Genomic DNA, 55782 nt, shown 5'->3' with positions numbered 1-55782 from the left:
TAACAGCCATTGGGTGCTGAAGGGTTTCACCCGCGCCTTCGCGCTGGAGTTGACGGAAATCCGCGAGATGTTCGAGCTGCGCTCGGCATCGGCGTTCACCGCACTGCCGCAGGACAGCGCGGTGTGGGCCGATCTCGACAATCTCGAAGAGGAACACCGCGGCCTCGCCCGTGACATCGCCACGCGCTTCAACGAGTTCTCGGAGCTCGACGAGCGCTTCCATCGGCTGATCCACCGCGCCTCGCACAACCGCTTCATCGTCGATTTCTATGATGTCATCGCCATGATCTTCCATTACCACTACCAGTGGAACAAGGCGCAGGAGCGCGAGCGCAACGAAATCGCGATCGGCGAGCATCTGGCCTATATCGCGGCGCTCAAATCACGCGACCTGGGCAAGGTCGATGCCGCCTGCCGCAAGCATTTGAAGTCGGCGCGCCAGACGCTGCTGACCTCGATCCCCGAGAGCCGGCATCCACAGAGGCCCTGATCGCGCCGCGTTGCCGCAGCACCGATTTGCCGATTTTCCGTCTCTTGCTGCCGTGGTAGACATCTTCCGGTGATCGCTTGAAGATGCAGATGGTTTGAACAGGCAAGTCATTTGACCAAAAAGGGGAGACGGTGGAGCATTCCGGTCGCGCTTGTCGCGGCCTACCTGCTGCTGCTTCAGTCGACGCTGAGCGCATTCGCCTTCGCCACCGGACCGGCCGCCTCGCAAATCGACGCCTTCGGCAACGTCATCTGCACCCACGAGGGCACTGCCCAGCTTCCCGATGGCGGCCCGCATCCGTCGCATCTGCCGGCATGCTGCATGCTGGGCTGCAGCATGGTTTCAGCGGCCTTTGCGCCGCCACCCGATGCCGGGCTTGCGCTGGCCTCGCTTTCGTTCGAAGCCGTCGTTTTCATCTTTCCGGCGGCCACGCATCTCAATTTCGCGCGCCAGCGGTCGCCGTCGAACCCGCGCGCGCCGCCGCTTTCGGCCTGAGCCTGCTGTACGCTCGGCGGAACCTTCCGCCGGTGCTTTCATCCAAAGAACGAATCGTTCGCGACCGGCCAACGGCGCGATCCCCTATTCATGGAGCAAACCATGTCCCAAGCTTTTCATATCGCGGCGCCTCCTTCGGGCGGCCGCACCAAATTCCCGCGCCGTTTCAATGAACGTGTCGGCCTTGCCGTGCTGGCGTTTGTGCTCTTGTTCTTCGGTGCCCAGGCCGTCTGCGCGCATGAATTCAAGGCCGGCGATCTCGAAATCGAGCATCCCTGGTCGCGCGCGACACCTACAGGCGCCAAGGTGGCCGGCGGCTATTTCACCATCACCAACAAGGGCAATGCACCCGACCGGCTGCTGTCGATTTCCTCCGACGTCTCCGAAAAAGCAGAGCTGCATGAAATGGGCGTCAAGGACGGCGTCATGACCATGCGGCCGGTGACGGGAGGCCTGGAAATCCCGGCCGGCGGCAAGGTGGCGCTGGCGCCCGGCGGCTATCACCTGATGTTCATCGGCCTGAAGCGGCAACCCAAGCAGGGCGAAGAATTCGCAGCCACGCTGACCTTCGAAAAGGCTGGCGCCGTCAACGTCGAGTTCGCTGTCGAAGGCATGGGCGGTGGCATGGACGACCACGCCAATTGACCGCGCCATCCATATTGAATTCAGAGGGACCATCATGAACAAGTATCTTCTGTCGGCCGGCGCGCTTCTGGCGCTGGGGACCAGTGCCGCCTTTGCGCATGTCACGCTCGAAACACAGGAAGCGGCGGTCGGTTCGGCCTACAAGGCCATCCTGCGGGTGCCGCATGGCTGTGACGGCAAGGCGACGACCGCCGTGCGCGTGCAGATCCCGGAAGGGGTGATCGCGGTGAAGCCGATGCCGAAGCCCGGCTGGACGCTGCAGACCAAGAAGGGCAAGTACGAGAAATCCTACCAGCTCTACGGCCAGGCGGTGGCCGACGGCGTCAAGGAGGTCGATTGGAGCGGCGGCAATCTGCCGGACGAATTCTACGACGAGTTCGTCTTCCGTGCGATGCTGACGGCAGACCTCCCGGCGGGTCAGAAACTCTATTTCCCGGTGGTGCAGGAGTGCGGTGGCGCCGCCGACCGCTGGATCGAAATCCCGGCGGCCGGGCAGGACGAAGACGCCCTGGAGAACCCCGCGCCCGGCATCGAGCTCACGCCGAAAAAGTAAGCTCTCGCGATGCGCTCCATTGTCAGGAGCGCGCCGCATTTCATGGCAATGACATGACGGTGATATTCCCTTCCAGGACGGTTCGCGCGACCGGCAAGCTCATCGGCCGAGCTGCCATAGGGCTGCTGACCTTGGCCATGCTGATTGCCGTGGCCACGACAAATCAGGCCTTTGCGCACGCCGCGCTGATCAAGACCGATCCGGCCGACGGCGCCGTGCTGTCGCAGGCCCCGGCGCAATTCGCGCTGACTTTCAGCGAACCGGTCTCGCCACTGGTGCTGACGCTGGTGAAGCCCGACGGCACGCCCGTTCCGCTGACGTCCTTCCGCCTCAGCGACCAGACCGTCGTGATCGACGATCCGCAGGCACTTGGATCGGGCACGCATGTGCTGAGCTGGCGAGTGATTTCCGCCGACGGTCATCCGGTCGGCGGCTCTCTGCTGTTTTCCATCGGCGCGGCGAGCCAGCCGCCGGCTGTTTCCGAAGCCGTCGACTGGCAATTGCGCTCGGCGATCTGGATCGGCAAGGTCTGCCTCTATATCGGCCTGTTCCTCGGCGTCGGCGGCGCCTTCGCTCTCGCATGGCTGGCGCGGAGTGGCCGCGCCGGACAGCGCTTCGTCGCCGCCGCAATCCTGTGCGGGCTGGTCGCGGCACCCCTGTCGCTTGGCTTGCAAGGGCTGGATGCGCTCGGCGCGCCGCTCTCGCATATGGCGCAGCCGGCCATCTGGACCGCCGGTCTCGGTACCAGCTTCGGCTGGACGGCGTTGATCGCGTTGATCGCGCTGGGGCTCGGTCTTTTGTCGCTGGCCGGGCCGCGCGCGGCCGCCAGGCCCCTCGCGCTCGCCGGCCTGGCCGGAACGGGTCTCGCGCTCGCCGCCAGCGGCCACGCAAGTGCCGCCGAGCCGCAATGGCTGACGCGGCCGATGGTGTTCCTGCATGGCGCGGGCATTGCCTTCTGGGCCGGCGCGCTGGCGCCGCTCGGACTCGCGCTGAAACGGCAGGATGCCGAAGCCGTCACGTTCCTTCGCCGGTTCTCCGCCGCTATCATGCCGGTGGTGGCCTTGCTTGCCGCCGCCGGCGTGGTGCTGGCCGTCATCCAGGTGCAAACACCCGCAGCGCTGGTCAACACCGCCTATGGCCGGCTGCTGCTGGTCAAGCTTGCGCTGCTGGTCTTCCTGTTCACGCTCGCCGCCGTCAACCGCTGGAGGTTGACGGCAATGGCCGAGGCGGGGGCGACGGAAGTGCGGCGCAGGCTCACCCGTTCGATCGGCGTCGAAATACTGATCGTACTCGCCATCTTCGGTGTTGCCGCCGGCTGGCGCTTCACGCCGCCGCCACGGGCGCTGGCGATTGCCGCGGCGCAGCCGGTGTCGGTTCATATCCACGCGCTGAAGGCGATGGCCGACCTCAGCATCACGCCCGGCCATGCCGGGCCGGTCGCCGCCTCGATGATCATCATGACCGGCGATTTCGGGCCGCTCGACGCCAAGGAGGTGACGCTGGTGCTGTCGAAGCCGGACTCCGGCATCGAGCCGCTGAAGCGGGCCGCGACAAAGCCCGGCGACGGCAGCTGGCGTGTCGACGATCTCGTCATCCCGGTCCCTGGCCGGTGGACGGCGCGCATCGACATACTGGTCTCCGACTTCGAGATGGTGAAGATCGAGGCGCCGGTAGACATCAGGCCGTGATGGCTGTCCAACACAATTCGGCGAGGCGGTTGACGCGAGCCTGAAGGCCCGTCAATCATCCTGGCAGGATGCATCTTGGCAAAAACCCGGGCAATCGCGGGCTCGAACAAACAAGATCCGAAAGCAGGGAAGAAACATGGAAAAAGCCGAAATCGGCCTGATCGGCCTTGGCACGATGGGCTCCAACCTGGCGCTCAACATCGCCGAGCACGGGCACCGCATCGCTGTTTTCAATCGCACCAAGGCGCGTACGGATGCCTTTGTCGAGAATGCCGGCGCGCTCAGGGATATGGTTGTCCCCTGCTACAGCCTGGAAGAACTTGCCGCCGCGATCCGGCCGCCGCGTCCGATCATCATCATGGTGCTGGCCGGCAAGCCGGTCGATGAACAGATCGCCGCATTGCGCGGCGTGCTGTCCCATAATGACATCGTCATCGATGCCGGCAACGCCAATTTCCGCGACACGATGCGGCGCTTTTCCGAGCTGGCGGGCTCCGGCCTCACCTTCATCGGCATGGGCGTGTCCGGCGGCGAGGAGGGTGCGCGCCACGGGCCGTCGATCATGGTCGGCGGCACCGAAGAGTCCTGGAAGCGCGTCGAGAAGGTGCTGACGGCAATCTCCGCCAAGTTCAAGGACGAGCCATGCGCGGCCTGGCTCGGCACCGACGGCGCCGGCCATTTCGTCAAGACCATTCACAACGGCATCGAATATGCCGACATGCAGATGATCGGCGAGATCTACGGCATCCTGCGCGACGGCCTGGGCATGGGGCCGAAGGAGATCGGCGCCGTATTCGCCGGCTGGAACAAGGGCCGGCTCAACTCCTACCTGATCGAGATCACCGCCAAGGTGCTGGCGTCAGATGATCCCAAGACCGGCAAGCCGGTGGTCGACATCATCCTCGACCGCGCCGGCCAGAAGGGTACCGGCAAATGGTCCGTTATCGAGGCACAGCAACTCGGCATTCCGGCGACCGCCATCGAGGCGGCGGTGGCGGCACGCGTCCTGTCATCGATCAAGGACGAGCGGCTTGCGGCGGAAAAAGCCTATGGCAACATCGGCGTCACCAGGATTTCGGGCGACAAGGCAGACCTGCTCAAGGATCTGGAACTGGCGCTGTTCGCCGGCAAGATATCAGCCTACGCGCAAGGCTTCGCCGTGATGAGCGGCGCTTCGAAGGCGTTCAACTGGAACCTGCCGATGCCGACCATCGCCAAGATCTGGCGTGCCGGCTGCATCATCCGATCGCAGATGCTCGACACCATGGCCGAAGCCTTCGGCCGCGGCGGCGCTTCGACCAATCTCCTGATGGCGCCGGCCTTCATCACCATGATGCAGGAGGCGCATCCGTCACTGCGGCGCGTCGTGGCCAGGGCTTCCGAAGCCGGATCGCCGGTGCCGGCGCTGTCTTCGGCCCTTGCCTATTTCGACAGCTATCGCCAGGGCCGCGGGACCTCGAACCTGATCCAGGCACAGCGTGATTTCTTCGGTGCGCATGGCTTCGAGCGTATCGATGACAAGGGCGCCTTCCATGGACCCTGGGGGAGCGGCGCCGCCGGCTAGCGGTTCAGCGTTTCGCGGAACGGCGTACCGCTCTATCTCTTTGTTTTTTGGGCAATGCCTTAGGAAAGCTACGCGGGAATTGCTCTGGCGGCGGGGCTTCAATCAGCCGCGATAGGCCACAACTTCGCCCGGCGCGCTGAGTGACTGCAGCGAGCCGGGCGCCGCGCCGCCGATCCAGCCGAGCACGGCGCGGGCTAGCTCGGAGCCGGCCAGCCGGAAGTTCTCGTTGACGATCAGCAGTTCCCGGCGGAACAGATGCAGCAGTTCCGACGACTGCTTCGACACCACGTCGATGTCGCGGCCGAGTTTCAACCCGGCGTCCTCGATGCCGGCAACAATGGCAAGCGTGGCGGCCGCGGCGCTGCTGACGATGCCGTCCGGCCTGATGTCGCGCCGCATCAGCTGCGCGGTCCTCATCCTGATCTGCTCGATCGAGTGGTCGATCGAAACGGTGTTGAACGGCACCTCCGAGGCGCCGACTTCGCTCAGCGCGTCGGCAAAGCCGTTCACGGTGTGGCCGTGATAGGTCAGGCCGACCGGCGGCGTCACCAGAGCCAGCCGACGCCGGCCCAAGCCGGCCAGATGGCGCACCGCCTCGGCCGCGAAGGCGTAATTGTCGAAATCATGATAGGGGTGCACGAGCCCCATATCGGTGCGGCCGTGCGTTGCAAAGGGTATGCCGCGCTCCAGCATGTAGCGGGCCCTTGGATCGTTGGGCTGGGTGCGCGAAATGATGACGCCATCGGCGGAGCCGGTCTCCACCAGATAACGCACCGGATCCAGCGGATCCTGCGAGCGCGAGTAGGGCGTGACGATCAGATGGTAGGGCGTATCGGCGATGACTTCGGTGACGCCGTAGATGATGTCTGAGACAAAGCTCATGATCTCGTGCTCGGTGTTGAGCACGAGGCTGATGACGTTGGTCTTGCCGGTTCGCAGGCGCACGCCGGCGCGGTTCGGCCGGTAACCGATCTGCTTGGCCACGAGTTGGACGCGGCGCTTGGTCTCGGCGCCGATCTCCGGCGCGTCCTTCAGCGCCCGCGACACGGTGGTGACGCCGAGCCCGGTCATGAAGGCAAGCGTCTTCAGCGTCGGCCGCTCCCTGGCCGACGTCTCGTCATCGCTGTCCGTGCGCCGTCTGTCCATTCGTCCCGCCCCGTCAGGCGCTTAGCAGCCGCCGGCCAGGCCGGCAATCGCCGCCGTCGCTCCCATGGCGCGTCTCCTTAGCTGAACAAGCCTATACTGAAACGTTACAGATTGTCACGACCGGTGTTCGACCAGGCTGTGGCCGAGGTCGAAAGTCCGCATGGGCTCGCCGCCGAAAAGCGTTGGGAATCAGCAGGAAAGGCATTGGGAGCAAGCTTCTTGCGAGCTTTCTGTCTTGCCATGTGGGATTTTGCGTATTGCGCTGCACAACGGGCTCCATCCCGAAAGGATTTTGTTCGCGGCTCGAAAAATATCGAACTGACTTTCAAGGGAAGGGTTGCGCATATCTTGCAATTGCCGTATCGAAAACCTGTAACGTTTCAGATTCTGGGAGGAAACCGAAATGCGATACAAATTCCTGACCGCCGCGCTTGCGGCGACGGTGGCGTTGAATTTTGCCGGGCCGGCGGCCGCAACCGATCTGGAAGTCACCCATTGGTGGACATCCGGCGGCGAGGCCGCGGCGGTCGCCGAACTCGCCAAGGCCTTCGACGCAACCGGCAACCACTGGGTCGACGGCGCCATCGCCGGGTCCGGCGGCACGGCGCGGCCGATCATGATCAGCCGCATCACCGGCGGCGACCCGATGGGTGCCACCCAGTTCAATCACGGCCGGCAGGCGGAAGAGCTGGTGCAGGCAGGCCTGATGCGCGACCTCACCGATGTCGCCACCAAGGGCAAGTGGACCGAGGTCGTGCGGCCGAAGAGCCTGCTCGACGGTTGTACCATCGACGGCAAGATCTATTGCGTGCCGGTCAATATTCACTCCTGGCAGTGGCTGTGGCTGTCGAACGCGGCCTTCGAGAAGGCGGGCGTGCCGGTGCCGAAGAACTGGAACGAATATGTCGCCGCCGCCCCGGCGCTGGAAAAGGCCGGCATCGTCCCGCTCGCGGTCGGCGGGCAGGCCTGGCAGGCATCGGGCGCCTTCGACGTACTGCTCGCCGCAGTGGGCGGCACCGACACCTTCCTCAAGGTCTACAAGGACAAGGATGCGACGTTCGCCGCCGGTCCCGAAGTCGCCAAGGTCTTCAAGGCGGCCGACGATGCGCGCAAGATGGCCAAGAACACCAATGTCCAGGACTGGAACCAGGCGACCAACATGGTCATCACCGGCAAGGCCGGCGGCCAGATCATGGGCGACTGGGCGCAGGGCGAATTCCAGGTCGCCGGCAAGACCGCCGGCAAGGACTATACCTGCCTTCCCGGGCTTGGCCTGAACGAGGTCATCGCCACCGGCGGCGACGCCTTCTACTTCCCGCTGCTCAAGGACCCCGACAAGTCCAAGGCGCAGGAAGTGCTGGCCGAGACCTTGCTCGATCCCAAGACCCAGGTCGCCTTCAATCTCAAGAAAGGCTCGCTGCCGGTGCGCGGCGACGTCGACCTCAACGCGGCCAATGATTGCATGAAGAAGGGCCTCGACATCCTGGCCAAGGGCGCTGTCATGCCCTGGACGGACCAACTGCTCTCGCAGGACAGCCAGAAGCAGAAGGAGGACCTGTTCTCGGAGTTCTTCGCCAAGCCCGACATGACGCTCGAAGAGGCGCAGAAGCGCTTCGCCGACATCATCGCCTCGGCCGATTGACCGCCGACGAGCCGTCTCGCTCCCGACCCGGCCACCGCAGGGCCGGGAGCGAGGCGTGCTGACCTTGCCGCCCTTACCCGATCCAGCATGGCTGCACCGATGAGCAAGAGCGAACGCCCGAGCCAACTCTTCCGCAACCTCAATGCGAAGGTCGCCTCGATCCCGATGATCCTCACCGCGCTGGTGGTGTTCGTCGGCGGCACAGCCTGGACGGTGCTTTATTCCTTCACCAATTCGAAGCTTCTGCCGCGGCTGCATTTCGTCGGGCTCGACCAGTACTACCGGCTGTGGGCGACGCCGCGCTGGCTCGTCTCGATCGAGAATCTCTTGATCTACGGCGTGCTGTCGCTCGTCTTCTCGCTGGTAATCGGCTTCCTGCTCGCCGCCCTGCTCGACCAGAAGATCCGTTTCGAGGACACGTTCCGCACCATCTTTCTCTATCCCTTCGCGCTTTCCTTCATCGTCACCGGCCTCGTCTGGCAATGGCTGCTCAATCCCGATTTCGGCATTCAGGGAGTGGTTCGCGACCTCGGCTGGACGAGCTTCAATTTCGATCCGCTCTACAATTCGAGCATCGTCATCTACGGCATATTGATCGCCGCGCTGTGGCAAGGCACCGGGCTGATCATGTGCCTGATGCTGGCCGGCCTGCGCGGCATCGACGAGGACATCTGGAAGGCCGCGCGGGTGGACGGCATCCCCACCTGGAAGACCTATCTCTTCATCATCATCCCGATGATGCGACCGGTCTTCATAACCACGCTGGTGATCATCGCGTCGGGCATCGTCAAGGTCTACGACCTCGTCGTCGCGCAGACCAGCGGCGGTCCCGGCATTTCCTCTGAAGTGCCAGCCAAATATGTCTACGACTACATGTTCTTCGCCCAGAACCTCGGCCAGGGTTTTGCCGCCTCGACCATGATGCTCTTGTCGGTGATGATCGTCATCGTGCCGTGGGCCTATCTCGAATTCGGGGGCCGCAAGCGTGTCTGATCATGCCGTCTCCCTGGCCGCGTCCCCCGCCGCCATTCGCGCCGATGCCTCGGGGCCGAGCGGACCGAAGCCCCGGCACATGTTGTCGCGCCGCAACATCTTCCTGTACGGCACGCTCATCGTGGTGGCGCTCTATTACCTGCTGCCGCTCTACGTGATGGTTGTCACCTCGCTCAAGGGCATGCCGGAAATTCGTCTCGGCAACATCTTCTCGCCGCCGGTCGAGATCACGTTCGAGCCGTGGGTCAAGGCATGGTCGCAGGCCTGCACCGGTCTCAACTGCGACGGTCTCTCTCGCGGCTTCTGGAACTCGGTGCGCATCACCGTCCCCTCGGTGATCCTGTCGATCGCAATCGCCTCGGTGAACGGCTACGCGCTGGCCAATTGGCGCTTCAAGGGCGCCGACACGTTCTTCGTCATCCTGATCGTCGGGGCCTTCATCCCCTATCAGGTGATGATCTATCCGATCGTCATCATCCTGCGCGAGATCGGCCTCTATGGCAGCCTGAGCGGCCTGGTGATCGTGCATTCCATTTTCGGCATGCCAATCCTGACGCTCTTGTTCCGCAACTATTTCACCTCCATGCCGGAGGAACTGTTCAGGGCTGCGCGCGTCGATGGCGCCGGCTTCTGGGGCATTTATCTGCGCATCATGTTGCCGATGTCGCTGCCGATCTTCGTCGTCGCCGTCATCCTGCAGGTGACCGGCATCTGGAACGACTTCCTGTTCGGCGTCGTCTATACGCGCCCCGACACCTATCCGATGACGGTGCAGCTCAACAACATCGTCAACTCGGTGCAGGGGGTGAAGGAATACAATGTCAACATGGCCGCCACCATCCTAACCGGGCTGGTGCCGCTGGTCGTCTACTTTATTTCCGGCAAATTGTTCGTGCGCGGCATTGCCGCCGGCGCGGTGAAAGGGTGATGTCGATGGCGGCAAACGGCACCAGCGTTTCGATCCAGGACCTGTCGCTGAACTTCGGCTTGGTCTCGGTGCTGCAGACGCTCAACCTCGACGTCGCCGAGGGCGAGTTCATAGTGCTGCTCGGACCCTCGGGTTGCGGCAAGTCGACCTTGCTCAACTGCATCGCCGGACTGCTCGACATTTCGGACGGCCGCATCTTCATCAAGGGCAAGAACGTCACCTGGGAAGAGCCCAAGGACCGCGGCATCGGCATGGTGTTCCAGTCCTACGCACTCTATCCGCAGATGACGGTGGAGAAGAACTTGTCGTTCGGGCTGCGCGTCGCGGGCGTGCCCAAGGACGAGATCGCGAGGCGCATAGCGCGCGCCGCCGAGATCCTGCAGATCGAGCCGCTGTTGCAGCGCAAGCCTGCGGCGCTCTCCGGCGGCCAGCGCCAACGCGTGGCGATCGGGCGCGCGCTGGTGCGCGACGTCGACGTGTTCCTGTTCGACGAGCCACTGTCGAACCTGGACGCCAAGCTGCGCTCCGAACTGCGCGTCGAGATCAAGCTTTTGCACCGCAAATTGCAGAACACCATGATCTACGTCACGCATGACCAGATCGAGGCGATGACGCTGGCCGACCGTATCGCGGTCATGCGCGGCGGCGTCATCCAACAACTCGACGCGCCGCAGACCATCTATAACAAACCGGTCAACCGCTTCGTCGCCGGCTTCCTCGGTTCGCCGGCGATGAACTTCATTGACGGCAGGCTCGAGAAAGACGCTGGCAACTGGTTTTTCGTGGCCGACAATCTCAAGGTTCCACTCGGCACCTATCATTTCGACAAGCAACCGGAAGCCGGCCCTGCCGTGTTCGGCATCAGGCCCGAGCATGTCAGCCTGAACAGCGGCACGGGCTGGCCATTCTCGACGGCGGCCAATGTCGAGGTGGTCGAACCGATGGGGTCCGACACGCTGGTGTGGCTGAAGCTTGCAAAGCAGAATTTCAGCGTCCGGGTCACCTCGGAACGGACCCCCAAAAACGATGAGGCGGTGACGGTGGGCTTCGACCCGATGCGCGCCTCGCTCTTCGATGCCCAAACCGGCAGCCGCATCTAAAGCCCGATAACCATCCCCCAAGCAGAACGGACAAAGACGATGAACTGGTCATTCCAACTTTACAGCGCACGCAATTTTCAGCCCTGGGAAAGCGTGCTCGAGATGCTCGGCAAGCTCGGCTACACAGAGGTCGAAGGCTTCGGCGGCGTCTATGACGATCCCAAGGCCTTCCGGGCCGAACTCGATAAAAACGGCCTTGCCATGCCGACCGGGCATTTTTCGATCGACGCACTGGAGAAGGATTTCGACGGCGTGCGCAGGATAGCTGAAGCGCTCGGCATCAAGCTTTTGATCTGCCCCTACCTCATGCCTGAGTCCAGGCCTTCGGACGCTGCCGGCTGGCGCGGCTTCGGCGAGCGCCTGGCCAAGGTCGGCGAGACGGCGAAGAAGGCCGGCTACGGCTTTGCCTGGCACAATCATGATTTCGAGTTCAAGAAGCTCGCCGACGGCTCGCTGCCACAGGCTCACATCCTGGCTTCCGCGCCCGACATCGGCTGGGAGATGGATGTCGCCTGGGTGGTGCGCGGCGGCGCCGATCCGCTGCCCTGGATCGAACAGCACGGCAAGCGCATCGTTGCCGTCCACGTCAAGGACATGGCAAGGCCGGGCGAGGGGCTGGACGAGGACGGCTGGTCGGATGTCGGCCACGGCACGATCGACTGGGCCGGCCTGATCGAGGCGCTGCGGGCCAAGAGCGCGGCCAAATACTTCGTCATGGAACAGGACAATCCCAATGACATCGAGCGCTTCGCCCGCCGTTCGATCGCAACCGTAAAGGCCTATTAGGAACAAGCATCATGGCAAACAAACTTGGCGTCGGCGTCATCGGCTGCGGCAACATCTCGAAGGCATATTTCTCGCTGGCGCCGCTGTTTCGCGGCATCAAGATGCGGGCTTGCGCCGATATCAACATGGACGCCGCGAAAGCGCGGGCGAAGGAGTTCAAGCTGCGCGCCGAGACGGTCGAGGACCTGCTCAAGGCCGACGACATCGACATCATCGTCAACCTGACCATTCCGGCCGTGCACTACGAAGTGTCGAAACAGGTGCTCGACGCGGGCAAGCATGTCTATTCGGAAAAGCCCTTCGTGCTTTCGGTCAAGGAGGGGCTCGACTTGAAGAAGCGGGCGGAGAAGAAGGGACTTCGCATCGGCTCGGCACCCGACACCTTCTTCGGCGGCGCGCATCAGTTGGTGCGCAACCTGATCGATACCGGCAAGCTCGGCAGGATCACCAGCGGCACCTGCCATGTCATGGGGCACGGCATGGAGCACTGGCACCCCAATCCGGACTTCTTCTTCCAGCCGGGCGCCGGCCCCGTGCTCGACATCGGGCCGTACTACATCACCAATCTGATCCAGCTGATCGGACCGGTGAAGCAGGTGGCGGCCTTCGCCACAACCCCGGCCAAGGAACGCACGATCAGTTCGAAGCCGCGCGCGGGCGAAAGGATCCCGGTCAACACGCCGACCACCATCCACGGCCTGCTGGAGTTCGAGAATGGAGCCGTGATCACGCTCAACACCAGCTGGGACGTTTGGAGCCATGGCCATGCGCCGATGGAGCTCTATGGCGAGATGGGAAGTGTGTTCGTGCCGGATCCGAACTTCTTCGGCGGCGACGTGCGCTTCACTGAAGCGGCCAAGCCGGTCAAGAAGCTGCCGAAATGGCAGCATCCGTTCGGCGTGCCCAATGAGATGCATTCACAGGGCATGATGGCCAATTATCGCACCGCCGGTCTCGCCGACATGGCGATTGCGATCTCCGAGGGCAGGCCGCACCGCTGCTCGATGGAGCTGGCGCTGCACGCCGTCGACGTCATGACGGGAATCCTGCGCTCGGGGGAAACCGGCAAGTTCGTCGCCATGCAGACCACCTGCGAACGTCCAGCCGCGCTCGGCATCAAGGAAGCCAAGGCGCTGATGGCGAAGAAGAGCTAGAGCGCGGATTATCGATAATTTTGATGAACCCTCTCCCCGTTTTCGCGGGGAGAGGGTAAGGGTTGGGGCGCAGGGCCTGCGCGTCGCGTTCCGATGACAGTGCCCAATCCATCCAGCTTCGAGGATTTTCCCCATGCCCTATGTCGCCGCCGAAAACCGCTATGAAAAAATGGTCTATAACCGCTGCGGGCGGTCCGGCCTGAAGCTGCCGGCGATCTCGCTGGGGCTGTGGCACAATTTCGGCAACGACACGCCGCACGGGACCAAGCAGGCGATCGTGCGCAAGGCCTTCGACCTCGGCATCACGCATTTCGACCTCGCCAACAATTACGGGCCGCCGCCCGGCTCGGCCGAGATTGCGTTCGGTGAGATACTGCGCACCGACTTCGCCGCCTACCGCGACGAACTCATCATCTCGACCAAGGCCGGCTACGAGATGTGGGCGGGGCCCTACGGTCAATGGGGCGGACGCAAATATTTGCTGGCCAGCCTCGACCAGAGCCTGAAGCGGATGGGGCTCGACTATGTCGACATCTTCTATTCGCACCGCTTCGATCCGGATACGCCGCTGGAGGAAACGATGGGCGCGCTCGACCATGCGGTGCGCGCGGGCAAGGCACTCTATGTCGGCATCTCATCCTACAATTCGCAGCGCACGCGCGAGGCGGCCGATATACTGAAGCGGCTCGGCACGCCTTGCGTAATCCATCAGCCAAGTTATTCGATGCTGAACCGCTGGGTCGAGGACGATGGCCTGCTCGATACGCTCGATGGGCTGGGCGTCGGCTCGATCGTGTTCTCGCCGCTGGCACAGGGCATGCTGACCGACAAATATCTCGGCGGCATCCCCGAGGGCAGCCGTGCCTCCCAGGGCAAGTCGCTGCGGCCGGCCTTCATCAACGACAACACCATCGCCAACATACAGGCGTTGAACGCGATCGCGGGCCGCCGTGGCCAGACGCTGGCGCAGATGGCGCTGGCGTGGGTGCTGCGCAAGGGCAAGGTGACATCGGCGCTGATCGGCGCCAGCCGGCCGGAGCAGGTGGAGGACTGTGTCGGCGCGCTGGAGGCGCCCGACTTCAGCGACGCCGAGCTTGCCGAGATCGACAACTATGCGCGCGAGTCCGACATCAATCTGTGGGCAGCCTCGGCCGAGCGCAACGGCCCGCCTAGGAAGTAGGCATCGGAGCCGGCAAACGACAACCGTGGGAGCCTTCCCGCCGTTGTCGTTTGCGGAATGCCGCGCCAGCGCGTTTCAACAGAGGAGTAGCAAAGACAGCGGTTCGTCGCTATCTGAATGGGACGGGCCGTTTGCATGTGGAAACGGCCCGTATGTGACACAAGGCAGGTCGGAAACAGGATCATGGCGGCAAGGGATGTGCTGACGAAGAACCAGCTGTGCGTGCTCGAGAAACTCGAGGCCGCCAGCGGGCCGCTCAGCGCCTACACCTTGCTTGACCAACTGCGCGAGCGGGGTTTCCGCGCGCCGCTGCAGGTCTACCGCGCGCTCGACACGCTGGTGAAGTCCGGCTTCGTGCATCGGCTGGAAAGCCTCAATTCCTTCGTCGCCTGCGTCGAACCGCACGATCACAGCCATTCCATGACCGCTTTCGCCATCTGCGACACATGTGGCCAGGTGAGCGAAATGTCCGACCATGATGTCGGTCACCGGCTGGACGAATGGGTGCGCTCCACCGGCTTTGCCGCCAAGAAGGCGGTGATCGAGTTCCGCGGGACCTGTGCCAAGTGCCGGGCGCAAGCTGCCTGAAATGTGTTGATATTCAGGTGATGTCGGCTGGCGCTAGTGCGCCTCGTCCCAATTGTCGGCCGCTCGCGCGTCCACATGCAGCGGCACCGACATCGACACCGCCGGCATGGCCGCGTTCTCCATGACATGGCGCACGACGGGGATCGTCGCCTCCACTTCCGCCTCGATCGTCTCGAAGATCAGCTCGTCATGCACCTGCAAGAGCATGCGGGCCGAAAGCCTGGCCTTCTCCAGCGCCTCGTCCATGCGCACCATGGCGCGGCGGATGATGTCGGCGGCGGTGCCTTGCAGGCGCGCGTTGATCGAGGCGCGCTCGTTGAAGGCGCGGATGGAGGGATTGGAGGACCGGATCTCGGGGTAGTGGATGCGGCGGCCGAAGATGGTTTCGACGAAACCGTGCTCGCGGGCATAGGCCTTGGTCTCTTCGATATAGTCGCGGATGCCGGGGAAGCGCTCGAAATATCTTTTGATGTAGTTGCTGGCCTCCTCGCGCGGAATCGACAGCTGGTTGGCGAGGCCGAAGGCCGAGATGCCGTAGATGATGCCGAAATTGATCGCCTTGGCGCGGCGGCGCACTTCCGAAGGCATGCCCTCCACGGGCACGTTGAACATTTCCGAGGCCGTGATGGCGTGGATGTCGGCGCCGTCGGCGAAGGCCTGCCGCAATTGCGGGATCTCGGCGACATGGGCGAGCACGCGCAATTCGATCTGGCTGTAGTCGGCCGAAACCAGGCGGTTGCCCTTGTCGGCGATGAAGGCCGTTCTGATCCTGCGCCCCTCGGCGGTGCGCACCGGGATGTTCTGCAGGTTCGGGTCGGAGGATGACAGGCGCCCCGTCGTCGTCGCGGCGAGCGCGTAAGAGGTGTGGACCCGCTTGGTGTCCGGGTTGACGAAGCCGGGCAGCGCATCGGTGTAGGTCGATTTCAGCTTGGTCAGCTGGCGCCAGTCGACGATCTTGCGCGGCAGTTCGTGGCCTTCGGCGGCGAGGTCTTCCAGAAGCTGCGCCGAGGTCGACCATTGGCCGGTCTTGGTCTTGGAGCCGCCGGGCAGACCCATGCGGCCGAACAGGATATCGCCGAGCTGCTTGGGCGAGCCGATGTTGATGCGCTCGCCGACGAGCTGATAGATTTCTTCCTCGAGCCGGGCTGCGCCCTGCGCCAGTTCGCCCGACAGCCGCGACAGGATCTGCCGGTCGACCGAGATGCCGCGCTGTTCCATGCGCGCCAGCACCGGCACCAGCGGCCGTTCCAGCCGCTCATAGACCGACACCAGGCCCTTGGCGGCGAGCCGCGGCTTCAGCACCAGCCAGAGCCTGAGCGTCACATCGGCGTCCTCGGCCGCGTGGGCGGTCGCCTTGTCGACGTCGACCTGGTCGAAGCCGACGGAATTTTTCCCGGAGCCGGTCACGTCCTTGAGCTGAAGCGGACTATGGCCCAGCCATTTCTCGGCAAGCGCGTCCATGCCGTGGCCATGCGAGGTGCCGGCATCGAGCACGTAGGAGATCAGCATGGTGTCGTCGAAAGGGCCGACGTCGATACCGTAGCGGCTCATGATGACGAGATCGTATTTCAGGTTCTGCGCGATCTTGAGGACAGACTTGTCCTCGAGCAGCGGTTTCAGCACGGCCAGCGCCTCGCGCAGCGGGATCTGGTTGTCGATCGGACCACCGCCGAGCAGGTCGCCATTTCCGCTCCTGTGGGCGAACGGCACATAGGCGGCGCGACCTGGCGCCGTCGCCAGCGACAAGCCGATCAGTTCGGCCTGCATCGGATCGGGCGACGTCGCGCGGGCATCGAAGGCGACGATGCCGGTCTCCAGCGCCTCGGCGACCCAGGCCTTCAGGCTGGCGACGTCGCGGATGCACTGATAGGCCGAAATGTCGATCTTGCGGGCGGTGGCGGCCTCCAGGCGAAGCGCCGACAGAAGCGAAGGGGTGTTGCCCTCCTTCGTGCCGCCGCCTGCTTCCAGGGCCGTCTCGCCGTCCTGCTTCGCCTCGGCGCTGGGCGCGACCGGCGCGCCGGCGCCGACATCCGGCCCATGCGCGGAGTCGGCGCGTTCGACCGTCACAGCGATCGCCTGGACGTCGCTTGCCTCGGTTCCCGTCGTTTCCGCCACGCGGCGGGTCAGCGAAGAGAATTCCATGGTCTTGAGGAAGCCGATCAGCTTCGGCCCGTCCGGCGCGTGCAGGACGAATTCGTCCAGCCCCTCGGCCACCGGCACATCGTTCTTCAACGTCACCAGCTGGCGCGAGATGCGCGCCTTGTCGGCATTGGCGATGATGGATTCGCGTCGTTTCTCCTGCTTGATCTCGCCGGCGCGCTCAAGCAGTCCGTCTAGGTCGCCGAACTGTTCGAGCAATTGCGCCGCGGTCTTCGGTCCGATGCCCGGCACGCCGGGAACATTGTCGACGGAATCGCCGGTCAATGCCTGCAGGTCGATCATCTTCTCCGGCGGCACGCCCCATTTCTCGATGACCTCGGGAATGCCGATCTGGCGGTCCTTCATCGGATCGTACATGCTCACCGTCGGGCCGACCAACTGCATCAGGTCCTTGTCGGAGGAGATGATGGTGGTGTCGCCGCCGGCCTCGCAGGCCAGCCGGCAATAGGTCGCGATGAGGTCGTCGGCCTCGAACCCTTCCATCTCGAGACAGGGCAGGTTGAACGCCCTGGTCGCCTGGCGGATGAGGCCGAATTGCGGGATCAGGTCTTCCGGCGGCGCCGAACGGTTGGCCTTGTATTCGGGATAGAGATCGTTGCGGAAGGTTTTCGACGAATAGTCGAAAATGACGGCGAAATGCGTCGGCACGATGCCGACATCAGTGTTGCGGGCATCCTGCATCAGCTTCCACAGCATGTTGCAGAAGCCGGACACGGCGCCGACCGGCAGGCCGTCGGACTTGCGGGTCAGCGGCGGCAGCGCATGATAGGCACGGAAGATGTAGCCGGAGCCGTCGACAAGAAAGAGATGATCGCCTTTTTTCATGCGGGCAGGGATAGCGCGGCGCGGCGGCTTGGTCCATGCCAAAGGCACCGCTTCCAGCAACACCCTGACAGGCAGGCGACAGGTTGGTTGGAAAGAGGTGAAATCGACCTTATTTTCGCCCGCGGGACTGCCTGGCTCCGTCCGTCCAACGGCCGCTCACGGCCATGTTACAAAAGTGTAATATTCGTGCCCTTGAATCGCCACGTTCGAGGACACAGATAAATGGCATCGGCAATTTTCGCCGACGTCCGGAGCAAGGCCCGTCCCCCGCCTATCCCGGACACCTGCGGCAGCCTATCCCCCCTCTCCGGGCTGCCGCATCGTTTCGAGTAGAAGGGCCGCCGTGGTTCCCCCTCCACCACGGCGGTCTTTTTTGTTTCGAATACGCGCTTGAGCCCGTGGTCCAATGGTCCCGGGCTTTTCGTTTGCCCGCTCTGCCTTTACGGTTCCGGCACTGAATCGAAAGGCTCGCCAATGTCAATTTCCTCCGTTCTCGACCGTCTCGACAAGAATCTCGACCACAGCCTGGAGCGCCTCTTCGGTCTGCTCCGGATCAGGTCAATCTCCACCGATCCGGCCTATGCCGCCGATTGCCGCAAGGCGGCTGAATGGCTGGTGGAAGAACTCAAGGTGATCGGCTTCGACGCCAGCGTCCGCGACACGCCCGGCCACCCGATGGTGGTTGCACATCATGATGGGCCGGCCGGTTCACCGCATGTGCTGTTCTATGGCCACTATGACGTACAGCCGGTCGATCCGATCGAGCTTTGGGAAAACGACCCGTTCGCGCCGGCGGTCAAGGAGATCGAGCCCGGCCACAAGGTGATCACCGGGCGCGGCTCGGCCGACGACAAGGGTCAGTTGATGACCTTCGTCGAGGCTTGCCGGGCCTGGAAGCAGGTGCATGGCAATCTGCCGTGCCGCATCACCATCCTGTTCGAGGGAGAGGAGGAGTCGGGCTCGCCGTCGCTGAAGCCCTTCCTCGAGGCCAATGCCGATGAACTCAAGGCCGATTTCGCGCTGGTCTGCGATACCAGCATGTGGGACCGCGACACGCCGTCGATCTGCGTGGGGCTGCGCGGGCTGGTTGGCGAGGAGATCATCGTGAAGGCCGCCGACCGCGACCTGCATTCGGGTCTCTATGGCGGCGCCGCTGCCAACCCGATCCGCATCCTGGCAAAGGTGCTGGCCGACATTCACGACAAGGACGGCCATATCACCATCCCGGGCTTCTATGACGGCGTCGAGGAAACGCCCTCGCAGATCCTGAAATCATGGGAAACGCTGGGCGAAACGGCCGAGACGTTCCTTGGCCCCGTCGGCCTGTCGATCCCGTCGGGCGAAAAGGGCCGCTCGCTGCTGGAACTCACCTGGGCACGGCCGACGGCCGAGTTCAACGGCATCACCGGCGGCTATACCGGCAAGGGCTTCAAGACGGTGATCGCGGCGCAGGCCTCGGCGAAAGTATCTTTCCGCCTCGTCCACAAGCAGGATCCCAAGAAGATCCGCGCCGCCTTCCAGCAATTCGTCAAGGAGCGCATTCCGGCCGACTGTTCGGTGGAGTTCCACCCGCATGGCGGCTCGCCGGCAATCCAGCTTTCCTACGACTCGCCGTTCCTGGCCAAGGCCAAGACGGCGCTGTCGGACGAATGGCCGAAGCCGGCGGTGACGATCGGCAGCGGCGGCTCGATCCCCGTGGTCGGCGATTTCCAGACCTATCTCGGCATGGAATCGCTGCTGGTCGGTTTCGGCCTCGACGACGACCGCATCCACTCGCCGAACGAAAAGTATGAGTTGAGTTCGTTCCACAAGGGCCAGCGCTCCTGGGCACGCATTCTGGACGCGCTGACGCGCTGAGCCGGGAACTCACGAAAGGCGGGAAAATCAAGTTTATGTTGATTTTTCCACCGATCACGGCAAGGACGGGTTGCCAGCGCAACGTGCTGGAGCGCGCGCGTCCGCTCGATGGATGCGCGATGCCGAAAGCGCGACCCCGGAGAAGACGATGAGCGATATCCGTTTCCACAAAAACGATCTGCCCGACCTGTCCCGCTACAATGTCGGGGCGGTTGCCATCGATACGGAAACGCTGGGACTGAACCCGCATCGCGACCGGTTGTGCGTGGTGCAGATTTCACCCGGCGACGGCAGCGCCGACGTCATCCAGATCGCGCCGGGCCAAAAGGAAGCGCCGAACCTCGTCAAGCTTTTGGGAAACCACAGCGTGACCAAGCTGTTCCACTATGGGCGCTTCGACCTTGCCGTGCTCTACCATGCATTCGGTGTGATGCCCGAGCCGGTATTCTGCACCAAGATCGCCTCGCGGCTGACCCGCACCTACACCGACCGGCATGGGCTCAAAGACATCTGCTTCGAGCTTCTGGGCGTCGGCCTGTCCAAGGCGCAGCAATCGTCGGACTGGGCGGCCGAAACGCTGTCGCCCGAACAACTCGAATACGCCGCATCCGACGTGCTCTATCTGCACCGGCTGCGCGACGTGCTGGCGGCGCGGCTGGCGCGCGAGGATCGCACGAAAGAGGCCGACGCCTGTTTCCGCTTCCTGCCGACACGCGCCAAGCTTGACCTCATGGGCTGGGACGAAGAGGATATTTTCGCTCATAGCTGACGGCGTCGCGGCGCTGCCGCCGATGTTCCGTCCGGGACCAGATGCCGGCCGTCGTGTTCCGTCGGCTCGAAAAGAGGGATGACATGGCGGATAGGAAGCCCATATCGACCGCGCCCACCGACGGCTCCAAGGTCACCGTGACCTGGAAGGACGGCGACGGCGTGCTCAACGAATCCATCGCGCAATACCGGGACGGCGGCTGGTGGGTCTACATCGACAGCGATACGCAGAAGAAGGTCGAGCCGACGAGCTGGCGGCCCGCCGCGAGCGACGACGGCGACCAATGAGCAGGCCGCTGGCGAGGCCGGCGGCTTTCGCATAGCCTGAAGCCGTTGATATCGAGGCCGATTCGGGGCTTTCCGCTCCGCGCTCGCCTCTTGCTCGGAGGAAATCGCCATGGGCGTCGAAAGCCTGCTCGTCTTCATCATCATCGGTGCCATCGCCGGCTGGCTCGCCGGTCTCATCGTCTCCGGTTTCGGCTTCGGCCTGATCGGCAACATCATCGTCGGCATCATCGGCGCGTTCATCGCGGGCTGGCTGTTCCCGCGGATCGGCTTGTCCATCGGCGGCGGCATCCTCGCCTCCATTATTCATGCCACCATCGGCGCCATCATCCTGCTGATCCTGGTCAGGGTCCTGAAGAGAGCCTGAGGCCGGGCACCGAGGGGCGCGCCATGAAACAGAATACGCTCTATCTCGTCATTGGCGTGCTCGTCGCCGTGGTCATCGCGCTTGGGATCTACGTCTACCGCGAACAGACCAAGCCGAAAGGCGTGGAGCTCAAGATCGACGACAAGGGCATCTCGATCCAGCAGAACTGAACGGAGCCCAGGCTTGCCGGCTCCGCATTTTCTCCTCACCGCGTGAATATGGCCGCCCGCCGGACTTGACCCGTCTTTAAAGTATAGCTCCTTGTAGAGCCTATTTCTGCTTATCCCTCTATATTATTAGATATTGAAATACTCGCATTTTATAGGCGACAACATTTTAAGCAATAAGGGTGTGCGTTTCATGCGCCGCGATGAAGTAGGCAATTTCGTACTTCAGAAGTCAGAACAATCATGAACATAGCAAGCGCCAAGCGGATTGTGATTGAGGCAATGGGAGTAACGTTCCGACGTTGCCGTTCGACTGGCAGGTAAGATCCTCACAGCCTCCCTTTGGACGATTCGTGTATTGCTGTCGTGATTGTTTTCCGTCGGCTACAGTAACTGCGGTGTGAGAGGTTCGAGCTTCTGTCGCAAGGCTGCTTTCAACGGATCCTCGGCACCGATCCGAGTCAGTGCGGCTTTCTCATAGTCGGCGCGATCGCGAAATCTCAAACCCCGCGCAATACCGTCAAGGACACCTGATTCCCGCACGGGATATCGAGCAATAATCCCGTCCAAGTCGCCAGCGCGCAGAAGTTCGCGAAGTCTCGATAGTTCGGTTGGATATGGGGATGTGATCGAAATCGTTAATGGCGCTGTGTTGCCATCTATCACGGCCTGCCGGTCTGGTAGAGCGCGCAGGACGGTATCCCGCATCTGCCGCTCGCTAACCCTGCTCGCCAAATGCTCCACCTTGCCCGCCAGGTTAAGCGACGTCAGTGCCTGACTACGGGCATCCGCCAATAGCGCCTCCGCCTCAGTCCCTAGTGTCATCGATTGCTGTGACGCGACAGCAACAAGAACCTCGTTTGAATAGTAGAGGCTTTCCACGGCAAAGATAGAAAGGGGATAGATGTATTCAGCCTGCAACTTGGCAATTCTATCGGCACCCATGCCATCGTTGTCCACAAGGCCAAACCCTGTGGCGTGATGCACTGCTTCAGTTGCGCGTAATCCTGCAACCGCGCGCATTACCTCACGGCTACCGTCGCGTGAACTAATTGATACATTGGGAAACAGCAGCGCGTAGAGAGGTTGATCAAGACTAGTCGATGTCCCCTCAATGAAGAGTATTTTTCGTCTCGATCCGAGAATATCGACGCGCAAGGGTTCTGGGATTTCACTTGCATCCGGCAATACGTCCACGTCCCAGGAGCCGATTGCTTTTCCTTGCCACTGGCAACCACGAACAAGCACTACCCTGGCTGAGACACTCTCTGCGGGCAACTCAAGCTCGTGTGTGCTGACGACAAAACCAGCATCCGGCTTTTCGGCCATAAGGGCGGCCAGAAGTGGCACAACGATTGACCGATGCAAATGGAGTTCCGGCTCGTCTATCAAAAAAATTGTATCCGATGAGGCCGAGACCACCTCTGCAGCAATAATTAGTGCCGTGCGCTCACCATCTGACATTTTCGCGATGCTGTAGACTTGCCCCGCCCGATCGGTTTTGAGTTCACCATCTGCGATAACAACGCGGGTGGGTAGATTTGCTTGTTTTAAAAGTGCATTCACACGGTCGAGCGGGGAATTATGGGATTGCAAACGCGATATCGCGGTGGAACCTGTTCCATCTCGCGTAATTTCATTTGCAGCATCTACCTTGTATTGGACCTCTGCTGCTTGAAGATCGTGAATGGCCTTCTCGTTCCGCGCCGTTCCGGATATGGGCTTCCACCGTGTATCAGGCGAACTGTCCCAACTTCGAAGATTGCTCGTCAGGTCTCGGAGACTGGCCGGTGTTAACGTAAGGCTTTCACTGTCAAAATAGCTCGGCCTGGAGCCAGGAACGTACACAACTCGATTGCCGAGCTGGTTCGCGAGCATATGAACTAGCGCCGACTTGCCAGTCCCATTTCGGCCAAGGATGAAGACCGGTTTGCCTCTGTCAACGTTGATTAAGACTGCTCCTTGCGCGGTTGGAACCTGCAAAGTGGCGAGCGTGGTGGGCGCGATTTCTAATGTCATGATCAAGGTACCCCTCAAAACCTTTAACCCACGTGAGCAAAACTGGCCAGCACCGGTCCCATGGATCTGGTCAGGTACGGAACATGGCAATGACATTGTTGCCCAGCGGTGTAATCTAGCTGTCAAGATCAACTGGAACGTATGCCGAACAGGAGCGCCGTTGATCCATACTATATCGTACTTCGCCGGTCGTACTTCCCTCAACCCGCTGCAAATAAGGGCTTGCGTTTAACCCGCCTTTAAACCGCCGCATCTACTCTGCAACCCGAACGCCATAGGCATCGGGATATCAAGCGCAGCGCATGGCGAACCACAGAGACAGCCGCATCGAACCCAGTTTCGAGGGACCGCCACAAGCGAGATCCCAGACAGGTCTTTCGGTGAGCGAGGAGGACCGCGTCGTGCCCAGCAACCGCAAAGCCTCCGCCAAGCGCAAACCGCCGAAGGCAAAGTCGTCGCGTGCCAGGCGCGACCGAAGCCGGCGCGGCCTGTTCGGCGTGCTCGGCCGGCTGGTCTACTGGTGCTTCGTGCTGGCCATCTGGGGCGGCATCGCCGTGGCCGGCGTCGTCGTCTACTACGGTGCCAAGATGCCGGCGGCCACGACCTGGTCGATCCCCGATCGCGCGCCCAATATCAAGATCGTCTCCGCCGACGGCCAACTGCTCGCCAATCGCGGCATGAGCGGCGGCGAGGCGGTCGGCCTGCACGAAATGTCGCCCTACATCCCCGAGGCGGTCATCGCCATCGAGGACCGCCGCTTCTATTCGCATTTCGGCGTCGATCCGATCGGCCTGTCGCGCGCCATGGTCGCCAACCTCGCCGGCGGGCATTTCTCGCAAGGCGGTTCGACGCTGACGCAGCAACTGGCCAAGAACCTGTTCCTGACGCCAGACCGGACGTTGGAGCGCAAGGTGCAGGAGGTGCTGCTGGCGCTGTGGCTGGAGCACAAGCACACCAAGGACCAGATCCTCGAAATGTACCTCAACCGGGTCTATTTCGGCTCGGGCGCCTATGGCGTCGAAGCGGCCTCGCGCCGTTATTTCGGCAAGAGCGCGCGCGATGTCACCTTGTCGGAGGCGGCGCTGCTTGCCGGTCTCCTGAAGGCGCCGTCGCGACTGTCGCCGGCGCGCGATCCCAAGGCCGCCGAGGACCGCGCGCAGCTGGTGCTCGCCGCCATGCGCGACGAGGGCAAGATCAGCGCCAAGGAGCTGACCACGGCGATGAGCGCGCCGGCAACGCGCGCGCCGTCCTACTGGACAGGCTCGGAAAACTACGTCGCCGATACCATCATGGAAGAACTGCCCGATCTGATCGGCGACGTGCGCGGCGACATCGTCATCGATTCTACCGTCGACCTGAACCTGCAGAAGCTCGCGGAACAATCGATCCGCCGGCTGATCGACGAAAGCGGCAAGAAGCTCAACGTCACCCAGGGCGCGCTGGTGTCGATCGACGATTCGGGCGCGGTGCGCGCCATGGTCGGCGGCTACGATTATTCGACCAGCCAGTTCGACCGCGCCTCGGAAGCGCGCCGGCAGCCCGGTTCGGCGTTCAAGCCGTTCGTCTACATGGCCGCCCTCGAGGCCGGCCGCACGCCCGACAGCGTGCGCAACGATGCGCCGATCAAGATCGGCAAATGGACACCCGACAATTACGGCGGCAAGTATTTCGGGAAGGTGACGCTGGCAACCGCCTTGGCGAAGTCGCTGAACTCGGTGGCGGCCCAGCTGACCATGGAAGTGGGGCCGGACGCAGTGGTCGAGGCGGCGCATCGCATGGGCATCCAGTCCGATTTGCAGGCCAACACCTCGATCGCGCTCGGCACGTCGGAAGTGACGCCGCTGGAGCTGACCTCGGCCTATGTGCCTTTCGCCAATGGCGGCTACAAGCCGGATATTCATTTCATCCGCCGCGTGACATCAGCCGAGGGCAAGGTGCTGTACGACGCCGGCAGCGGCAGCGCGCCACGCGTGGTGAAGCCCGAGATCGTCGGCATGATGAACTCGATGATGACCGGGACGGTGGAGATCGGCACGGCCAGGAAGGCGGCCTTCACCTGGCCGTCGGCCGGCAAGACCGGCACCAGCCAGAATTCGCGCGACGCCTGGTTCGTGGGCTACACCGCCAATCTCACCACCGGCGTATGGTTCGGCAATGACGACGGCAGCCCGATGAAGAAGGTCACCGGCGGCGCGCTGCCTGCGCAGGCCTGGCACGAGTTCATGGTCGCCGCGCATGAGGGTGTGCCCGTGCGGCCGCTGCCCGGCACCTGGAAGTCGACGCCGGCCGATAGGATCGTGCCGGACGAAATCCCGTCGGCCGATGCGACGCAGTCGGCTCCGAAGCCGCAAGCGCCTGTCGGCCAGTCGGCGCCCGCCGCCGTCGCGGCGCAGCCAGCGCCGGTTCGCGCGCCCCGCCCGGCCCAGACGGTCGACGCCGATGGTTTCGATATGCCGGGCGATTCCGGAACCACCGCGTCGGTCGGACATCCGGTGCCGCCGGGCAGTGTCGGCGGTCCGCTCAAGAAGCGGCAGACCTCGATCCTCGACATTCTCGGCGGAGGCTAGCGGCAACTCGCCTCTCGCCAGCGCCACACCGTTCGGCTACACCTCCCGACATGGCAGAGATCGACACCAGGAAGACCATTGTGCTGACCGGCGCCAGCCGTGGCATCGGCCATGCCACGGTCAAGCGTTTCTCGCGCGAGGGCTGGCGCGTCATCACCTGCTCGCGCCAGGCGTTTGCCGAGGATTGCCCGTGGCCGGCCGGGCCCGAGGACCACATCAAGGTCGATCTCGCCGACCAGGAGGATGTCGGCATCGCCGTCTCCGAAATCCGCCACCGGCTCGAGGCGCATGGCGGGCAGCTGCACGCGCTGGTCAACAACGCCGGCATTTCGCCAAAGCTCAAGGACGGCAACAGCCGCATGAACTCCATCGACACGCCGATGCATGTCTGGCGCGACGTGTTCCAGGTCAATTTCTTCGCGCCGATCATGCTGGCGCGCGGGCTGTTCAAGGAACTGGCATCGGCGAAAGGGTCGATCGTCAACGTCACCTCGATCGCCGGCACCCGGGTGCATCCCTTCGCCGGCACCGCCTATGCGACATCGAAGGCGGCGCTCGGCTCGCTGACGCGCGAGATGGCGCATGATTTCGGCCCGCACGGGATCCGCGTCAACGCCATTGCGCCGGGCGAAATCGACACCGCGATCCTGTCGCCGGGCACGGACAAGATCGTCGAGACCATTCCGCTCAGGCGGCTGGGCACCACGGCCGAGGTCGCCGACATCATCTTCTTCCTGTGCTCCGGGCAGGCGTCTTATGTGACCGGCTCGGAAATCCACATTAATGGCGGCCAGCACGTGTGATGGGGCAGGTCTCAGCCTAGGGATCGTTCATCCGGTCATGGTGAGAACGGCCTTGCCGCTGAAGCTGCGCTGTCGCAGAGCGTCCAGGGCTTGGGCGATGTCGGTCCATGGCATGGTCAGGGCGACGCGGGTTTCCAGCCGGCCGGCCGCAACGAGAGCGAGCAGCGAGGCGATGTCCGAGCCAATGCCCGCGCCAGACGTGTAGTAGGCGAAAGTCTGAAGCCTCGCCCCCTCGTGACCCGGAACGAACTGGCGGAACCCAATTGGCGTGAGTTCGCCACTGCTTGAGCCGAACATGACGATCGTCCCGCCAGGAGCGACGCGTTCGATCGCGTGGGCGAGGCTTTGGCCACCGACCGATTCGGTAATCAGCGAAAACGGCCCCACGGCCAGTTCGATCGACTCGACGACTTGCCCGGCACCCAGGCGGCGGAGATCCTCGCCATGCCGGGAGGCCGCGACCGCGGTCACGCTCGCGCCCTGTTCGCGCGCGATCTGGATCTGGAAACGGCCGACCGCTCCACTTGCGCCGGTGATCAGGACCCGTTGGCCGGCAAGGTCGCCGCCATGGCGCAAAGTCCTGAGCGCGGTGGTGCCCGCGACCGGAAGCGTGGCCGCGGAAACGAAGCTGACCTCATCCGGCAGGACGGCGAGGCGGTCGGTCGAAACCGCGACGCGTTCGGCCCAGCCGGCCTGGTCGACCAAGGCCGCGACGCGGGCGCCCACGGCTGGCCCGGAGCCGTCGGCCGCTGGCCGTTCGACGATCCCGACGATGTCCTGGCCGGGTATCCAGCCGTCCGGGCGTATGGTGAGCAGGCGCAATTCGCCGCGATTCAACGAGGTTGTGTGGACCGAGACAAGCGCCTCGTTTGCGAGAGGCCGTGGGTCCTCGACCTCGGCAAGCGTCAGTCCGGCGGGGCTGTCGGAAGATATGGCTAGGGCGAGCATGAGACGTACCTTCCTGCTGGTTTGTGGATGCAAAGCGCGGTGGCATCCTGATCAACCGGGTGCATGGGCAAGCTGGAACCTATCGACTTCCCAGCTTGAAGAATTTAGCTATCGTGGCGTTTAATCGCTAAAAGCCGTCAATCATGAGACAACCTCTTCGTTACCCATGGCTCGATTTCAATGTGGATGACGTCCTCGCACCGGCAATCGCCGTGCGCGTCGACGTTACCGAAACCAGGGCCGAAGTCCCCTCCCATCGGCATCGCAAAGGCCAACTCGTCTTCGCGCTCGGCGGTGGCGTCACATGCCGCGTCCCGAGCGGCCTGTGGATGGTGCCGCCGCATTGCGGGGTGTGGATTCCCGGCGACATGGAGCACAGCAATATCGCGACCGCCAACGCCCGGATCTTCTTCGTCTACATCGAGCCGGGAGCCGCCGAATTGCCGGACCGGTGCTGCACCCTTTCGGTCTCGCCGCTGCTGCGCGAACTGATCATCGAACTGTCCGATGGCGTGGGGGATGATGAGGCGAGGGATGCGCTTTTGATCAGGATGCTGCTTGCTGAGCTGCCGCGCATGCCTGTCCAGCGGCTGCATCTGCCGATCTCATCCGAGCCGCGATTGAGGCGGATCGCCGAAGCGTTGGCGCAGGATCCCGCCGACCGCAGCACATTGTCGCAATGGGCCAGCCGGGTTGCGCTCAGCGAGAGCAGTCTCGCCCGTCTCGTCGTGAAGGAGACTGGCCTAAGCTTCGGACGCTGGCGCCAGCAGTTGCATCTGATCGTCGCAATTCGAGAACTGGCCTCCGGTGCGAGCGTGCAGCAGGTCTCCGGCGATCTCGGCTATGATTCCGTCACCGCCTTCATCACCATGTTCAAGAAGGCGCTTGGCAAGCCCCCGGCAAAATACCTCGGCAGCGTCGCGCAAAATGGCGGCTCTGCCTTCGTGGCGTGATCAACCTGGCTCCAGGCGGAGCACCTCGAGCATACATTGTTGGACCAGGCGACGCCTTGTAGATTCGAACGACACCTTGGAGATTGGAAACATGGCGCTCAAGCGGATGGACAACGTAGGAATCGTCGTCGAAGACCTCGGAGAGGCGGTTGATTTCTTTCGCGAACTCGGCCTCGAGCTCGAAGGACGGGCCACGATCGAAGGAGAATGGGCCGGACGTGTCACCGGACTGGGCGATCAGCATGTCGAGATTGCCATGATGCGCACACCGGACGGCCATAGCCGGCTCGAGCTCTCCCGGTTCCTCAGGCCGCCTGTCGTCGCAGATCACCGGAACGCCCCGGTCAACGCCCTAGGCTACCTCCGCGTCATGTTCACCGTGGATGACATCGACGAGACGCTTGAAAGGCTCCGCACGCGCGGCGCGCAGCTCGTAGGCGAAGTAGTCCAGTATAAAGACGTGTATCGGCTCTGCTACATCCGTGGGCCTGAGGGGTTGCTCATCGGACTCGCCCAAGAACTCGGTTGAGCGCGATACGAAGACAAATGGCAGGAGTGACCGATGTCAGCGGGCGCGTCCAAGGCCGCCCCACCTGTTCGAGGTCCAGCCCTCCGGGGTCGGCCGCGTTCTCGCTAAGCACGGATTAGGTCCGTGCAGGATCGGCTCAGGCGGCGGACGGTTCAGCCGCCCGCGGCTTGGGACCAAGCACCTCTTCCACGATGCCGCGCGCGATCTCGCGTTCGCCCATGATCACCGTATCGGCGCCGAGCCCCTTGAGATGCTCGACCTCGGCATCGGAATGGGCGCGGGCGACGACGTTGATGGCGGGATTGGCGGCGCGCGCACGCAGCACGATCTGACCGGCCTCGAAGGCATTGGGGATGGCCAGGATCAGCCGTTTTGCGCCTTCGGGGTTGGCGGCTGCAAACACTTCGGCATTGGCGGCGTTGCCGGCCACGGTCTCGATGCCCTCGGCCCTGAGCTTCACCAGTGTCTTGTCGGCATCCTCGACCACCAGGAAGGGCAGGGCGGCTTCCTTCAACGCAGCGCCGACGAGACTGCCGACACGGCCGTAGCCGATCAGGATCGCGTGGCCGCTGAGGGCTGTTCTTGGCGGCGGCCCATCTTCCTGCTTCGCCGCCGAGGCTACGGAAGCCACCTGGCCGGGCTCCGTCGCCGGGCCGACCGGTTTGGGCTCCACAGGCGGCGCCGTCCTGGCGGCGCGGGCCTCGAGCCATGGCTTCATCCAGTCGATGACCAGGAACATCACCGGGTTGAGCACGATCGAAAGAATGGCGCCCGCCAGGATGAGATCGCGCCCCTGTTCGGGCAGCAGTTTCAGCCCGACGCCGAGTTCGGCCAGGATGAAGGAGAACTCGCCGATCTGGGCAAGGCTCGCCGAAATCATCAGCGCCGTCGCCAGGGGATAACCGAAGGCGACGACGATGAGGAAGGCCGCCAGCGACTTGCCGACGACGATGATGGCGAGCGTTGCCAGAATCGGCAAGCCGTTGCTGAACAGGCTGAACGGGTCGAACAGCATACCGACCGAGACGAAGAACAGCACCGAGAAGGCATCGCGCAACGGCAGCGATTCCTCCGCGGCGCGGTGGCTGAGTTCGGACTCGCTCATGATCATGCCGGCGAAGAAAGCGCCCAGTGCCAGCGAGACGCCGAACAGCTTGGCCGCGCCGAAGGCGACGCCAAGCGCTATCGCCAGCACCGAAAGCCGAAACAGCTCGCGCGAGCCGGTATGGGCGACATAGTGCAGGATCCAGGGAATGACGCGGCGGCCTACCACCAGCATGACGATGACGAAGGCGGCGACCTTGGCCAGCGTGATGCCGACGACACCCCAGATGCCGTAGCTCGCGGGCAGCGACAGCAGGCCGCTCGCATGGGCATCCGCCTGCTCCTGGCCGCCAAGCACGCCGGCAAGCGCCGGCAAAAGCACGAGGGCCAGCACCATGGCCAAGTCCTCGACGATCAGCCAGCCGACGGCAATGCGGCCGCGCTCGGTCTCGATCAGGCGGCGCTCCTGCAGGGCGCGCAGCAGCACCACGGTCGAGGCCACCGACAGCGCCAGGCCGAAGACCAGTCCTGCTCCCGCCGACCAGCCGAGCATCCAGGAAAGCCCCGCGCCGAGTGCCGTGGCAAAGCCGATCTGAACGATGGCGCCGGGCACGGCAATGGCGCGGACCGACAGGAGATCCTTCAGCGAAAAATGCAGGCCGACGCCGAACATCAACAGGATGACGCCGATTTCGGCGAGCTCATTGGCAAGGCCGGCGTCAGCGACGAAACCGGGCGTGTTCGGCCCAACCAGCACGCCGGCCACGAGATAGCCGACCAGCGGCGGAATGCGGAAGCGGTTGGCGAGAGCGCCGAAGACGAAAGCGAGCCCCAGACCGGCTACGATGGTGGCGATAAGGGGAGTGTCATGCGGCATTGTCTATGGAGCGCCTTTCAAGCCAGCGATGCAGGATATGCGCCGCCCGAAGCCGCCGCCTGTTTGCAATATGGTGGATTGGGTGTCGGCCACGCAACCCCGCAAAACCGGGAATTGCCGGTGAAGCGACAAATACCTCGCCGGTGGGCAAGCAAGCCGGAATTCGAGGTCAGCCGAAATCATGCGCCGCAACGGCGGCGCTCGATCGCCAACGATCAAGCTGCCCGCAACAGAGCCTCGATCTCGAATACCGCGTGGTTGGTCAGCGTCTTGGGAATTTCCGCGCTGACCTTGTCGCTGACTTCCTTGTGCAGGATCTTGCGCATCGCGCCGAGCACGAGCGGCGGCGCGATGAGGATGATTTCGTCAAAAGAGCCTCGATGGGCCAGCTTGTAGAGCCGTTCGGCGAGTTCGTCGGCAAAGCGCTCCTTGCCGATCCGATGCCAATCCGTCTCCTCGACCGCGCTGCGGTGAACCGAGGGACCGTCATTGTAGCGACCGGGACTGTCGCTGCCTTGCTCGCGCGTTGGCGGGTTGTCCTGCCTCATTTCCTGCACCACTTCGAGGTTCGGAAATTTGGTGTCACCTGCATTTCTGAGGAAGAGCGCTTTTTCTCCGTCGGCCACCATGATCCAGATGCCGTGCTTCAACTTGATCGCGCTCATGACGCCGGGCTCCTTCCTTCGCTGCCGCCACGCTTGGCTTCACGCCGCGGCCAGGTATGATTTTGAATTGCGCATGCGGAAGGAACGCGCCTCGATCCGGTAATGTTCCAGCCAAAAAGCCAGGTCATACGGACGCTCCGTCGAGGTGGAGGCGCGCGCACGACCGCCAGGCAGCTTTAATCTACTAAATTAGTAGAATTTAGAAAAAACGGTTTTGTCATAAAGCGCGTTCGGCCCAAAAAAGAGGAGAAATCAAGGCCCGCGACAGCGGCTTGATGCCGGTCTCCGCAACAAGGTGGAATATTTTTCTCTTGGCTGCGGCCCTTTAGAAAAAGCGATTGCATCCCGGAAGGTGATGCGCGAGTGGGTTTCTTCAGCTTTTTCGCGCCCACGCGTAGAAGTGAAGACCAGATCAGGATTCCGTTCGTATCCATGCCGCAGCCCGCCCCCAAGCTCAATGCCTTCCCCGTCTTCGTACGGGTCGAGGACGAAGCCGTAACGATCGTCGGCGGCGGCGACGAAGCGTTGGCCAAGGCACGATTGCTTGGGCAGTCCAGCGCTACGCTGCGCATCGTCGCGGAGAGCGCCTCACCGGACATGCTCGGCTTCATCGCGCAGAGCGGCGCCACCCACATCGCGGCCTATGAGGCGAGTCGGCTGGAAGGCTCGGTGATGGTGTTCGCTGCCAGCGGCGATGAGGCGCTCGACCGGCGCGTTGTCCAGGATGCGCGCCGGCTCGGCATTCCCGCCAATGCGGTGGACCGGCCGGAGCTTTGCGATTTTTTCACCCCGGCGCTGGTCAATCGCGCACCGGTCGCGATCGCCATCGGCACGGAAGGCGCTGGGCCGGTGCTGGCGCAGATGCTGCGTGCCCGCATCGACCGCATGCTGTCGCCCTCGTTGGGCAGGTTGGCGGCTCTCGCCGCGTCCTTCCGGGCCGCCGCTGAAAGCCTGCCCAGGGGCAATTCGCGCCGCCGGTTCTGGAGCGAGTTCTTCGGCGGTGCGCCGGCGCGCGCCGTCGAAGCTGGCAAGCTTTCGCAGGCGCATGACGCAGCCGCCGATCTTCTGCGTTCGGCTGCATCCGCTTCAGGCCATATCGCCCTGGTTGGCGCGGGCCCCGGTGCCGAGGACCTTTTGACGCTGCGTGCGCATCGCCTGCTGATGGAGGCCGATGTCATCGTCCACGACGCGCTGGTGCCGGAGGCTGTCGTCGCCATGGGCCGACGCGACGCCGAGCGGCTGGCGGTCGGCAAACGCAAGGGCTGTCACACCAAGAGCCAGGCCGAGATCAATGCGCTGCTGGTCGAGCTTGGCCGCGAAGGCAAGCGTGTGGTGCGGCTGAAGTCGGGCGATCCCCTGGTGTTCGGCCGGGCCGGCGAGGAGATGGCGGCGCTGCGTGATGCCGGCATCGCCTATGAGGTGGTTCCGGGCGTTACCGCTGCTTTCGCCGCCGCCGCCGATTTCGAATTGCCGCTGACGCTGCGTGGGGTTTCCTCCTCGATGGTGTTCACCACAGGTCATGATCTCAAGGGCAATTCGCTGCCCGACTGGGCCAAGCTTGCCATTTCAGGTGCCACCGTTGCTGTCTATATGGGCCGCTCGGTGGCCGCGGAGGTTGCCGGCCGGCTGATCGAGGCCGGGCTTTCGCCCGATACGGCGGTAGCGGTGGTCGAGAATGCCAGCCTCGGCAATCGCCGCCGTTTCCACGGCACGCTTGCCGACCTGCCGTCGTTGGAAGCGCGCGCCGATCTCTCAGGTCCGGTCATGACCATCATCGGCGATGCGGTCGCCGGCGCCAATTTCGAACGGTCCGAACCGCTCGCGGCACACAGGCATGAAGGTGCGCCCATAGCTGCCACCGAGGGAGTTCAGCAATGAAGATACTGACCGCCAACCGGCTCGCCGACGGCATCGCCGTCTGGTACGCAGACGGCGGCTGGGCCGAGAGGGCGGACCATGCCGACCTCGCCCATGACAAGGCGGCCGAGGATCGCCTGGAAGCGATCGGTGCCAAGGCCCACGCCGACAACGAAGTCCTCGACGTCAACCTCATCGATGCCGAAATCGTGAACGGCGTTGTCGAGCCGGTGCGGTTGCGCGAGAAGATCCGCGCCGCGGGCCCGACCATTCGCAACGATCTTGGCAAGCAGGCCTCCCGGGCGGCGTAAGCCCAGACCAGAAGTGAACACGGGCGGACGCGCCCTGAAAGACGAAGCATGTACCGCTACGATGAGTTCGATCACGATTTTGTCCAGGCCCGCGTCGCCGAGTTCAGCGACCAGGTCCAGCGCCGGCTCGCCGGCGAGATCACCGAGGACCAGTTCCGGCCGCTCAGGCTGATGAACGGCGTCTACCTGCAATTGCACGCCTATATGCTGCGCATCGCGGTGCCCTATGGCACGCTGAACAGCAAGCAGTTGCGCATGCTCGGCCACATCGCGCGCAAATACGACAAGGGCTACGGCCATTTCACCACGCGCCAGAACATCCAGTTCCACTGGCCGGCGCTGTCCGACATTCCTGCGATCCTGGCCGATCTGGCGAGTGTCGAGATGCACGCCATCCAGACCAGCGGCAATTGTATCCGCAACGTCACCGCGGACCATTTCGCGGGTGCGGCGGCCGACGAGGTCGCCGATCCGCGTCCCTATGCGGAAATCCTGCGCCAGTGGTCATCTGTTCATCCGGAGTTTTCCTACCTGCCGCGCAAGTTCAAGATCGCGGTAACCGGCGCGGAGCGCGACCGCGCCGCCATCCAGACCCACGACATCGGCCTGCACCTGAAGAAGAACGCGGCCGGCGAGCTCGGCTTCGCCGTCTATGTCGGCGGCGGCCAGGGGCGCACGCCGATGGTCGCCAGGAAGATCCGCGATTTCCTGCCGGAAGCCGACCTTTTGTCCTACTGCACGGCGATCCTGCGCGTTTACAACCTGCATGGCCGCCGCGACAATAAGTTCAAGGCGCGCATCAAGATCCTGGTCCACGAGACCGGCGTCGAGGAGATCACGCGCCAGGTCGAGGCGGAATGGCAGCAATTGAAGGACGCCGAGTTGAAGCTGCCGGAAGCAGACATCCGCGCCATCGACGCCTATTTCGCGCCACCAGCGCTGACCGCGCGGCCGGACGGCGACGAGGCTGTAAAGCTGGCACGCCTCGATTCCAAGGGCTTCTCGGATTGGCTCGACCAGAACGTGGTGACGCATCGCCACCCCGACTATGCGGCGGTGACCATCTCGCTGAAGGGTATCGGCGAAGTGCCGGGCGATGCGACCGACAGCCAGATGGAAGCGATTGCCGATATCGCCGAGAAGTATGGATACGACGAGTTGCGCGTCAGCCACGAGCAGAACCTGATCCTGCCGCATGTGGCGCGCGCCGACCTGAAGGCGGTCTATGACGCGCTGGTCGATATCGGCCTGGCGACCGCCAATTCGAACCTGATATCGGACATCATTTCGTGCCCGGGCCTCGACTATTGCGCGCTGGCCACAGCGCGTTCGATCCCGATCGCGCAGGAGATCTCGCGTCGCTTCGCCTCGCTGGAGCGGCAGCGCGAGATCGGCGAGTTGAAGCTGAAGATCTCCGGCTGCATCAATGCCTGCGGCCATCACCATGTCGGACATATCGGCATTCTCGGAGTCGAAAAGAAAGGCACCGAGCTGTACCAGGTGACGCTTGGCGGTTCGGCCGACGAGAACACTTCGGTGGGCGAGATCATCGGCCGCGGCTTCTCGTCGGAAGAGATCACCGACGCCATCGAGCAGATCGTCGAGACCTATCTCGGCCTTCGGCTCAACTCACAAGAGAAATTCATCGACGCCTACCGCCGTGTCGGTCCCGCGCCGTTCAAGGAGGCGCTCTATGCTGGCGAAGCCAAGGCCGCTTGACCCTATCGTCGACGCCGATGACGGCATCGCCGCCAAAGCGGCGGGGTTTGACGCGCTTTACGGCCACCTGAATCCGCTCGACATCATCGAACGCGCGGCAGGCGACCTGTTTCACGATGAGATTGCCGCGGTGTCTTCCTTCGGTGCCGATTCGGCCGTGCTACTGCACATGATTTCCGAAGTCGATCGCTCGCTGCCGGTCATCTTTCTCGATACTGGCAAGCATTTCGAGGAGACGCTCGGCTATCGCGACGCCCTGGTCGCCGATTTCGGGTTGACCAACATCCAGGTGATCAAGCCCGACGAGGCAGCACTCGAGCGGATCGATCCGACCGGCAATCTGCACCAGACCAACACCGACGCCTGCTGCGACGTGCGCAAGGTCGAGCCGCTGGCACGGGGCGTGGCGCCTTTCCGCGCCTGGTTCACCGGCCGCAAACGCTTCCAGGCCTCGACGCGCGCGGCACTTCCGGTGTTCGAGGCGGTCGGCCCACGTATCCGCATCAATCCGCTGGCGCACTGGACGACGTCGGACCAGGCGGACTACATGCGCGCGCATGCACTGCGGGAAAATCCGCTGGTCGCCTATGGCTATCTGTCGATCGGCTGCTTCCCGTGCACCCAGCCGGTGCAGCCGGGCGAGGACGCGCGCAGCGGCCGCTGGGCCGGCCATGCCAAGACCGAGTGCGGTATTCACCTGTCGGGACTGGAGAAGTCGCTGACCGACGCATCGCTATAGGGTATGCTCAGGTGAGGCCGGCCTGCAAACGGCGGCTTCGGGGGCTCACATACTACAAGTACGCTCCGCTCCGGCTCTCGGAAGCTACCGTTTTCGACTAGGGCCTGCTTGAATCTCAACACACACCTTGAGCTCTTTGAATTTTAGGAAATTTCGATGACTGAACCGACGATACCGGAGACCCGCCTCTGGACCCCGACGGGTTTTCGCGAGGATGAGTGGGCTCATGCCGAAGGCGCGGAAGCACTGTCCGGCAATGGCCGCTTCATCCTGCCGCTGCAGGCGTTTCTCGATCTCGATCCGGAGGTGCGCCGGTCGGCCAAGGAAAGGATCGGTGTCGTGCTGCAACCCGGCGATCAGCTCGAAAGGATTGCTGGCCTGCTCGACCAACTGTCGCTGGTGGCGCTGGCTTTTCCGTCGTTCAGCGATGGCCGCTCCTTCTCAAAGGGCGAATTGCTGCGCAGCCGTCATCATTTCGAAGGTGCCGTGCGCGCCACCGGCCAGGTGCTGGTCGACCAGCTGCCGCATATGCTACGGCTCGGTTTCGATGAATTCGAAATCTCCAATCCCGTGCTCTTGAAGCGGCTGGAGGAAGGCCGTACCGGCGGATTGGGACTCTACTACCAGCCTGCCGCCGTGCCGAAGCCCAAGGGACCAAAATACTCCTGGCGTCGGCTGCGTGCCGGCTGACGTCACGACACTTCCAGCGACAGGTTTGCGGCCGCCTGTCCTCTCCCGTCACGACGACAGGAGGTGCCCGCCGGCGGATCGGGGACAGCAGAGCCAGGCAAGAAGATGGCTACGCCGCCATCCGTGCCTGGCGAAACGACACCAGCTTGCCGCTGTTTTCATCCCACAGCGCCAGCTTGACGCAGCGCAGGCTCTCAAGAAGGGTGATGCGGCCTATGCCGCGCAGTTCCGGATAATCGCGCAGCACTTCCTGCAGGCGGTAGCCTGGCACCTTCGCGGAGAGGTGATGGACATGATGGACACCGATGTTGCCGGTGAACCAGTTCAGCACCGGCGGCAGGTCATAATAGGAGGATCCGTGCAAGGCGGCACGCTGGAACTCCCACTCATCGTCCTTCGCCCATTCGGTCTCCTCGAACTGGTGCTGGACATAGAACAGCCAGATGCCGGCCGATCCGGCAAGGATGACGATCGGCAGGTGGACGACCAGAAAAGCGCCAATACCGACGAACCATATCAGGATCGACGCTGCCAGCACGATGGCGAGGTTGGTGGCCATCGAGGATACCCAGGGCTTCAGGCCACCGCGCATCATCCCGACCGGCAGCCTTTGCTCGAAGATGAAGAGCCATATCGGTCCCAGTCCGAACATGACCAGGGGATGGCGATAGAGACGATAGGCGAGGCGACCTCTCCAGGACATCCGCCGGTACTCCGCGACCGTCAACGTCTTGATATCGCCAACGCCGCGCTCGTCGAGATTACCCGCGCTGGCATGATGGGTGGCATGAGCACTCCGCCAGCAATCATAAGGCGTCAGCGTAAGCACGCCCAGGACGCGGCCTATCCAGTCATCGGCGGTGCGGTTGGCGAAGAAAGATCCGTGCCCGCAATCGTGCTGGATCATGAAAATCCGCACCAGGAAGCCCGCCGCCGGCAAGATAAGCACCAGCCCCCACCAATGGCCATAGGCAAAGGCGATCGAGGACAGCGCCCAGAGTGCTGCGAAAGGGATCAGGGTGATCGCCAGTTCGACGGCGCTGCGCCGCCTGTCCGGCTTCTTGTAGCGCGCCAGGATCTTCAACCAGGCGCGCTTACTATTGGCGGCAGTCTCAGGGGAAATCATGTTCATCATGAAGCATAGGCGGAGGGGCCCGGCTCCCGCAAGGCTAATCACGAGAAATTACCGCGCGTAATTGTCGCGATGGGGCGCGGGATCCTCGATCCCGGCCGCGACTTCAGGTTCTGTTCTAATCCTTGCAACTCTGCCAACCCGGATCGCATCCGGTCACATGCATCAATGGCGCGCGCCGCCAGCCATGCTGTTCTCCAGGCCGTCGAGACGTTCGAGCTGGTCCCGGAAGCGGTCGGGAATGTCTTTCTCGGCGCGAAAGGCCGGCAGCGCATGCAGAAAGCGTCTCACCGCCGCCGTGCCTAGCTGGCGCCGGATTTCGGCGGCGATCCGATCTTTCTTTTCGCCCTTGTCGCGGGGTGTCATTTCAAAAATCCTGTGTCGGTTCGAAAATCCTCCAGCCAGCAAATGGTTCCCCGATCGCGCCGCCGGGGCAAGCAAAGGTGGAAGCTATGGTAAAGTTTGAATTAAAATCGAAGCATCGCACTGATCGCCATTCGGTTTGAACGGCTGGGCGCGTGCCTTCGCTTACCCCTTGATTTTTGCCCACCAAACCTCGATATCGGGCTCAAAATCCACACTATTCGAGATGATGGGAAACGGCGATGAGCGACCAGGCAAAAGACGAACGCGCGCCCGACGAAATTGAGGCGACCGAAGCCAATGCCGAGCGCACGGAAGGTGGCGTCGATGGCGATTATGAAGCGGTTGTGCGGCTCCTGAAGGAGAATGAAGAGCTGAAGGACAGGGCGCTTCGCGTTGCGGCCGAGATGGAGAACCTGCGTCGCCGCACCGCGCGCGACGTGCATGACGCGCGTACCTATGCGGTCGCGAACTTCGCCCGCGACATGCTGTCGGTTTCGGACAATCTGCGCCGCGCGCTGGACGCTATTCCCGCCGAGGCCAAGGCGTCCGGCGATGCGGGTTTCAAGGCGCTGATCGACGGCGTCGATCTCACCGAGCGTGCCATGCTGTCCGCACTGGAGCGGCACGGCGTCAAGAAGCTCGCGCCGGAAGGCGAGAAGTTCGATCCCAATTTCCACCAGGCCATGTTCGAAGTGCCCAATCCCGATGTGCCGGCCAACACGGTGGTGCAGGTCGTGCAGCCGGGCTATTCGATCGGGGAGCGGGTGCTGCGCCCGGCCATGGTCGGCGTTGCCAAGGGCGGCCCGAAAATCGCCGCCGGCGAAGCGCCGGTCGAGCCGGGGCCCGTCAACGAGCAGGCGGAGAAGGACGCGTAGTTAGGGGAATAGGGAATAAGGCACTAAGGCACTAAGGCACTAAGGCACTAAGGCACTAAGGCACTAAGGGGCGTATCAAGAGTACGGCTTCGTGCTAAACATACTCCCCTACTCCCCTGCTGCCTTACTCCCTGGTCCCGCCCTTGAACCCCATCGCGCTTCTCGACTATGCCGGCGTTGCGGTCTTCGCGGCGACAGGTGCGCTTGCCGCGTCGCGCAAGCAGCTCGACGTTATCGGCTTCCTTTTCCTGGCGTGCGTCACCGGCATCGGCGGCGGCACTCTTCGCGACGTCATCCTTAACCTGCCGGTTTTCTGGATCGCCAATTCCAGCTATGTGCTGATCTGCGCGGCGGTTGCGGTGCTGGTGTTTTTCAGCGCACACCGTGTCGAATCCCGCTGGAAGTGGCTGCTCTGGCTCGACGCCGTCGGGCTAGCCGCTTTTTCGGTGATGGGTGCGGCCAAAGGGTTGGCCATCACCGGTTCGCCGGTCGTTTCCGTCATCACCGGCGTGCTGACCGCCACATTCGGCGGCATCCTGCGCGACGTGCTGGCAGGGGAGCCTTCGGTGCTGCTGAGGCCGGAAATCTATGTTACGGCCGCCCTGGTTGGCGCGTCGATCTTCACATTGGGCGATGTCGCCGGACTGCCGCAGATCGTGTCAGGCTTGGCCGGTTTCGCCGCGGCATTCGCCGTGCGCGGCGGCGCGCTCAAATTCGGCTGGTCGTTTGCGTCCTACAAGAGCCGGCCCGGCAGGCGGCCGGAGGATATTTCGTGAGAGAAGGGATTAGGGACTAGTGAGTAGTGAGTAGTGATTAGGGTTAATCAGTAGGTGTAAATTATGATGTCTTCACTACTGACTACTGACTACTGACTACTGACTACTGACTACTGACTACTGACTACTGCTCACGCAGCAAAACGCTGCGCTTCCCCGCCGTAATAATTGACGTAGCGGGCGCCGATCTCCTTGACCGGCATCACCACGAACACATCGACCGTCGAGAATTCACGATCGATGACGCAGCCGTCGCCGATGCGGGCGCCGACCCTGAGATAGCCCTTGACCAAGGGCGGCATCGCAGCGATCGCTGCCTTGGCATTGACCGCCTCGATCGGCATCAGGTCCATGGAACAATAGCGCCCGGCGACGGCGCGCACGTCCCAAGCCGAATTCGTGCGGCAGTGATGCGCCAGATAGGTGAGCGCCTCGGCATGGGCCGCCGGCACCGTGCCCTGGAAAGACGCACAGCCGGTCATCACGCCAATGCCGTAGTGGTTGATGTAGGCCCAGATGCCTTGCCACAATGCCTCGATGGTGCGCTTCGAACGGTATTCCGGCAGGACGCAGGAGCGGCCGAGCTCGAGAAAGCGCTGGCCGGGGTGACGGGCGATGAGCTTGGTCAGCTCGAACTCGCCTTCGGAATAGAAGCCGCCGGCGGCCGCAGCGATTTCTTGCCGCAGCAGCCGGTAGGTCCCGACGATGCGGCGATGTTCGGGGCCGGAAAGCGAGGTATCGAAGACGAGCAGGTGATCGCAGTGCGGATCGAAGCGGTCGGCATCACGGCGGTCCTGCACCTGAAACAGGTTCTTCCTGGCGCCAAGCTCGTCGTAGAATACCCGGTAGCGCACTTCCTGCGCGGCCGCGATCTCGGCCTCGTTGCGGGCCAGCCGCACTTCGAGGTTGCCGATACGGCCGAGCGCTGCGCCCTTTGTGACGGAATCGACATTGCGCCCGGCAAGCAAGGCGCCGCCGGCGTTCGGCCGAGTGTCACATTCCGGCATAACTGTATGCACGAGTGATTCTCCTTCGAGCCATCCCTCTTGGCACGGGGATACGGTGTAGGTGCAACAGGATTGTGACAGTACCGTGATACGGCGTCGCGGGCAATACTTCGTCGGCTGGCGAATACGGTCAACCGGCTACGTTATGCAAAAGCAAGGTGGCGCCGCTCGGCAGGAGATTGAAGAAAAAAAGTCTCAGGCGGCGACCTGCCCCTCGATGGCGTCGACCAGTGCATCGGGGTCGAGCGGCTTGGTGACAAAGCCGCTGGCGCCGTGGGCGAGCACCGCATGGCGGGTCTTTTCCTGGCTGTCGGCCGACAGCACCATGATGGGCACTGGCGGCACGGCCGTCTCCTCCTCATGGCGGCGGATGGCGGCGATGGCGTCCATCCCATCCATCACCGGCATGTGCAGGTCCATCAGCACCACGTCGAAGCGGTGTTTGTGTCCGGCACCGGTAACGGCCTCGACCGCCGCCTTGCCGTTGCCGACAACCTTGACGCGATGACCGGCCTTCAGCAGCGTGGCGCGAGCGAGCATGGCGTTGATGTCATTGTCCTCGGCGATCAGCACCGACAGGCCACGCTGGCGATCACTGGCGGCGCGAAGCGCCGGCGGGTGGGGCTTTTCCGGCCGTGTCGGGGCAAGCGCCGGCGCATGACTGCTCAGAAGCACACGCAAAAGTGTTCCGCCTCGCACCGGTCTGGCGAGGAAGGTCGCGTAGCCGCTGGCGCGGAACTCGCCGAGCATGCCGCGATCGGTCGGGGCGATCAGCGTGATGGCTTCGCAATCGGAAAAACCGCTTTGGCGCAGCCGCTTGAGCAGTCTTCCGTCGCCCTCTTCCATGGCCGCGTCGACCAGCAGCACGTCGCAATCGCCGGAGAACGATGCCGCCTGCGCCACGGTGGTGGCGATATCGACCGCGCCGCCATTGGCGCGGATGCTGCGGGCGATGGCGTCGGCCTCGACGATATTTCTCGACAGGATTACCGCGTGCCTGCCCTGAAGCGCGTCCACCCGGCCCGGTGGTGGCTCGCTCGCGGAGATGGCCGGGATATCGAAGACGAATTCCGAACCCTGACCCAACCGGCTGGAGACGGAAATCGTGCCGCCCATGGCGGTCACCAGGCGCTTGGAGATGGCAAGACCGAGACCGGCTCCGCCATGCGCGCGCGTCGAGGTGCCGTCGGCCTGCTCGAACTCCTCGAAAATGCGCTCCATGTCGTCTTCATGCAGGCCTGGCCCGGTATCCGCGATGGTGAAGCATATGCGGTCGGTGGTTTCAGTGCGGGCGCGCGCTATACTCACCAGCACCCCGCCGCTGTCGGTGAACTTGATGGCGTTGCCGATCAGGTTGAGCAGCACCTGCCTGACCCGGCCCGGATCTGCGGTGATCAATTGCGGCACGTCGGGCTCGACATGGCAGCCGAGGCCGATATCCTTGGAGAAGGCGCGCGCGGCGAGGAGCTCGACAACGTTGTCGGCGATCTCGCGCACCGACATTGGCTGCGGTTCGGGATCGAAGCGTCCCGCCTCGATCTTGGAATAGTCGAGCAGGTCCTCGATGAGGGCCAGCAGCGCGCTGGCCGAGGTCGAAATGGCGCCGACATAGGTCTGCTGCTCCGGCGACAGGCTGGTATCGGCCAACAGCCTGGCCATGCCCATGATGCCGTTCATCGGCGTGCGGATTTCATGGCTGACGGTGGCGAGGAAGCGCGATTTGGCCTGGCTTGCGTATTCGGCCCGCTCGCGCGCGGTGATCAGCGAGGATTCGGCACGCTTGCGGGCGGTGATGTCGCGGGCGATGGCGCGATGCGAGACAGAACCGCTGTCCTTGTCGCGCACCGACAGTTCGATCCACGAGAACCAGCGCGAACCGCCAGGGGTGCGGATGGCGACGTCGGTGGAACTCAGGCATTCATGGTCGGAAAAGGCGGCGTCGGGAACGATACCGACTTCGATGCCAAGTTCCGCCAGGGTCTTGCCGGCGAGGTCGCGCTGATCGACCTCGACGAGATCGGCGAACACCTTGTTGGCATAGACGATATAGCCGTCGCGGTCGCGATGAATGACGAGATCGCCAAGCGCGTCGATCAGGCCGCGAAAGCGCTCTTCGCTCTCCTGCATCTCCCACATGCGATCGGCCAGCGTCTCGATCTCGGCACGGCTGCGAGCCGTGGTTTCATCAAGCAGCGCGGCGGTGCGGTATTCGTTCCTTCTGGCGCGCAGGTGCAGGCCGAAGCCGGCAAGGCCGGTCGCCAGCAAAGCGAGGCTGATGAAGATCGGCGCGCCGGTCAGGTGGGTCAACCCCGCCAGCATGATGATGGCGACGAAGGTCAGCAGCGGCAAGCCTTCGCGGCCGGCCAATCGCGGCTCATTCCTGGCCTGTTGCGGCTCAGGCGCCAGCGGCGGTGCGGCGACGAACCGCCGCGCCGACGCCGGCGGGGGTACCGCATCGACGTCTTCGCCAGTCTCCGCTTCCTGGATGCCGGATTCCGCGACCATGCGAAAACCCTACCGGACAGAAATTATGGAAGCCTGCGGGGGATCGTTCGAATTTTAGCGGATAGGTTGTTTTACCCCGGCGAACTCACTGCATGTCTACGACGACGCGGCCGCGGATCTTGCCGTCGACGATGTCGCGCGCGGCGTCGATGATGTTGTCGAAGCCGATGGTCGTGGACAGGCTGGCGAGCTTGCGCAGATCCAGGTCGGCGCCGATGCGGCGCCAGGCCTCGAGCCGCACCGGTTTCGGCGCCATCACCGAATCGATGCCGAGCAGCGAAACGCCGCGCAGGATGAAAGGTGCCACGCTCGACGGCAGGTCCATGCCGCCGGCCAGGCCGCAGGCCGCGACGGCACCGCCATAGGAGGTCATAGAGAGCACATTGGCCAGTGTGTGGCTGCCGACGGAATCGATGCCGCCCGCCCAACGCTCCTTGGCGAGCGGCTTGGTCGGCTGGCTGAGTTCGTCGCGCGATATCACCTCCGCGGCGCCAAGATCGATGAGATACGGGCTTTCGGCATTGCGCCCTGTCGAGGCAATGACGTGATAGCCCAGGCTGGACAGGATGGAGACCGCGACCGAGCCGACGCCGCCGGCCGCGCCCGTCACCACCACGGGCCCGCGATCGGGCACGATGCCGTGCCGCTCCAGTGCCATGACGCACAGCATTGCGGTATAGCCGGCGGTGCCGACCGCCATCGCGTCATGCGCGCTGATGCCGTCGGGGAGCGGCACCAGCCAGTCGCCGTTGACGCGGGCGCGCCCGGCATAGGCGCCAAAATGCGTCTCGCCGACACCCCAGCCGTTCAGGATGACCTTGTCTCCCTTGCGCCAGTCGGGATGGGAAGAGGATAAGACCGTTCCGGCGAAATCGATGCCTGGCACCAAGGGCCAGCGGCGAATGACCGGCGCCTTGCCTGATATTGCGAGCCCATCCTTGTAGTTCACCGTCGTCGCTTCGACTGCGACGGTGACGTCACCGTCCATGAGATCGGCTTCGGTGAGGTCGGTCACCGCCACCGACTGTTTCTTTTCGGCGTCGCGCGAAACGAGGATGGCTTTGAAGGTTTCGGGCATTTTTCTCTCCTCGATCTATCGACGTTTGGACTCTGCTGCGGCGGCCGCGCCGGGTCAATCGGTCAGGCGTCGGGACCCTGGGGCTTGGGCTGGCGCCGCCAGCCCAAAACTTCGTCAAGCACGACCAGCGCGGCGCCGACCGAAATGAAGGCATCGGCGAGATTGAACACGGCGAAGGACCAGACCGGAGTGTGGAACAGGATGTAGTCGATGACGTGGCCGTAGACGGCGCGGTCGATCAGATTGCCGAGCGCGCCACCGATGATCAGGGCAAAGCCGGTGCGGGCAATAACATGGCCCGCTGGCGTGTGCGTGGCCAGATAGAGCACGAAGGCGACGACGAGAACGGCGATGATCACCAGCCCGGTATCGCCGAAGGATGAGAACATCGAGAAGGCGATGCCGGTATTATAGGTGCGAAACAGCGCCAGGAAGGGCAGGAGATCGAGCTTTTCCTGAAAGGGAAGGCCGATCTCGACCAAATGTTTTATCCACTGGTCGAGCGCGATGGCCGCGACGACCAGCAGCGCATAGGGAGACCATGATTTCACGATTGGGCAACCCTCATTGCGAATCCACCATAGGGTCCAGTTTCAGCGCGCCGCGGCGGATCTCGAACAGCATGACGCCGGTGGCGACGGCAAGATTGAGCGAATCGGCACGCCCTGCCTGCGGAATCCTGAGCAGCCTGTCGCAACTCGCCGCCAGGCTTTCGGGCAGGCCTTGCTGTTCATTGCCCATCATCAGCAGCACCGGCCCCCGGGAAAAATCGACCGAGCGGTAGTCGACCGCGCCTTTGAGGTGCGTGCCGGCGACGAGGCCAGAAAACCCGCCGCGCCAGGCGAGGAATGCGTCGGTCGTCGCCTTGGCCACCGGAACGGCGAAGATCGAGCCCATGGTGGCGCGCACCGTCTCCACCGAAAAGGGATCGGTGGTGTCTCCGACCAGGATCACGCCCTTGGCGCCGACGGCGTCCACCGTGCGGATGACGGTGCCGAGGTTGCCGGGATCGCGCACCCGGTCGAGCGCCACCCAGACATCGCCATTGTCGGCGCGGATATCCTTCAGGGCCAGGAATTTCTGCGAGAAAACGCCGATCACCATTTGCGGATTGTCGCGACGGGTTATGGCGACAAGCACTTTTTCCGAGACTTCGAGCACGGTGCCGCCGGCGGCAACCGTACGCGCAGCGACCTTCTCAACCGCCGCGTTGCCGCGTCCGGCCTTGGCGAAGACCAGGGTCCTGATCTGCCAGCCGAGGTCGAGCGCATCGATGACCAGCTTCAGTCCCTCGGCCATGAAGGCGTTCTGCTGGTCGCGGAATTTTTTCAAGGCCAGCGCCTTGATGTCCTTGACCAGCGGATTGGCGAGGCTGGTGACCTCTTTCACCTGCCCGACCGGACGGGCGCCGTCATATCCACTCATCAGGCCACCCAGCGCGAGAACAGCGAGGTCGACAGCGCGCGGCCCGCCGATTTTTCGCGGATGATCAATTCGCCCGATTCAACCTTGCCGCCCATGGCGGCAAAGGTGTCGCGCATGAGGGCATGGATGGCGAAGAAGGAGGCGCGAATCGAATAAGCGGTCAGCACCACGGCAAGCGGTTTCGGCGTCAGGATCGATCGGCAGAGATCGGTCAATGCCGGCAGGTCCTCGAACAACTGCCAGACCTCGCCCTTGGGGCCGCGGCCATAGGCGGGCGGGTCGAACAGAACGATGTCATAGCGGCTGCCGCGGCGCTCCTCGCGCTCGGCGAATTTCACTGCGTCTTCGACGATCCAGCGGATCGGCTTGTTGCCAAGCCCGGCCATCTCCTGGTTTTCGCGAGCCCAGCCGATCGCCTTTTTCGAGGCATCGACATGGGTGACCTCCGCGCCGGCGCGCGCCGCTACCAGCGAGGCAAGGCCGGTATAGCCGAACAGGTTGAGCACCTTGACCGGCCGCCTGGCCGCCGCGATCAGTCCGGCCATGTGATCCCAGTGCGAGGCCTGCTCGGGAAACACGCCGACATGGCGAAACGAGGTGAAGCGGCCGAGATAATCGATGCCGTCGTGCTTCATCGGCCAGGTCTCGCCGAGCGGCGTCCCGGGGAAGCGCCAGCGGCCAATGCCTTCCTCGTCGGTATCGCCGGTGAAGACAGCGTCGGCGCGGTCCCATTCCCTTGCCGGTAGCGCCTTCTGCCAGATCGCCTGGCCCTCGGGGCGGACGATCCGATAAGGACCGTATTGTTCGAGCTTCTGGCCGGCGCCGCTGTCGAGCAGCGCATAATCGGCATTGGGTGCCACTTCGAGGATCAGCGGAAGCTGTTCGGCCGGAAGAGCGCCGTCGCGACGGGCCAGGATGCGGGGCGCCGACTTCGGTTCCGGGCGCTCGTCGGCCCTGGCCTCGGGCCGCTCCTGCGGCCTGGCCGTTCCACGGCCTTCATGCGGACGCACCCGTTGCGCACCGCTTTTTGCGGGCGGACGGCTGTCGCGGCGTTTGTCGCGAAAAGATTTCAAGCAGGAGCATCTCCGAGGCGTGGCCGCTTTTGACATAGGGCAACCGGCTTCGCAACCAAGTCCGCCGCGCAAGCGTCGCCTGGTCATGCCGGCTTGCGATGGACCAATGTCAAAGAAACAGGCAAATCTTCGATATGTCCCGCTCCGAACGCCTGCTCGACCTGATCCAGACATTGCGCCGGCATCGCATGCCGGTGAGCGGGCAGTCGCTCGCCGACGAACTCGGGATTTCAATTCGCACGCTTTACCGGGACATCGCAACGCTGCAGGGCCAGGGGGCGCCGATCGAGGGCGAGGCGGGGCTCGGCTATGTGCTGAAGCCCGGATTCATGCTGCCGCCGTTGACGTTCAGCGACGAGGAGATCGAGGCAATTGTGCTCGGTTCGCGCTGGGTCGCCAAGCAGCCGGATTCGCGGCTTTCGTCAGCGGCCGTCAACGCGCTTGCCAAGATCGCGTCGGTGCTGCCTGATGATCTGCGCGAGGATCTCGACGCCACCACACTGCTGGTCGGGCCGCCCGCCCCGACTGTTGAAAGCATCGATCTCGGCCTGGTGCGGCAGGCGATCCGTAACGAGCGCAAGCTGGACTTTTTCTATCGCGATGCCGGCGGCGCGGGGTCGCGGCGCGTGGTGTGGCCGTTCGCGCTTGGCTTCTTCGACAAGGTGCGGGTCGTGGTGGCGTGGTGCGAAATGCGGCAGGATTTCCGGCATTTTCGCACCGACCGCATAGCCGAGCTCAAGACGACGGATCTGCGCTATCCGCGCCGCCGTCAGGCGCTGCTGAAGGAATGGCGGGCAACGCTCGACACCCCACGGCGTTAGCGGTGTGTAAGCTGTCCAGGGCGCCTTTCGTGACGGATACTGCCAGAATCTGACAGTGATGCGCTTTATGTCTGTCCCGGTCGAAACCCCTGGAGAACAGTCATGGTCACCCCCAATTTCGTCATCCTCTACGTCGACCAGCCGCAGCGTAGCGGCGCCTTCTACAGCGCGCTGCTCGGCCGCGAGCCGGTCGAAAGCGCGCCGACATTCGTGCTGTTCGTGCTCGACAACGGTTTCAAACTCGGTCTCTGGTCGAGGCATACGGTGGAACCGGCGGCGGCAGCGACCGGTGGCGGCGCCGAGATCGTCTTTGCCCTGGATACGCCCGAGGCAGTCGATGCCGCCCATGCCGACTGGTCCGGACGTGGGCTGAAGATCCTGCAGGCGCCGACCGACATGGATTTCGGCCGCACCTTCGTTGCGCTCGATCCCGACAACCATCGCCTGCGGGTCTACTGGCTGTCGGACGGGCAGCAGGCCGAGGGGGAGCAGGAATGAGCGCGTATTGGATCGCGGTGGCGTCGGCGCAGCACGTCCGGCGCGGCCGCGAGGGCGGCTTTATGCAGGTCAACCACGGCAAGGCGGCGCCGCTGCGGCGGATGCAGCCCGGGGACGGCATTGTTTATTATTCGCCGACAACGATTTTGGGCGAGAAAGACGGGCTGCGGGTGTTCACGGCGATCGGCACGGTACGGGAGGGAGAACCCTATCAAGGCGACATGGGCGGCGGCTTCACGCCCTTTCGCCGCGACGTCGACTGGGCGGCGGCCGGGGAAGCGCCGATCAAGCCATTGCTCGACAGGCTGGACTTCACGGCCGGCAAGCCGAATTGGGGGTATCAACTGCGCTTCGGCCTGTTCTCGATAAGCGCGGCCGATTTCGCCGTAATCGCCGAAGCTATGGGCGCTAACCAGCCGGGACAGTAAGCTAGATCCTGAGCGCCTTGTAGACGGCAATGCCGGCGGCAAGGTCCTCGAGCGCGGCGCCGACCGACTTGAACAGCGTGATCTCGTCGGCGCTCCGGCGCCCTTGCTTCTGACCGCGCGCCAGCTCGTGCAAATCGGCTATGATGGCTTCCGATTTCAGCACGCCGGAAGCGAGCGGTATGACGATGTCGCCCGCTTCCTTGGTGGCGCCGGCGCGGGTGTCGACATAGACCCGGGCGCGCCCTATCGCCTCGTCGTCGCTTTCGCGCATTGTCGGGGTGAAGCCGCCGACCATGTCGACATGGCTTCCCGGCTTCAGGCGGGCGCCCTTGATCAGCGGATCGGTGGCGATCGTCGCCGACGAGACGATATCGGCCTGGCCGAGTTCGGCATCGAGATCGGTCGCTGCGCTCGCCGCGAAGCCCTCGGCGCGCAGTCCGGCGGCGACCTTCTCGGCGTTGTCCAAGGTGCGATTCCAGATGCGGATGGTCCTGATCGGCCGCACGGCGCAATGCGCCTTGGCGAGGAATGGCGACAGCGCACCGGCCCCGATCACCAGCAGCCGGGAAGCGTCTTCGCGCGCCAGATAGGATGCGGCGAGCGCCGAGGCGCAGGCCGTGCGCCATTGCGTCAGCCGCTGGCCGTCGATCAGGGCCTCCGGTTCGCCGGTGGCGCCGTTGAGCAGGAGATAGACCCCCATCACTGCCGGTTTGCCGATGGCATTGTTGTCGGGCGAGACGGTAACGATCTTGACGCCGATATGCCCCCCGGCCGAGATGCCGGCTGCGTTGAAATCGGTCCAGGCCGGCATCAGCAGCAAGGTCGAGGCCGCACCGTCCGGCCGTTCGACCGTGTGATGGTGCCGGACAGGTTGCACCGCGCCGTCACGGAAAGCCACGCGCAGCGTGTCCACTAGGCCCGGGAAGGTCAACGACTGGTCGACCTCTGCGGCCGAAATGGTCAGCATGGGAAACTCCGTGAAGAAAATCGCGGGCCCGAGAGGGCCCGCAGCGCCGTGCGGCGGTCAGTTGGTCGGCTTCGGCAGCACCGGTCCCTGCGGTGTCGACGGGGTGCGGCCGATCGCCTGGCGCAGGTTCTCGGCCTCGACGCCGCGCTGGCGCGCCAGCTTGCGGTAACGTCCCTGCTTGACCCAGGTCGCCAGGCTGCCGACGACCATGCCGACGGCGAGGGCCAGGAACAGGAAGATGAACAGCGGCAAAGTGAGCGTCAGCGCCGGATTGCCGGGATTGAACGGATCCAGCGTGAAGGCGACGAGTTCGCGATTGGCGACGGCCAGCGCGATCAGGATGACCGCCAGGGGCACGAAGACCACGATGAGCATGAAGCGATTGAGCATGATGTTTTCCGTCGGAAACCGGCCTCCCGGGAAGGGCCGGTCTGGCGTCGCGCCTATTTTCCGCCATTCAGCCTTTCGCGCAGTTCCTTGCCGGTCTTGAAGAAAGGCACCCATTTCTCCTCGACCTCGACGGATTCACCGGTGCGCGGGTTGCGGCCGGTGCGGGCGGGGCGATTTTTCACCGAAAAGGCACCGAAGCCACGCAATTCGACCCGGTTGCCTTCGGCGAGCGCGTCGGTGATCTCGTCGAAAATCGCGCCGACGATGTTTTCAACGTCGCGCAGGAAAAGATGCGGATTGCGCGTGGCAATAATCTGCACAAGTTCGGACTTGATCATCGGACGGGTCCCCTGAAATCGGTGCGGTCGAAATTATGAGGATGATTTTGTTTGCTTTTTCATCCACCCCAAACGGCATCTCAAGGGTGCCAGACGGAAACGAGACCGTCAAGAAACAAGCGGTCGGCGCCAAGTTCATGGATGATATCGCCGCTGTAGTCCGGCAGGCCGAGCGCGCCGGCGATCGTGCGCACCATCGCTTTGGAAAACAGGAAGCCGCCGCGCCGCTCCGTGTCCTTCCATTCGACCACCTTGAGTTTCGAGTCGACGCCCTTGGTCGCCAGCCAGTCGATCGCCTCGGTCTCGCCGCCGACGGCGTCGATCAGGCCGTTGGCGACCCCTTGGCGACCGGTGAAGATCGATCCGTCGGCGAGCGCCAGCGCTTGCTCGCGGGTCATCTTGCGGCGTTCGGCGACGATGCCGACGAACCAGTCGTAGCTGTCGAGGATGAGCTTGCGGACCATGGCGCGCTCGTCGTCGTTGGTCGGCTTGAAAGGCGAGGGCGAGGCCTTGAGCGGCGAGGATTTCACTTCCTCCAGCTTGACGCCGAGCTTGTCCATCAGGCCGCTGACATCAGGATACTGGATCAACACGCCGATCGAGCCGACGATCGAGGTCTTGCGGGCGACGATGTGATCGGTGGCGCTCGCGATCATGTAGCCGGCCGACGCGGCGAGCGTGCCGACCTCGGCCGCGACAGGCTTGTCGGCGGCGAGCTTGCGCACCTCCTCATAGATCGATTCACCGCCGACGGTGGTGCCGCCGGGGGAATCGATGGCGAGGATCACGCCTTTCACCCTCGGCGACTTGCGGATGGCTTCCAGCCGCTCGATCAGTTCGTCGTCCTCGGTTATGGTGCCTTCGATCCTGACCTTGGCGATATGATCGACGGCCGACCCGCCGAAATCGTCGCGATAGAACCAGGCCGAGATCGCAATCACGCCGAGCGCAACGATGGCGATGGCCGCAGCGCGCCAGAAGGTCAGCTTACGCCGCAAGCGGCGGCGGTCGATCAGGTCGTCGGCTCTCAATGCCATGGTCAGCCTCACGGTCGATGGAAAGAGATGCTTTTAGACCATGACGTCCCGGTCTGGAAGCAATTCCGTCTGCGCATGACGCGGCAATCCGCGCGCGGCGCACGCGAGGCAAGTGCGCGTCAGCGTCCGCCAAGACGTCGGTTTCGTGATTGGTCCGTGAAACGAACGGCAGGTAAGGAGAGAGCCGGCGGTAACGAAAAATGTACGCCAGACGTCTATTTCTGCTATGAAGCAGGGCTGTCGGTGTTGATCCGTTCTGATCTGCACGACCGCAACTGTCACATTTTCGCGGTTTTCGTCGGCTTGTGCTTGCTTGAAAGCGCCGACGTCCCACCTATAGGCGGTGTTGCCCGGCGGGGCAGGGGTTTTAGAAGAAAGCAGTTATGTTAGCGCGAACGAGTGAAGCGAGCAGCACCGAGACGGAGTTGGCTCCCCCGGCGGACGGCCCGGCGAGGGGGGACGCGTTCGATCGCGCACGGCGGCATTCGCGCCGGGTGCGCGTGCTCAAATTCGCCGTGCCGGTGCTAGCGGCGTTGATCGCCATTGCCTTCCCGGTCTATTCCTACCTCGCCGCACCGGTGTCCGTCGCGGTCCAGGCGGAAGGCACCGCCTTTTCCAACGGCAAGCTGGTGATGGCCAACCCCAAGCTCAACGGCTTCACCAAGCAGAAATTGCCCTATTCCATGACGGCATTGCGCGCCATACAGGACGTCAGCACGCAAGGCATCATCGAACTCGACGGCATCGACGCCAAGGTGCCGATCGCGGCCGACAATGTCGCTGCGATCAAAGCCACGCATGGTACCTACGATCGCGAAGGCAATACGATGCACCTGACCAGCGACGTCACGATCGCCACGACCGACGGCCTTCAGGCCAGGTTCAAATCGGTCTTCCTCGACATGGGCAAAGGCACTATGAAGACGGATGACCCCGTGGACGTCAGCCGTGACGGGTCGCAGATCACCGCGAATTCCTTGTCGGTGCAGGACAATGGCAAGGTTCTGGTGTTCGAGAACAAGGTGCGCGTCAATATCGATCCCGCCAATCTGAAGGCGGCAGAGGCAAAGGGCGAAGAAGCGAATGTGGCTCATTAGTTCGACACGGCTTGCCGCCGCAGCTTCGGCGCTGCTTTTGCTGGGGCTTGCGCCGGCGCTGGCGCAATCCACCGCCGAGAGCGCGTCCGGGCTCAAACTGTCGGGCGACAAGCCCATCCAGATCGAGAGCGACAAGCTGGAGGTCCGGCAGGCAGACAACGTCGCCGTGTTCACCGGCAACGTCACGGTCGTGCAGGGACCGACCCTGCTCAAGTCCGGCAAGATGATGGTCTACTACGTCAAGGACCCGAACGCGGCCGCAAAGGGGACGGAAGCAGCGGGAGCGGCGATGACCGGCTCCGCCAACATCGACCACCTTGAAGTCAGCGGAAAAGTTTACATCAAGTCGAATGACCAGATCGCGACCGGTGACAATGGCACCTTCGACATGAAGACGCAGGTGCTGGTCCTGTCCGGCAAGGAAGTGGTGCTGTCGCAAGGCCCCAATGTCCTCAAGGGCTGCAAGCTCACCGTGCAGATGAAGACTGGCCTCGCCAATGTCGACGGCTGCGGCGGACGTGTCATCATGTCGATGACGCCACCGCCGAAATCGGGAGCGACGAACCCCTGATGGCCAGCCTGTCGTCGCTGACGGCGCGTCTTCCGGGGCGGGCCGCCGGCAAGGTTTCGGCTCCGGCCACGGTCACCGCCGATAAGGCGAAGTTCAAGGGAACCTTGATCGCCAAGGGCCTGACCAAGAGCTACAAGGGTCGCAAGGTGGTCAGCGGCGTCACGCTCGGGGTGCGTGCCGGCGAGGCCGTCGGGCTGCTCGGTCCGAACGGTGCCGGCAAGACCACTTGTTTCTACATGGTCACCGGCCTGGTGCCGGTGGACGAGGGCACGATCGAGATCGACGGCTTCGATGTCACCTCCATGCCGATGTACCGGCGTGCTCGTCTGGGCATCGGATATCTGCCGCAGGAGGCCTCGATCTTCCGCGGCCTCAGCGTCGAGCAGAACATTCGCGCCGTGCTGGAAGTGGTCGAAAAGAGCCGCAAGGAGCGCGAGCGCAGCCTCGACGAACTGCTCGAGGAGTTCCACATCAGCCATCTGCGCAAGGCGCCATCGATGTCGCTTTCCGGCGGCGAACGTCGGCGCCTGGAGATCGCGCGTGCGCTGGCCACGCGCCCGGCCTACATGCTGCTCGACGAGCCTTTCGCCGGCATCGACCCGATTGCCGTCGCCGACATCCAGCAACTGGTGCGTCATTTGACGGCGCGCGGCATCGGCGTGCTCATCACCGATCACAATGTGCGCGAGACGCTCGGCCTGATCGACCGCGCCTACATCATCCATGCCGGCCAGGTGCTCACTCATGGCCGGGCCGATGAAGTGGTCGCAAATCCCGACGTGCGGCGGCTCTATCTGGGCGAGGGATTCACGCTTTGAGCGTGAAATTTGTTTCCTGACGCGATTTTTTGCCTGTCAGGGGCCGCTTTTTCGTGATTTTGCTCCGGGATAACGCTCCGGTAAGCGGGTTTTGCTAGCGTTTGCCTTGACAAGCAAAAGCCGGGCCAGTTTCTATCGGTTCGCGAAAATTCCTTCCGGCAGTCCGGATGCAGACGAGGCGTTTGAAACCGAACCATGGCGTTGGCGGCGAAACTACAGCTACGACAGTCGCAGTCGCTGGTGATGACGCCACAGCTGATGCAGTCGATCCGGCTGCTGCAGTTCACCCATGCCGAACTCGAGCACTTCATCGACGAGGAGATCGAGCGCAACCCGTTGCTGGAGCGCGCCGAGCCGCAGGACGACGCCGCCAGCGACCAGGCGCCGAGGACCGAGGCGGCACCGGAAACGGCCGACGACGGCGACTGGTTCGAGACCGAAGCGGGATGGAGCGCCGAGGCGATCTCGGAAAAGCTCGACACATCGCTGGAGAACCTGTTCCCGGACGACCCGGGCACCAGCGAGCGGCTCGGACCAGACCTCACGGCACAGTGGAAATCGGCGACCGGCAATGGCGGCACGTCCTCGTCCGAAGGCTTCGATGCCGGCGACATGGCGGCGACCGCGATCACGCTGCGCGATCATGTCAGCGAGCAGATCGCGCTCGCTTTCGCCGATCCGGCGGCGCGCCTGATCGCCGGCGAACTCGCGGACGGCCTCGACGAGACCGGCTATATGCGCGCCGATATGGCTGAGATAGCCTCGCGCCTTGGTAGCGGCGCCGACGCCGTGGCCAAGGTGCTGTCGGTGTGCCAGACCTTCGAGCCGGCCGGCCTGTTCGCCCGCGACCTTGCCGAATGCCTGTCGCTGCAACTTGCCGTGCGCGACAGGCTCGATCCGGCGATGAAGGCGCTGATTGCCAATCTCGAACTCCTGGCGCGCCGCGATTTCCACACGCTGAAGCGGATCTGCGGCGTCGACGAAGAGGACCTGCTGGACATGCTGGCCGAGATCCGGGCGCTCGATCCGCGGCCGGGCATGGCATTTTCGGGCGGCGCCAGCGACGCCGTCATTGCCGATGTCGAGGTGCGCGCGGCCAATGACGGCAGCTGGACGGTCGAGCTCAACGCCGAAACGCTGCCGCGCGTGCTGGTCGACCACATCTATTTCGCCCAGGTTTCGCCGCACGCCAAGAACCAGGCCGAAAAGGATTTCCTGGCCGAGTGCCTGCAGAACGCCAATTGGCTGACGCGCAGCCTCGATCAGAGGGCAAAGACCATTCTCAAGGTCGCATCGGAGATCGTGCGCCAGCAGGATGCCTTCCTCGTCCATGGCGTGCGCCAGCTGAAGCCGCTCAACCTGCGCACGGTGGCCGACGCCATAGGCATGCACGAATCGACCGTCAGCCGGGTCACCGCGAACAAGTACATGCTGACGCCGCGCGGCGTGTTCGAACTGCGCTATTTCTTCACCGCCTC

The 55782-nt window shown here is 63.5% G+C and carries 55 protein-coding genes (2 of these 55 only partly in view); 37 read left to right on the top strand and 18 right to left on the bottom strand.

Translation table 11 applies throughout. The features are described 5' to 3' along the window. The 6 genes from FJ867_RS06240 to gndA form a co-directional block, all read left to right on the top strand. A protein-coding gene (locus FJ867_RS06240) for a GntR family transcriptional regulator (RefSeq protein ID WP_140500297.1) crosses the window boundary here: on the top strand, window positions 1-490 show its 3' portion. 413 nt of this gene lie to the left of the window's left edge; only the last 490 of its 903 coding nucleotides appear in the window; its start codon lies beyond the left edge, outside the window; it ends in the stop codon at window positions 488-490. Window positions 491-628: 138 nt separating this feature from the next. After that, window positions 629-985, top strand: a complete 357-nt coding sequence (locus FJ867_RS06235; RefSeq protein WP_140500463.1) for a DUF2946 family protein — start codon at window positions 629-631, stop codon at window positions 983-985. Window positions 986-1087: 102 nt separating this feature from the next. Further along, window positions 1088-1630: a copper chaperone PCu(A)C gene (locus FJ867_RS06230; protein WP_140816805.1), complete on the top strand. Its 543-nt coding sequence runs from the start codon at window positions 1088-1090 to the stop codon at window positions 1628-1630. 34 nt (window positions 1631-1664) lie between these two features. Next, a complete protein-coding gene (locus FJ867_RS06225; RefSeq protein WP_140816803.1) occupies window positions 1665-2183 on the top strand; it encodes a YcnI family protein in 519 nt (172 codons plus the stop codon). A 53-nt stretch (window positions 2184-2236) separates the two neighbouring features. Further along, window positions 2237-3871, top strand: coding sequence for a copper resistance CopC/CopD family protein (locus tag FJ867_RS06220; RefSeq protein WP_140816801.1), 1635 nt, complete (start codon window positions 2237-2239; stop codon window positions 3869-3871). A gap of 115 nt (window positions 3872-3986) precedes the next feature. Then, a complete protein-coding gene (gene gndA / locus FJ867_RS06215) occupies window positions 3987-5435 on the top strand; it encodes an NADP-dependent phosphogluconate dehydrogenase (RefSeq protein ID WP_281405950.1) in 1449 nt (482 codons plus the stop codon). Between the two features lie 102 nt (window positions 5436-5537). Here the strand turns inward: gndA and FJ867_RS06210 are convergent, their stop codons facing one another. Then, window positions 5538-6581 carry a LacI family transcriptional regulator gene (locus FJ867_RS06210; RefSeq protein ID WP_140513778.1) on the bottom strand — a complete coding sequence of 348 codons (1044 nt, stop codon included), beginning with the start codon at window positions 6579-6581 and terminating at the stop codon, window positions 5538-5540. Between the two features lie 403 nt (window positions 6582-6984). Between FJ867_RS06210 and FJ867_RS06205 the strand changes: the two genes are divergently transcribed. The 8 genes from FJ867_RS06205 (at window position 6985) to FJ867_RS06170 (ending at window position 14952) form a co-directional block, all read left to right on the top strand. Continuing rightward, the gene (locus FJ867_RS06205; protein WP_140500285.1) at window positions 6985-8223 is read left to right on the top strand and encodes an ABC transporter substrate-binding protein; all 1239 of its coding nucleotides are present in this window, start codon (window positions 6985-6987) and stop codon (window positions 8221-8223) included. A 99-nt stretch (window positions 8224-8322) separates the two neighbouring features. After that, window positions 8323-9216, top strand: a complete 894-nt coding sequence (locus FJ867_RS06200) for a sugar ABC transporter permease (RefSeq protein WP_140500283.1) — start codon at window positions 8323-8325, stop codon at window positions 9214-9216. Beyond that, window positions 9209-10144: a carbohydrate ABC transporter permease gene (locus FJ867_RS06195; RefSeq protein WP_140657266.1), complete on the top strand. Its 936-nt coding sequence runs from the start codon at window positions 9209-9211 to the stop codon at window positions 10142-10144. The genes FJ867_RS06200 and FJ867_RS06195 overlap by 8 nt, the downstream gene beginning before the upstream one ends. Continuing rightward, on the top strand, window positions 10144-11244 hold the full coding sequence (gene ugpC / locus FJ867_RS06190; RefSeq protein WP_181168322.1) for a sn-glycerol-3-phosphate ABC transporter ATP-binding protein UgpC: 1101 nt from the start codon (window positions 10144-10146) through the stop codon (window positions 11242-11244). The genes FJ867_RS06195 and ugpC overlap by 1 nt, the downstream gene beginning before the upstream one ends. A gap of 39 nt (window positions 11245-11283) precedes the next feature. Continuing rightward, window positions 11284-12030 carry a sugar phosphate isomerase/epimerase gene (locus FJ867_RS06185; protein ID WP_140624426.1) on the top strand — a complete coding sequence of 249 codons (747 nt, stop codon included), beginning with the start codon at window positions 11284-11286 and terminating at the stop codon, window positions 12028-12030. An 11-nt stretch (window positions 12031-12041) separates the two neighbouring features. After that, a complete protein-coding gene (locus FJ867_RS06180) occupies window positions 12042-13184 on the top strand; it encodes a Gfo/Idh/MocA family oxidoreductase (RefSeq protein ID WP_140500277.1) in 1143 nt (380 codons plus the stop codon). 133 nt (window positions 13185-13317) lie between these two features. Next, window positions 13318-14364 carry an L-glyceraldehyde 3-phosphate reductase gene (gene mgrA / locus FJ867_RS06175; protein WP_140685816.1) on the top strand — a complete coding sequence of 349 codons (1047 nt, stop codon included), beginning with the start codon at window positions 13318-13320 and terminating at the stop codon, window positions 14362-14364. A gap of 183 nt (window positions 14365-14547) precedes the next feature. After that, entirely contained in the window at window positions 14548-14952 is a 405-nt protein-coding gene (locus tag FJ867_RS06170; RefSeq protein WP_140500273.1) for a Fur family transcriptional regulator, read from the top strand. A 33-nt stretch (window positions 14953-14985) separates the two neighbouring features. Here FJ867_RS06170 and polA read toward each other — a convergent pair whose 3' ends face one another. Next, window positions 14986-17937: a DNA polymerase I gene (gene polA, locus FJ867_RS06165; RefSeq protein ID WP_181168331.1), complete on the bottom strand. Its 2952-nt coding sequence runs from the start codon at window positions 17935-17937 to the stop codon at window positions 14986-14988. A gap of 474 nt (window positions 17938-18411) precedes the next feature. On the opposite strand from polA, the gene FJ867_RS06160 reads away from it, so the two are divergent. From FJ867_RS06160 to FJ867_RS06140, 5 genes are all read left to right on the top strand, one after another. Further along, complete coding sequence (locus FJ867_RS06160; protein ID WP_140657276.1) at window positions 18412-19794, top strand: M20/M25/M40 family metallo-hydrolase; 1383 nt, start codon at window positions 18412-18414, stop codon at window positions 19792-19794. 148 nt (window positions 19795-19942) lie between these two features. Then, entirely contained in the window at window positions 19943-20563 is a 621-nt protein-coding gene (locus tag FJ867_RS06155; protein WP_140500266.1) for a ribonuclease D, read from the top strand. A gap of 83 nt (window positions 20564-20646) precedes the next feature. After that, window positions 20647-20850 carry a hypothetical protein gene (locus tag FJ867_RS06150; RefSeq protein ID WP_140657278.1) on the top strand — a complete coding sequence of 68 codons (204 nt, stop codon included), beginning with the start codon at window positions 20647-20649 and terminating at the stop codon, window positions 20848-20850. 109 nt (window positions 20851-20959) lie between these two features. Next, window positions 20960-21214 (top strand): GlsB/YeaQ/YmgE family stress response membrane protein, encoded by a 255-nt coding sequence (locus FJ867_RS06145; protein ID WP_140500262.1) that lies wholly within the window; start codon window positions 20960-20962, stop codon window positions 21212-21214. 23 nt (window positions 21215-21237) lie between these two features. Next, on the top strand, window positions 21238-21384 hold the full coding sequence (locus FJ867_RS06140; protein WP_140816795.1) for a hypothetical protein: 147 nt from the start codon (window positions 21238-21240) through the stop codon (window positions 21382-21384). 381 nt (window positions 21385-21765) lie between these two features. Here the strand turns inward: FJ867_RS06140 and FJ867_RS06135 are convergent, their stop codons facing one another. Beyond that, entirely contained in the window at window positions 21766-23400 is a 1635-nt protein-coding gene (locus FJ867_RS06135; RefSeq protein WP_181168321.1) for an AAA family ATPase, read from the bottom strand. A 302-nt stretch (window positions 23401-23702) separates the two neighbouring features. Between FJ867_RS06135 and FJ867_RS06130 the strand changes: the two genes are divergently transcribed. Next, window positions 23703-25967, top strand: a complete 2265-nt coding sequence (locus FJ867_RS06130) for a transglycosylase domain-containing protein (RefSeq protein WP_140672237.1) — start codon at window positions 23703-23705, stop codon at window positions 25965-25967. A gap of 50 nt (window positions 25968-26017) precedes the next feature. Then, window positions 26018-26770 carry an SDR family oxidoreductase gene (locus tag FJ867_RS06125; protein WP_140500256.1) on the top strand — a complete coding sequence of 251 codons (753 nt, stop codon included), beginning with the start codon at window positions 26018-26020 and terminating at the stop codon, window positions 26768-26770. Between the two features lie 27 nt (window positions 26771-26797). On the opposite strand, the gene FJ867_RS06120 is transcribed toward FJ867_RS06125, so the two are convergent. Next, window positions 26798-27718 (bottom strand): zinc-binding dehydrogenase, encoded by a 921-nt coding sequence (locus tag FJ867_RS06120; protein ID WP_140566069.1) that lies wholly within the window; start codon window positions 27716-27718, stop codon window positions 26798-26800. A gap of 143 nt (window positions 27719-27861) precedes the next feature. Between FJ867_RS06120 and FJ867_RS06115 the strand changes: the two genes are divergently transcribed. Continuing rightward, window positions 27862-28671, top strand: a complete 810-nt coding sequence (locus FJ867_RS06115; RefSeq protein ID WP_140816791.1) for a helix-turn-helix transcriptional regulator — start codon at window positions 27862-27864, stop codon at window positions 28669-28671. Between the two features lie 91 nt (window positions 28672-28762). Further along, a complete protein-coding gene (locus FJ867_RS06110; RefSeq protein WP_140500250.1) occupies window positions 28763-29200 on the top strand; it encodes a VOC family protein in 438 nt (145 codons plus the stop codon). A gap of 136 nt (window positions 29201-29336) precedes the next feature. Here the strand turns inward: FJ867_RS06110 and FJ867_RS06105 are convergent, their stop codons facing one another. Together FJ867_RS06105 and FJ867_RS06100 are read right to left on the bottom strand one after the other, a co-directional pair. Beyond that, window positions 29337-31121: a cation:proton antiporter gene (locus tag FJ867_RS06105; RefSeq protein ID WP_140685812.1), complete on the bottom strand. Its 1785-nt coding sequence runs from the start codon at window positions 31119-31121 to the stop codon at window positions 29337-29339. 215 nt (window positions 31122-31336) lie between these two features. Then, entirely contained in the window at window positions 31337-31786 is a 450-nt protein-coding gene (locus FJ867_RS06100) for a host attachment family protein (RefSeq protein WP_140513765.1), read from the bottom strand. A gap of 432 nt (window positions 31787-32218) precedes the next feature. Between FJ867_RS06100 and cysG the strand changes: the two genes are divergently transcribed. The 5 genes from cysG (at window position 32219) to FJ867_RS06075 (ending at window position 37102) form a co-directional block, all read left to right on the top strand. Next, window positions 32219-33664 carry a siroheme synthase CysG gene (cysG, locus tag FJ867_RS06095; RefSeq protein WP_140816789.1) on the top strand — a complete coding sequence of 482 codons (1446 nt, stop codon included), beginning with the start codon at window positions 32219-32221 and terminating at the stop codon, window positions 33662-33664. Beyond that, complete coding sequence (locus FJ867_RS06090; protein ID WP_140500242.1) at window positions 33661-33954, top strand: DUF2849 domain-containing protein; 294 nt, start codon at window positions 33661-33663, stop codon at window positions 33952-33954. The genes cysG and FJ867_RS06090 overlap by 4 nt, the downstream gene beginning before the upstream one ends. A 48-nt stretch (window positions 33955-34002) precedes the next feature. Continuing rightward, entirely contained in the window at window positions 34003-35673 is a 1671-nt protein-coding gene (locus FJ867_RS06085; protein WP_140500240.1) for a nitrite/sulfite reductase, read from the top strand. Continuing rightward, window positions 35648-36412 carry a phosphoadenylyl-sulfate reductase gene (locus tag FJ867_RS06080; protein WP_140500238.1) on the top strand — a complete coding sequence of 255 codons (765 nt, stop codon included), beginning with the start codon at window positions 35648-35650 and terminating at the stop codon, window positions 36410-36412. Before FJ867_RS06085 ends, FJ867_RS06080 begins: the two co-directional genes overlap by 26 nt. Window positions 36413-36568: 156 nt before the next feature. Next, on the top strand, window positions 36569-37102 hold the full coding sequence (locus FJ867_RS06075) for a DUF934 domain-containing protein (RefSeq protein ID WP_140672242.1): 534 nt from the start codon (window positions 36569-36571) through the stop codon (window positions 37100-37102). A gap of 109 nt (window positions 37103-37211) precedes the next feature. On the opposite strand, the gene FJ867_RS06070 is transcribed toward FJ867_RS06075, so the two are convergent. Then, window positions 37212-38234: a fatty acid desaturase gene (locus FJ867_RS06070; RefSeq protein WP_140500460.1), complete on the bottom strand. Its 1023-nt coding sequence runs from the start codon at window positions 38232-38234 to the stop codon at window positions 37212-37214. 165 nt (window positions 38235-38399) lie between these two features. Beyond that, a complete protein-coding gene (locus tag FJ867_RS06065; protein ID WP_140500234.1) occupies window positions 38400-38600 on the bottom strand; it encodes a hypothetical protein in 201 nt (66 codons plus the stop codon). Between the two features lie 239 nt (window positions 38601-38839). Here FJ867_RS06065 and grpE point away from each other — a divergent pair, with 239 nt between their 5' ends. Together grpE and FJ867_RS06055 are read left to right on the top strand one after the other, a co-directional pair. Continuing rightward, window positions 38840-39475 carry a nucleotide exchange factor GrpE gene (gene grpE / locus FJ867_RS06060; protein WP_140500232.1) on the top strand — a complete coding sequence of 212 codons (636 nt, stop codon included), beginning with the start codon at window positions 38840-38842 and terminating at the stop codon, window positions 39473-39475. Between the two features lie 143 nt (window positions 39476-39618). Then, window positions 39619-40251, top strand: a complete 633-nt coding sequence (locus FJ867_RS06055) for a trimeric intracellular cation channel family protein (protein ID WP_140500230.1) — start codon at window positions 39619-39621, stop codon at window positions 40249-40251. Window positions 40252-40382: 131 nt separating this feature from the next. Here FJ867_RS06055 and FJ867_RS06050 read toward each other — a convergent pair whose 3' ends face one another. From FJ867_RS06050 to FJ867_RS06025, 6 genes are all read right to left on the bottom strand, one after another. Next, window positions 40383-41270, bottom strand: a complete 888-nt coding sequence (locus FJ867_RS06050; protein WP_140500229.1) for a GNAT family N-acetyltransferase — start codon at window positions 41268-41270, stop codon at window positions 40383-40385. Window positions 41271-41453: 183 nt separating this feature from the next. After that, entirely contained in the window at window positions 41454-43763 is a 2310-nt protein-coding gene (locus FJ867_RS06045) for a PAS domain-containing hybrid sensor histidine kinase/response regulator (RefSeq protein WP_140500227.1), read from the bottom strand. Between the two features lie 85 nt (window positions 43764-43848). Beyond that, entirely contained in the window at window positions 43849-44841 is a 993-nt protein-coding gene (locus FJ867_RS06040) for an MDR family oxidoreductase (protein ID WP_140500225.1), read from the bottom strand. A 62-nt stretch (window positions 44842-44903) separates the two neighbouring features. Continuing rightward, window positions 44904-45392, bottom strand: coding sequence for a signal peptidase II (gene lspA / locus FJ867_RS06035; protein ID WP_140500223.1), 489 nt, complete (start codon window positions 45390-45392; stop codon window positions 44904-44906). Between the two features lie 13 nt (window positions 45393-45405). Further along, the gene (locus tag FJ867_RS06030; protein ID WP_140500221.1) at window positions 45406-46266 is read right to left on the bottom strand and encodes an RNA methyltransferase; all 861 of its coding nucleotides are present in this window, start codon (window positions 46264-46266) and stop codon (window positions 45406-45408) included. Continuing rightward, window positions 46266-47339, bottom strand: a complete 1074-nt coding sequence (locus FJ867_RS06025; RefSeq protein ID WP_140816787.1) for a class I SAM-dependent rRNA methyltransferase — start codon at window positions 47337-47339, stop codon at window positions 46266-46268. Before FJ867_RS06025 ends, FJ867_RS06030 begins: the two co-directional genes overlap by 1 nt. Before the next feature lie 134 nt (window positions 47340-47473). On the opposite strand from FJ867_RS06025, the gene FJ867_RS06020 reads away from it, so the two are divergent. From FJ867_RS06020 to FJ867_RS06010, 3 genes are all read left to right on the top strand, one after another. Then, window positions 47474-48160 (top strand): YafY family protein, encoded by a 687-nt coding sequence (locus FJ867_RS06020; protein WP_140816785.1) that lies wholly within the window; start codon window positions 47474-47476, stop codon window positions 48158-48160. Window positions 48161-48262: 102 nt separating this feature from the next. Continuing rightward, window positions 48263-48658 carry a VOC family protein gene (locus FJ867_RS06015; protein WP_140632937.1) on the top strand — a complete coding sequence of 132 codons (396 nt, stop codon included), beginning with the start codon at window positions 48263-48265 and terminating at the stop codon, window positions 48656-48658. Continuing rightward, the gene (locus FJ867_RS06010) at window positions 48655-49086 is read left to right on the top strand and encodes an EVE domain-containing protein (protein ID WP_140632940.1); all 432 of its coding nucleotides are present in this window, start codon (window positions 48655-48657) and stop codon (window positions 49084-49086) included. Before FJ867_RS06015 ends, FJ867_RS06010 begins: the two co-directional genes overlap by 4 nt. Before the next feature lies 1 nt (window position 49087). On the opposite strand, the gene FJ867_RS06005 is transcribed toward FJ867_RS06010, so the two are convergent. From FJ867_RS06005 to sppA, 4 genes are all read right to left on the bottom strand, one after another. Beyond that, entirely contained in the window at window positions 49088-50053 is a 966-nt protein-coding gene (locus tag FJ867_RS06005) for an ornithine cyclodeaminase family protein (RefSeq protein WP_140816783.1), read from the bottom strand. A 57-nt stretch (window positions 50054-50110) separates the two neighbouring features. Then, on the bottom strand, window positions 50111-50443 hold the full coding sequence (locus FJ867_RS06000) for a DUF1049 domain-containing protein (protein WP_140522516.1): 333 nt from the start codon (window positions 50441-50443) through the stop codon (window positions 50111-50113). 53 nt (window positions 50444-50496) lie between these two features. Continuing rightward, window positions 50497-50781, bottom strand: a complete 285-nt coding sequence (locus FJ867_RS05995; protein WP_006200394.1) for an integration host factor subunit beta — start codon at window positions 50779-50781, stop codon at window positions 50497-50499. An 80-nt stretch (window positions 50782-50861) separates the two neighbouring features. Beyond that, complete coding sequence (gene sppA / locus FJ867_RS05990; RefSeq protein ID WP_140522514.1) at window positions 50862-51818, bottom strand: signal peptide peptidase SppA; 957 nt, start codon at window positions 51816-51818, stop codon at window positions 50862-50864. 383 nt (window positions 51819-52201) lie between these two features. Here sppA and lptC point away from each other — a divergent pair, with 383 nt between their 5' ends. From lptC to rpoN, 4 genes are all read left to right on the top strand, one after another. Next, entirely contained in the window at window positions 52202-52915 is a 714-nt protein-coding gene (gene lptC / locus FJ867_RS05985) for an LPS export ABC transporter periplasmic protein LptC (RefSeq protein WP_140500206.1), read from the top strand. Then, on the top strand, window positions 52902-53486 hold the full coding sequence (locus tag FJ867_RS05980) for an LptA/OstA family protein (protein ID WP_140500204.1): 585 nt from the start codon (window positions 52902-52904) through the stop codon (window positions 53484-53486). Before lptC ends, FJ867_RS05980 begins: the two co-directional genes overlap by 14 nt. Further along, window positions 53486-54304: an LPS export ABC transporter ATP-binding protein gene (gene lptB / locus FJ867_RS05975; protein WP_140500202.1), complete on the top strand. Its 819-nt coding sequence runs from the start codon at window positions 53486-53488 to the stop codon at window positions 54302-54304. The genes FJ867_RS05980 and lptB overlap by 1 nt, the downstream gene beginning before the upstream one ends. Before the next feature lie 195 nt (window positions 54305-54499). Next, window positions 54500-55782 carry the 5' portion of an RNA polymerase factor sigma-54 gene (rpoN, locus tag FJ867_RS05970; protein ID WP_140558403.1) on the top strand. 244 nt of this gene lie beyond the right edge of the window, so only the first 1283 of its 1527 coding nucleotides appear in the window; the start codon lies at window positions 54500-54502; the stop codon falls past the right edge of the window.

The organism is Mesorhizobium sp. B2-5-3 (genome assembly GCF_006441005.1).
In the GTDB taxonomy this organism is placed as follows: Bacteria; Pseudomonadota; Alphaproteobacteria; order Rhizobiales; family Rhizobiaceae; genus Mesorhizobium.
The sequence above is the reverse complement of the archived record's forward strand: the minus strand, read 5'-3'. Positions and strand labels throughout refer to the sequence as shown.

What these genes read in the sequence shown, in the direction of transcription:
- FJ867_RS06230 (WP_140816805.1), top strand. Translation starts at nt 1,088, where the DNA reads ATGTCCCAAGCTTTTCATATCGCGGCGCCTCCTTCGGGCGGCCGCACC.
- FJ867_RS06225 (WP_140816803.1), top strand. Translation starts at nt 1,665, where the DNA reads ATGAACAAGTATCTTCTGTCGGCCGGCGCGCTTCTGGCGCTGGGGACC.
- FJ867_RS06220 (WP_140816801.1), top strand. Translation starts at nt 2,237, where the DNA reads ATGACGGTGATATTCCCTTCCAGGACGGTTCGCGCGACCGGCAAGCTC.
- FJ867_RS06210 (WP_140513778.1), bottom strand. Translation starts at nt 6,581, where the DNA reads ATGGACAGACGGCGCACGGACAGCGATGACGAGACGTCGGCCAGGGAG.
- FJ867_RS06205 (WP_140500285.1), top strand. Translation starts at nt 6,985, where the DNA reads ATGCGATACAAATTCCTGACCGCCGCGCTTGCGGCGACGGTGGCGTTG.
- FJ867_RS06200 (WP_140500283.1), top strand. Translation starts at nt 8,323, where the DNA reads ATGAGCAAGAGCGAACGCCCGAGCCAACTCTTCCGCAACCTCAATGCG.
- ugpC (WP_181168322.1), top strand. Translation starts at nt 10,144, where the DNA reads ATGTCGATGGCGGCAAACGGCACCAGCGTTTCGATCCAGGACCTGTCG.
- FJ867_RS06185 (WP_140624426.1), top strand. Translation starts at nt 11,284, where the DNA reads ATGAACTGGTCATTCCAACTTTACAGCGCACGCAATTTTCAGCCCTGG.
- FJ867_RS06180 (WP_140500277.1), top strand. Translation starts at nt 12,042, where the DNA reads ATGGCAAACAAACTTGGCGTCGGCGTCATCGGCTGCGGCAACATCTCG.
- mgrA (WP_140685816.1), top strand. Translation starts at nt 13,318, where the DNA reads ATGCCCTATGTCGCCGCCGAAAACCGCTATGAAAAAATGGTCTATAAC.
- FJ867_RS06170 (WP_140500273.1), top strand. Translation starts at nt 14,548, where the DNA reads ATGGCGGCAAGGGATGTGCTGACGAAGAACCAGCTGTGCGTGCTCGAG.
- polA (WP_181168331.1), bottom strand. Translation starts at nt 17,937, where the DNA reads ATGAAAAAAGGCGATCATCTCTTTCTTGTCGACGGCTCCGGCTACATC.
- FJ867_RS06160 (WP_140657276.1), top strand. Translation starts at nt 18,412, where the DNA reads ATGTCAATTTCCTCCGTTCTCGACCGTCTCGACAAGAATCTCGACCAC.
- FJ867_RS06155 (WP_140500266.1), top strand. Translation starts at nt 19,943, where the DNA reads ATGAGCGATATCCGTTTCCACAAAAACGATCTGCCCGACCTGTCCCGC.
- FJ867_RS06150 (WP_140657278.1), top strand. Translation starts at nt 20,647, where the DNA reads ATGGCGGATAGGAAGCCCATATCGACCGCGCCCACCGACGGCTCCAAG.
- FJ867_RS06145 (WP_140500262.1), top strand. Translation starts at nt 20,960, where the DNA reads ATGGGCGTCGAAAGCCTGCTCGTCTTCATCATCATCGGTGCCATCGCC.
- FJ867_RS06140 (WP_140816795.1), top strand. Translation starts at nt 21,238, where the DNA reads ATGAAACAGAATACGCTCTATCTCGTCATTGGCGTGCTCGTCGCCGTG.
- FJ867_RS06135 (WP_181168321.1), bottom strand. Translation starts at nt 23,400, where the DNA reads ATGACATTAGAAATCGCGCCCACCACGCTCGCCACTTTGCAGGTTCCA.
- FJ867_RS06130 (WP_140672237.1), top strand. Translation starts at nt 23,703, where the DNA reads ATGGCGAACCACAGAGACAGCCGCATCGAACCCAGTTTCGAGGGACCG.
- FJ867_RS06125 (WP_140500256.1), top strand. Translation starts at nt 26,018, where the DNA reads ATGGCAGAGATCGACACCAGGAAGACCATTGTGCTGACCGGCGCCAGC.
- FJ867_RS06120 (WP_140566069.1), bottom strand. Translation starts at nt 27,718, where the DNA reads ATGCTCGCCCTAGCCATATCTTCCGACAGCCCCGCCGGACTGACGCTT.
- FJ867_RS06115 (WP_140816791.1), top strand. Translation starts at nt 27,862, where the DNA reads ATGAGACAACCTCTTCGTTACCCATGGCTCGATTTCAATGTGGATGAC.
- FJ867_RS06110 (WP_140500250.1), top strand. Translation starts at nt 28,763, where the DNA reads ATGGCGCTCAAGCGGATGGACAACGTAGGAATCGTCGTCGAAGACCTC.
- FJ867_RS06105 (WP_140685812.1), bottom strand. Translation starts at nt 31,121, where the DNA reads ATGCCGCATGACACTCCCCTTATCGCCACCATCGTAGCCGGTCTGGGG.
- FJ867_RS06100 (WP_140513765.1), bottom strand. Translation starts at nt 31,786, where the DNA reads ATGAGCGCGATCAAGTTGAAGCACGGCATCTGGATCATGGTGGCCGAC.
- cysG (WP_140816789.1), top strand. Translation starts at nt 32,219, where the DNA reads ATGCCGCAGCCCGCCCCCAAGCTCAATGCCTTCCCCGTCTTCGTACGG.
- FJ867_RS06090 (WP_140500242.1), top strand. Translation starts at nt 33,661, where the DNA reads ATGAAGATACTGACCGCCAACCGGCTCGCCGACGGCATCGCCGTCTGG.
- FJ867_RS06085 (WP_140500240.1), top strand. Translation starts at nt 34,003, where the DNA reads ATGTACCGCTACGATGAGTTCGATCACGATTTTGTCCAGGCCCGCGTC.
- FJ867_RS06080 (WP_140500238.1), top strand. Translation starts at nt 35,648, where the DNA reads ATGCTGGCGAAGCCAAGGCCGCTTGACCCTATCGTCGACGCCGATGAC.
- FJ867_RS06075 (WP_140672242.1), top strand. Translation starts at nt 36,569, where the DNA reads ATGACTGAACCGACGATACCGGAGACCCGCCTCTGGACCCCGACGGGT.
- FJ867_RS06070 (WP_140500460.1), bottom strand. Translation starts at nt 38,234, where the DNA reads ATGAACATGATTTCCCCTGAGACTGCCGCCAATAGTAAGCGCGCCTGG.
- FJ867_RS06065 (WP_140500234.1), bottom strand. Translation starts at nt 38,600, where the DNA reads ATGACACCCCGCGACAAGGGCGAAAAGAAAGATCGGATCGCCGCCGAA.
- grpE (WP_140500232.1), top strand. Translation starts at nt 38,840, where the DNA reads ATGAGCGACCAGGCAAAAGACGAACGCGCGCCCGACGAAATTGAGGCG.
- FJ867_RS06045 (WP_140500227.1), bottom strand. Translation starts at nt 43,763, where the DNA reads ATGGTCGCGGAATCCGGCATCCAGGAAGCGGAGACTGGCGAAGACGTC.
- FJ867_RS06040 (WP_140500225.1), bottom strand. Translation starts at nt 44,841, where the DNA reads ATGCCCGAAACCTTCAAAGCCATCCTCGTTTCGCGCGACGCCGAAAAG.
- FJ867_RS06030 (WP_140500221.1), bottom strand. Translation starts at nt 46,266, where the DNA reads ATGAGTGGATATGACGGCGCCCGTCCGGTCGGGCAGGTGAAAGAGGTC.
- FJ867_RS06020 (WP_140816785.1), top strand. Translation starts at nt 47,474, where the DNA reads ATGTCCCGCTCCGAACGCCTGCTCGACCTGATCCAGACATTGCGCCGG.
- FJ867_RS06015 (WP_140632937.1), top strand. Translation starts at nt 48,263, where the DNA reads ATGGTCACCCCCAATTTCGTCATCCTCTACGTCGACCAGCCGCAGCGT.
- FJ867_RS06010 (WP_140632940.1), top strand. Translation starts at nt 48,655, where the DNA reads ATGAGCGCGTATTGGATCGCGGTGGCGTCGGCGCAGCACGTCCGGCGC.
- FJ867_RS06005 (WP_140816783.1), bottom strand. Translation starts at nt 50,053, where the DNA reads ATGCTGACCATTTCGGCCGCAGAGGTCGACCAGTCGTTGACCTTCCCG.
- FJ867_RS06000 (WP_140522516.1), bottom strand. Translation starts at nt 50,443, where the DNA reads ATGCTCAATCGCTTCATGCTCATCGTGGTCTTCGTGCCCCTGGCGGTC.
- FJ867_RS05995 (WP_006200394.1), bottom strand. Translation starts at nt 50,781, where the DNA reads ATGATCAAGTCCGAACTTGTGCAGATTATTGCCACGCGCAATCCGCAT.
- sppA (WP_140522514.1), bottom strand. Translation starts at nt 51,818, where the DNA reads ATGGCATTGAGAGCCGACGACCTGATCGACCGCCGCCGCTTGCGGCGT.
- lptC (WP_140500206.1), top strand. Translation starts at nt 52,202, where the DNA reads ATGTTAGCGCGAACGAGTGAAGCGAGCAGCACCGAGACGGAGTTGGCT.
- FJ867_RS05980 (WP_140500204.1), top strand. Translation starts at nt 52,902, where the DNA reads ATGTGGCTCATTAGTTCGACACGGCTTGCCGCCGCAGCTTCGGCGCTG.
- lptB (WP_140500202.1), top strand. Translation starts at nt 53,486, where the DNA reads ATGGCCAGCCTGTCGTCGCTGACGGCGCGTCTTCCGGGGCGGGCCGCC.